This window comes from Falsirhodobacter deserti (assembly GCF_004015795.1).
Lineage (GTDB): Bacteria > Pseudomonadota > Alphaproteobacteria > Rhodobacterales > Rhodobacteraceae > Falsirhodobacter > Falsirhodobacter deserti.
Window position 1 is genome coordinate 2,012,353 of record NZ_ML137218.1, and the last position, 56,548, is coordinate 2,068,900.

At 64.6% G+C, this 56,548-nt stretch carries 54 protein-coding genes and 1 pseudogene (2 of these 55 running past the window's edge); 35 read left to right on the forward strand and 20 right to left on the reverse strand.

Features of this window, described 5'->3' with window-relative positions; all coding sequences use genetic code 11:
- Both ubiB and ubiE read right to left on the reverse strand, forming a co-directional pair.
- Positions 1-450, reverse strand: the start of a protein-coding gene (gene ubiB / locus JX25_RS10230) for a 2-polyprenylphenol 6-hydroxylase (protein ID WP_128254887.1). It extends 1,071 nt beyond the left edge of the window; 450 of the gene's 1,521 nt are visible here — the first part of the coding sequence; it begins with the start codon at positions 448-450; the stop codon falls past the left edge of the window.
- A 1-nt stretch (position 451) separates the two neighbouring features.
- Entirely contained in the window at positions 452-1,195 is a 744-nt protein-coding gene (gene ubiE / locus JX25_RS10235) for a bifunctional demethylmenaquinone methyltransferase/2-methoxy-6-polyprenyl-1,4-benzoquinol methylase UbiE (protein WP_128254888.1), read from the reverse strand.
- A gap of 106 nt (positions 1,196-1,301) precedes the next feature.
- Here ubiE and mutM point away from each other — a divergent pair, with 106 nt between their 5' ends.
- From mutM to zapE, 7 genes are all read left to right on the forward strand, one after another.
- Complete coding sequence (gene mutM / locus JX25_RS10240; RefSeq protein ID WP_128254889.1) at positions 1,302-2,144, forward strand: bifunctional DNA-formamidopyrimidine glycosylase/DNA-(apurinic or apyrimidinic site) lyase; 843 nt, start codon at positions 1,302-1,304, stop codon at positions 2,142-2,144.
- A 70-nt stretch (positions 2,145-2,214) separates the two neighbouring features.
- Complete coding sequence (gene rpsT, locus JX25_RS10245; protein WP_128254890.1) at positions 2,215-2,487, forward strand: 30S ribosomal protein S20; 273 nt, start codon at positions 2,215-2,217, stop codon at positions 2,485-2,487.
- Between the two features lie 467 nt (positions 2,488-2,954).
- The gene (dnaA, locus tag JX25_RS10250; RefSeq protein WP_128254891.1) at positions 2,955-4,331 is read left to right on the forward strand and encodes a chromosomal replication initiator protein DnaA; all 1,377 of its coding nucleotides are present in this window, start codon (positions 2,955-2,957) and stop codon (positions 4,329-4,331) included.
- 76 nt (positions 4,332-4,407) lie between these two features.
- Positions 4,408-5,526 (forward strand): DNA polymerase III subunit beta, encoded by a 1,119-nt coding sequence (dnaN, locus tag JX25_RS10255; RefSeq protein ID WP_128254892.1) that lies wholly within the window; start codon positions 4,408-4,410, stop codon positions 5,524-5,526.
- Positions 5,519-6,589 (forward strand): DNA replication/repair protein RecF, encoded by a 1,071-nt coding sequence (recF, locus tag JX25_RS10260; protein ID WP_241557902.1) that lies wholly within the window; start codon positions 5,519-5,521, stop codon positions 6,587-6,589. Before dnaN ends, recF begins: the two co-directional genes overlap by 8 nt.
- A gap of 82 nt (positions 6,590-6,671) precedes the next feature.
- Positions 6,672-9,122 carry a DNA topoisomerase (ATP-hydrolyzing) subunit B gene (gene gyrB, locus JX25_RS10265; RefSeq protein WP_128254894.1) on the forward strand — a complete coding sequence of 817 codons (2,451 nt, stop codon included), beginning with the start codon at positions 6,672-6,674 and terminating at the stop codon, positions 9,120-9,122.
- Position 9,123: 1 nt separating this feature from the next.
- Complete coding sequence (gene zapE / locus JX25_RS10270; protein WP_128254895.1) at positions 9,124-10,203, forward strand: cell division protein ZapE; 1,080 nt, start codon at positions 9,124-9,126, stop codon at positions 10,201-10,203.
- Here the strand turns inward: zapE and JX25_RS10275 are convergent.
- Complete coding sequence (locus JX25_RS10275; protein WP_128254896.1) at positions 10,194-10,682, reverse strand: acyl-CoA thioesterase; 489 nt, start codon at positions 10,680-10,682, stop codon at positions 10,194-10,196. The two genes, zapE and JX25_RS10275, sit on opposite strands and share 10 nt — an antisense overlap.
- Positions 10,683-10,719: 37 nt before the next feature.
- Positions 10,720-11,595: a phosphoserine phosphatase SerB gene (gene serB / locus JX25_RS10280; protein WP_128254897.1), complete on the reverse strand. Its 876-nt coding sequence runs from the start codon at positions 11,593-11,595 to the stop codon at positions 10,720-10,722.
- 160 nt (positions 11,596-11,755) lie between these two features.
- On the opposite strand from serB, the pseudogene JX25_RS10285 reads away from it, so the two are divergent.
- The 4 genes and pseudogenes from JX25_RS10285 to JX25_RS10300 all read left to right on the forward strand — a co-directional run bounded on the left by JX25_RS10285 (position 11,756) and on the right by JX25_RS10300 (position 15,827).
- A pseudogene (locus tag JX25_RS10285) lies at positions 11,756-12,898 on the forward strand (phosphoserine transaminase).
- A gap of 45 nt (positions 12,899-12,943) precedes the next feature.
- Positions 12,944-14,539, forward strand: coding sequence for a phosphoglycerate dehydrogenase (gene serA, locus JX25_RS10290; protein WP_128254898.1), 1,596 nt, complete (start codon positions 12,944-12,946; stop codon positions 14,537-14,539).
- A 66-nt stretch (positions 14,540-14,605) separates the two neighbouring features.
- Positions 14,606-15,352 (forward strand): metallophosphoesterase, encoded by a 747-nt coding sequence (locus JX25_RS10295; RefSeq protein WP_128254899.1) that lies wholly within the window; start codon positions 14,606-14,608, stop codon positions 15,350-15,352.
- A gap of 31 nt (positions 15,353-15,383) precedes the next feature.
- Positions 15,384-15,827, forward strand: a complete 444-nt coding sequence (locus JX25_RS10300) for a TspO/MBR family protein (protein ID WP_128254900.1) — start codon at positions 15,384-15,386, stop codon at positions 15,825-15,827.
- Here the strand turns inward: JX25_RS10300 and JX25_RS10305 are convergent.
- From JX25_RS10305 to rpsO, 5 genes are all read right to left on the reverse strand, one after another.
- The gene (locus tag JX25_RS10305; RefSeq protein ID WP_241557903.1) at positions 15,811-16,608 is read right to left on the reverse strand and encodes a glycosyltransferase family 2 protein; all 798 of its coding nucleotides are present in this window, start codon (positions 16,606-16,608) and stop codon (positions 15,811-15,813) included. The two genes, JX25_RS10300 and JX25_RS10305, sit on opposite strands and share 17 nt — an antisense overlap.
- Positions 16,605-17,369: a hypothetical protein gene (locus JX25_RS10310; protein ID WP_128254902.1), complete on the reverse strand. Its 765-nt coding sequence runs from the start codon at positions 17,367-17,369 to the stop codon at positions 16,605-16,607. Before JX25_RS10310 ends, JX25_RS10305 begins: the two co-directional genes overlap by 4 nt.
- 56 nt (positions 17,370-17,425) lie before the next feature.
- Entirely contained in the window at positions 17,426-18,352 is a 927-nt protein-coding gene (locus JX25_RS10315) for a glycosyltransferase family 8 protein (RefSeq protein WP_164876110.1), read from the reverse strand.
- 232 nt (positions 18,353-18,584) lie between these two features.
- Positions 18,585-20,723 carry a polyribonucleotide nucleotidyltransferase gene (gene pnp / locus JX25_RS10320; protein WP_128254904.1) on the reverse strand — a complete coding sequence of 713 codons (2,139 nt, stop codon included), beginning with the start codon at positions 20,721-20,723 and terminating at the stop codon, positions 18,585-18,587.
- A gap of 150 nt (positions 20,724-20,873) precedes the next feature.
- Positions 20,874-21,143 (reverse strand): 30S ribosomal protein S15, encoded by a 270-nt coding sequence (gene rpsO, locus JX25_RS10325; protein ID WP_128254905.1) that lies wholly within the window; start codon positions 21,141-21,143, stop codon positions 20,874-20,876.
- A 253-nt stretch (positions 21,144-21,396) separates the two neighbouring features.
- Between rpsO and JX25_RS15265 the strand changes: the two genes are divergently transcribed.
- The 3 genes from JX25_RS15265 (at position 21,397) to JX25_RS10340 (ending at position 24,672) form a co-directional block, all read left to right on the forward strand.
- Positions 21,397-22,407 carry a calcium-binding protein gene (locus JX25_RS15265; RefSeq protein WP_128254906.1) on the forward strand — a complete coding sequence of 337 codons (1,011 nt, stop codon included), beginning with the start codon at positions 21,397-21,399 and terminating at the stop codon, positions 22,405-22,407.
- A 70-nt stretch (positions 22,408-22,477) separates the two neighbouring features.
- A complete protein-coding gene (gene accD / locus JX25_RS10335; protein WP_128254907.1) occupies positions 22,478-23,407 on the forward strand; it encodes an acetyl-CoA carboxylase, carboxyltransferase subunit beta in 930 nt (309 codons plus the stop codon).
- Positions 23,408-23,433: 26 nt separating this feature from the next.
- Positions 23,434-24,672, forward strand: coding sequence for a bifunctional folylpolyglutamate synthase/dihydrofolate synthase (locus tag JX25_RS10340; RefSeq protein WP_128255250.1), 1,239 nt, complete (start codon positions 23,434-23,436; stop codon positions 24,670-24,672).
- Here JX25_RS10340 and JX25_RS10345 read toward each other — a convergent pair.
- Positions 24,669-25,169, reverse strand: coding sequence for a DUF3576 domain-containing protein (locus JX25_RS10345; RefSeq protein WP_128254908.1), 501 nt, complete (start codon positions 25,167-25,169; stop codon positions 24,669-24,671). The two genes, JX25_RS10340 and JX25_RS10345, sit on opposite strands and share 4 nt — an antisense overlap.
- A 224-nt stretch (positions 25,170-25,393) precedes the next feature.
- Here JX25_RS10345 and JX25_RS10350 point away from each other — a divergent pair, with 224 nt between their 5' ends.
- On the forward strand, positions 25,394-26,434 hold the full coding sequence (locus JX25_RS10350) for a porin (protein WP_128254909.1): 1,041 nt from the start codon (positions 25,394-25,396) through the stop codon (positions 26,432-26,434).
- Between the two features lie 81 nt (positions 26,435-26,515).
- Positions 26,516-27,166, forward strand: coding sequence for a YggS family pyridoxal phosphate-dependent enzyme (locus JX25_RS10355; protein ID WP_128255251.1), 651 nt, complete (start codon positions 26,516-26,518; stop codon positions 27,164-27,166).
- On the opposite strand, the gene JX25_RS10360 is transcribed toward JX25_RS10355, so the two are convergent.
- Both JX25_RS10360 and ribA read right to left on the reverse strand, forming a co-directional pair.
- A complete protein-coding gene (locus tag JX25_RS10360; protein ID WP_128254910.1) occupies positions 27,160-27,639 on the reverse strand; it encodes a L,D-transpeptidase family protein in 480 nt (159 codons plus the stop codon). The two genes, JX25_RS10355 and JX25_RS10360, sit on opposite strands and share 7 nt — an antisense overlap.
- Positions 27,636-28,697, reverse strand: coding sequence for a GTP cyclohydrolase II (ribA, locus tag JX25_RS10365; protein WP_241557904.1), 1,062 nt, complete (start codon positions 28,695-28,697; stop codon positions 27,636-27,638). The genes JX25_RS10360 and ribA overlap by 4 nt, the downstream gene beginning before the upstream one ends.
- A gap of 153 nt (positions 28,698-28,850) precedes the next feature.
- On the opposite strand from ribA, the gene JX25_RS10370 reads away from it, so the two are divergent.
- The 5 genes from JX25_RS10370 (at position 28,851) to JX25_RS10390 (ending at position 32,287) form a co-directional block, all read left to right on the forward strand.
- On the forward strand, positions 28,851-29,537 hold the full coding sequence (locus JX25_RS10370) for a response regulator transcription factor (RefSeq protein WP_128254912.1): 687 nt from the start codon (positions 28,851-28,853) through the stop codon (positions 29,535-29,537).
- A gap of 144 nt (positions 29,538-29,681) precedes the next feature.
- Positions 29,682-30,470, forward strand: coding sequence for an exodeoxyribonuclease III (locus tag JX25_RS10375; protein ID WP_128254913.1), 789 nt, complete (start codon positions 29,682-29,684; stop codon positions 30,468-30,470).
- Positions 30,471-30,530: 60 nt separating this feature from the next.
- A complete protein-coding gene (gene trxA / locus JX25_RS10380; protein ID WP_128254914.1) occupies positions 30,531-31,433 on the forward strand; it encodes a thioredoxin in 903 nt (300 codons plus the stop codon).
- 39 nt (positions 31,434-31,472) lie between these two features.
- Positions 31,473-32,111 (forward strand): LON peptidase substrate-binding domain-containing protein, encoded by a 639-nt coding sequence (locus JX25_RS10385; RefSeq protein ID WP_128254915.1) that lies wholly within the window; start codon positions 31,473-31,475, stop codon positions 32,109-32,111.
- The gene (locus JX25_RS10390) at positions 32,108-32,287 is read left to right on the forward strand and encodes a Trm112 family protein (protein WP_128254916.1); all 180 of its coding nucleotides are present in this window, start codon (positions 32,108-32,110) and stop codon (positions 32,285-32,287) included. Before JX25_RS10385 ends, JX25_RS10390 begins: the two co-directional genes overlap by 4 nt.
- Positions 32,288-32,289: 2 nt before the next feature.
- Here JX25_RS10390 and JX25_RS10395 read toward each other — a convergent pair whose 3' ends face one another.
- Positions 32,290-33,504, reverse strand: a complete 1,215-nt coding sequence (locus tag JX25_RS10395; protein WP_128254917.1) for a UbiH/UbiF/VisC/COQ6 family ubiquinone biosynthesis hydroxylase — start codon at positions 33,502-33,504, stop codon at positions 32,290-32,292.
- 66 nt (positions 33,505-33,570) lie between these two features.
- Here JX25_RS10395 and JX25_RS10400 point away from each other — a divergent pair, with 66 nt between their 5' ends.
- The 4 genes from JX25_RS10400 to JX25_RS10415 all read left to right on the forward strand — a co-directional run bounded on the left by JX25_RS10400 (position 33,571) and on the right by JX25_RS10415 (position 40,007).
- Entirely contained in the window at positions 33,571-34,902 is a 1,332-nt protein-coding gene (locus JX25_RS10400; protein ID WP_128254918.1) for an amidase, read from the forward strand.
- A gap of 110 nt (positions 34,903-35,012) precedes the next feature.
- Positions 35,013-36,197 (forward strand): aminotransferase class I/II-fold pyridoxal phosphate-dependent enzyme, encoded by a 1,185-nt coding sequence (locus JX25_RS10405; RefSeq protein WP_128254919.1) that lies wholly within the window; start codon positions 35,013-35,015, stop codon positions 36,195-36,197.
- A 2-nt stretch (positions 36,198-36,199) separates the two neighbouring features.
- Entirely contained in the window at positions 36,200-39,274 is a 3,075-nt protein-coding gene (locus JX25_RS10410; RefSeq protein WP_128254920.1) for a DNA translocase FtsK, read from the forward strand.
- A 127-nt stretch (positions 39,275-39,401) separates the two neighbouring features.
- Positions 39,402-40,007, forward strand: coding sequence for a LolA family protein (locus JX25_RS10415; RefSeq protein WP_128254921.1), 606 nt, complete (start codon positions 39,402-39,404; stop codon positions 40,005-40,007).
- Here JX25_RS10415 and JX25_RS10420 read toward each other — a convergent pair.
- Positions 40,004-40,585 (reverse strand): transglycosylase SLT domain-containing protein, encoded by a 582-nt coding sequence (locus JX25_RS10420; protein WP_128254922.1) that lies wholly within the window; start codon positions 40,583-40,585, stop codon positions 40,004-40,006. The two genes, JX25_RS10415 and JX25_RS10420, sit on opposite strands and share 4 nt — an antisense overlap.
- 164 nt (positions 40,586-40,749) lie before the next feature.
- On the opposite strand from JX25_RS10420, the gene hspQ reads away from it, so the two are divergent.
- Genes hspQ through JX25_RS10435 form a run of 3 tightly spaced genes read left to right on the forward strand, consistent with a single transcriptional unit; the run spans position 40,750 to position 42,172 of the window.
- Positions 40,750-41,076, forward strand: a complete 327-nt coding sequence (hspQ, locus tag JX25_RS10425; RefSeq protein ID WP_128255252.1) for a heat shock protein HspQ — start codon at positions 40,750-40,752, stop codon at positions 41,074-41,076.
- Positions 41,076-41,528, forward strand: coding sequence for a GAF domain-containing protein (locus JX25_RS10430; protein ID WP_128254923.1), 453 nt, complete (start codon positions 41,076-41,078; stop codon positions 41,526-41,528). The genes hspQ and JX25_RS10430 overlap by 1 nt, the downstream gene beginning before the upstream one ends.
- Positions 41,525-42,172 (forward strand): pseudouridine synthase, encoded by a 648-nt coding sequence (locus JX25_RS10435; protein WP_128254924.1) that lies wholly within the window; start codon positions 41,525-41,527, stop codon positions 42,170-42,172. Before JX25_RS10430 ends, JX25_RS10435 begins: the two co-directional genes overlap by 4 nt.
- On the opposite strand, the gene JX25_RS10440 is transcribed toward JX25_RS10435, so the two are convergent.
- On the reverse strand, positions 42,169-43,194 hold the full coding sequence (locus JX25_RS10440; protein WP_128254925.1) for an LLM class flavin-dependent oxidoreductase: 1,026 nt from the start codon (positions 43,192-43,194) through the stop codon (positions 42,169-42,171). The two genes, JX25_RS10435 and JX25_RS10440, sit on opposite strands and share 4 nt — an antisense overlap.
- Positions 43,195-43,359: 165 nt before the next feature.
- Here JX25_RS10440 and leuS point away from each other — a divergent pair, with 165 nt between their 5' ends.
- From leuS to JX25_RS10460, 4 genes are read left to right on the forward strand one after another with little or no spacing between them, the layout of a single operon-like run.
- The gene (leuS, locus tag JX25_RS10445) at positions 43,360-45,891 is read left to right on the forward strand and encodes a leucine--tRNA ligase (protein WP_128254926.1); all 2,532 of its coding nucleotides are present in this window, start codon (positions 43,360-43,362) and stop codon (positions 45,889-45,891) included.
- On the forward strand, positions 45,878-46,363 hold the full coding sequence (lptE, locus tag JX25_RS10450) for an LPS assembly lipoprotein LptE (RefSeq protein WP_128254927.1): 486 nt from the start codon (positions 45,878-45,880) through the stop codon (positions 46,361-46,363). Before leuS ends, lptE begins: the two co-directional genes overlap by 14 nt.
- Positions 46,360-47,379: a DNA polymerase III subunit delta gene (holA, locus tag JX25_RS10455; protein WP_128254928.1), complete on the forward strand. Its 1,020-nt coding sequence runs from the start codon at positions 46,360-46,362 to the stop codon at positions 47,377-47,379. The genes lptE and holA overlap by 4 nt, the downstream gene beginning before the upstream one ends.
- A 58-nt stretch (positions 47,380-47,437) precedes the next feature.
- Complete coding sequence (locus JX25_RS10460) at positions 47,438-48,139, forward strand: hypothetical protein (RefSeq protein WP_128254929.1); 702 nt, start codon at positions 47,438-47,440, stop codon at positions 48,137-48,139.
- Here JX25_RS10460 and JX25_RS10465 read toward each other — a convergent pair.
- From JX25_RS10465 to JX25_RS10480, 4 genes are read right to left on the reverse strand one after another with little or no spacing between them, the layout of a single operon-like run.
- Positions 48,123-49,250, reverse strand: a complete 1,128-nt coding sequence (locus JX25_RS10465; protein ID WP_277750079.1) for a TIGR03862 family flavoprotein — start codon at positions 49,248-49,250, stop codon at positions 48,123-48,125. The two genes, JX25_RS10460 and JX25_RS10465, sit on opposite strands and share 17 nt — an antisense overlap.
- The gene (locus tag JX25_RS15140) at positions 49,247-50,014 is read right to left on the reverse strand and encodes a 3'(2'),5'-bisphosphate nucleotidase CysQ (protein WP_128254931.1); all 768 of its coding nucleotides are present in this window, start codon (positions 50,012-50,014) and stop codon (positions 49,247-49,249) included. The genes JX25_RS10465 and JX25_RS15140 overlap by 4 nt, the downstream gene beginning before the upstream one ends.
- Positions 50,001-51,344, reverse strand: a complete 1,344-nt coding sequence (locus JX25_RS10475; RefSeq protein WP_128254932.1) for a TldD/PmbA family protein — start codon at positions 51,342-51,344, stop codon at positions 50,001-50,003. The genes JX25_RS15140 and JX25_RS10475 overlap by 14 nt, the downstream gene beginning before the upstream one ends.
- Positions 51,345-51,395: 51 nt before the next feature.
- Positions 51,396-52,835, reverse strand: coding sequence for a DUF2125 domain-containing protein (locus tag JX25_RS10480; protein WP_128254933.1), 1,440 nt, complete (start codon positions 52,833-52,835; stop codon positions 51,396-51,398).
- 83 nt (positions 52,836-52,918) lie between these two features.
- Between JX25_RS10480 and JX25_RS10485 the strand changes: the two genes are divergently transcribed.
- A complete protein-coding gene (locus JX25_RS10485; protein ID WP_128254934.1) occupies positions 52,919-53,659 on the forward strand; it encodes an SDR family oxidoreductase in 741 nt (246 codons plus the stop codon).
- Positions 53,660-53,686: 27 nt separating this feature from the next.
- Here the strand turns inward: JX25_RS10485 and JX25_RS10490 are convergent, their stop codons facing one another.
- Positions 53,687-55,807 (reverse strand): DEAD/DEAH box helicase, encoded by a 2,121-nt coding sequence (locus tag JX25_RS10490; protein WP_421780811.1) that lies wholly within the window; start codon positions 55,805-55,807, stop codon positions 53,687-53,689.
- Positions 55,808-56,050: 243 nt separating this feature from the next.
- Between JX25_RS10490 and JX25_RS10495 the strand changes: the two genes are divergently transcribed.
- Both JX25_RS10495 and JX25_RS10500 read left to right on the forward strand, forming a co-directional pair.
- Positions 56,051-56,296 (forward strand): DUF4170 domain-containing protein, encoded by a 246-nt coding sequence (locus tag JX25_RS10495; protein WP_128254936.1) that lies wholly within the window; start codon positions 56,051-56,053, stop codon positions 56,294-56,296.
- A gap of 15 nt (positions 56,297-56,311) precedes the next feature.
- Positions 56,312-56,548, forward strand: partial view of a 3-deoxy-D-manno-octulosonic acid transferase gene (locus JX25_RS10500; protein WP_128254937.1) — the 5' portion only. Its footprint extends 939 nt past the window's final position; only the first 237 of its 1,176 coding nucleotides appear in the window; it begins with the start codon at positions 56,312-56,314; the stop codon falls past the right edge of the window.

Below are 56,548 nucleotides of genomic sequence, written 5' to 3' on the forward strand. Positions count from 1 at the left end.
CTCGCGCCCGTCGGCCAGACGTGCGTGATGCCCCTGCGCGATGGAAGCGGCAGCCACGGGCTCGGAGAAGTCCGTGAATGCGGCAATCGCGCCGGTGCCCAGTTCCGCCTCGATCTGCTGCTTGGCGAGGACGGTGGGGAATGGCGGAAGCCGGTCCTGAAGATAGCGCAGTTGCAGTGCCAGATCGCCCCCCACGATATCGGGGCGGGTCGAAAGGATCTGCCCGAACTTGATATAGGCAGGCCCCAGCGCTGTGATGGCCCGCACCACGGGCGGCAAGGCCGGATCGCCCTTCAGCCCCAGCCATGTGAAGGGCCAGGCCAGCAGATGCGCCACCAGACGCAGCCGTGCCGGCGCTTCGGCCTGTTGCAGGATCACGGGCAGCGCGCCGGTGCGCTGGAACGTGGCGAGCGTGCGGATCAGCCGCAGGATGTTATGCGGACCCCTCAATTCAGACCTTCCAGCCGGAATGCAGCGCGGCAATGCCCATGGACAGGTTGCGATAGTTCACCAGATCAAACCCCGCCTTGCGGATCATGCCGGCGAAGGTTTCCTGATCGGGGAACTTGCGGATCGATTCCACCAGATACTGGTAGCTGTCACGGTCCCCCGTCACCAGCTTGCCCATCGGCGGGATGACGTTGAAGCTGTAAAGATCATAGGCCTTCTGCATGGCCGGATTGGGAAGCTGGCTGAATTCCAGCACCATCAGGCGCCCGCCGGGACGCAGGACGCGATATGCCTCGTTCAGGGCGTCCTGCACGCGGGTTACGTTCCGGATGCCGAAGCTGATGGTATACACGTCGAAGCTGCTAGAGGGGAGCGGCAGCGCCATCGCGTCACCAACCACCCAATCCAGCCGCTCGGCCATGTCGGCGGCGTCGGCGCGCTGGCGGCCCGCCACCAGCATCGATTCGGTCATGTCCAGCACAACCGCCTTCGACCCCTTGGCCCGTTTCAGGAAGCGGAAGGCGATGTCGCCCGTGCCACCGGCCACATCCAGAAGGCGCTGACCAGGACGCGGGGCCAGCCAGTCCATCATCGCGTCCTTCCACAGGCGGTGCACACCCGCGGACATCAGGTCGTTCATCACGTCATAGCGCGAGGCGACCGAAGAGAAGACGCCATGCACGAGGCCCGCCTTCTCGGTCTCATCCACGGTGCGAAAGCCGAAATGGGTGGTCCTGTCGCTCATCTGCGCCCTCCGTCATTTGGGACTTGGGTATATGCTGCGGGGCCGAAGGAAAACCGCTTTGTGCCCCACGCCCCGCACATATATAGCGATGCGCCGGAGGTCGCCCATGCCAGAATTGCCCGAAGTCGAAACTGTCCGCCGCGGGCTGGAGCCCGCGATGACCGGGCATGTCATCACGAAGGCCGATGTGAACCGCCCCGGCCTGCGCTGGCCCTTCCCGCCGGACATGGCCGCGCGGCTGACCGGCGCGCGGGTGCTGGGGCTGCGGCGGCGGTCGAAATACATCCTTGCCGATCTGGATACGGGGGAATCGCTTCTGGTCCATCTTGGGATGACCGGGCGGATGCTGGTTTCGGGAATCATGGTGGGGGAGTTTCATTACGACCACCCCGCCCCCGAAAAGCACGACCACGTGGTGCTGAGGATGGAAACGGGGGCAAAGGTCACCTTCAATGAGGCGCGCCGCTTCGGCGCGATGGACCTGCTGCCCACGGGTGGCAGCCATCCGCTTCTGGCCTCGCTCGGGCCCGAGCCGCTGGGGAACGCCTTCGACGCGTCCTACCTGGCGGGGAGGCTGGCGGGGCGGAAGATGCCGGTTAAATCGGCGCTGCTGGACCAGAGAATCGTTGCCGGCCTTGGCAACATCTATGTCTGCGAAGCGCTGTTCCGGGCCCGCATCGATCCGCGCCGGCTGGCAGGCAGCCTGACGGGGGAAGAAACCGCGCGGCTGGTGCCCGTCATCCGCGACGTTCTGGACGAGGCGATCGCCGCGGGCGGATCCTCCTTGCGCGATTATCGCCAGACAGGCGGGGAACTTGGCTACTTCCAGCACAGCTTCCGCGTTTACGGCCGCGAAGGCGCGCCCTGCCCCGAATGCGGCACGCCGGTCGCCCGGATCGTGCAGGCGGGGCGGTCCACATTCTGGTGCCCGTCCTGCCAAACGGGTTGACTTCGAGCCGACTCGGGCATAAAGACCCGGCTTCAAGATTAGAACCCCGACAGAACCGGAAACCCGACCTATGGCAAACACGCCCCAGTCCAAGAAGCGCGCCCGGCAGTCCGAGGCCCGCTATGCCGTGAACAAGGCGCGCCGTTCGCGGATCCGCACCTTCCTGCGCAAAGTTGAAGAGGCCATCGCATCCGGCGACCAGGCCGCAGCCGCCGAAGCCCTCCGCGCCGCCCAGCCTGAACTGGCACGTGGCACGACCAAGGGCGTGGTGCACAAGAACACCGCAGCCCGCAAGATCTCGCGCCTCTCGTCGCGCGTGAAAGCTCTGGGCGCAGCAGCCTAATCTGCTGAAAATTAAGCGAAAATGGCGCGCCTTATGGCGCGCTTTTTTATTGGTCAAGCCTGTTTCGGCAGGCGCGATACACGTTCCGGATTCGGCCCAGCCATTTCTTCGTCAACAGCAAAGTTCGGTTGCGGAGCCCTCCGATACGGGGCTAGCGTCTCAGGGCGATTCACTTGTCCTGGGGGACATGACGCGATCGCATCCTGTTGCAGCCCGGCTGCCAAACCGTCGCCTCGCGCGACCAGGGCTGCCTGCAGGATGCGATCTTCACAAGGCTAGATAGGGTGCCACTGCGGCACTTTGCGATTCGGTCGCGGGAAGGATTTTCCCGCGCCGATCATCTTGTCGTTAAGGCCACCGGCATTGCCGGCTGGTCGTCCTCCGCGGCTTGCCGTCCTTCGGGGCGGGGTGAACAAGATGATAACCGGGCGGGAAGCCCGCGCGGTGATGGAGCGGTCAGGACCACGATGACAAACGACATTTGGACGAAGTTGCGCGAAGACCTGCTGCTTCATGTCGGCCGGAACAACTATGTCACGTGGATCGAGCCGCTGAAGCTGACGCGTCTGGCCGAGGGCCGGGCTGAATTCGAGGTGCCGACCTCGTTCTTCGGCAACTGGGTGCAGCGCAACTTTGCCGACCAGATCCGCCATCGCCTGATCGAGGCGGGCCAGGACGTCTCTCGCGTGGATTTCTGCGTTGCGCGTGGCGCGGCCCCTGCCCCCGCGGCAGCGACGGCCCCCGTGCGTCCGGCAGCCGCCGCACGCCCGTCGCCCGTGCGCACCCCGGCGCGCGAGGATGATCTGACCTCTGCCCCGCTGGATGCCCGCTTCACCTTTGACAGTTTCGTCGTCGGCAAGCCGAACGCATTGGCCCATGCCGCCGCCCGCCGCGTGGCCGAGGGTGGCCCCGTGACCTTCAATCCGCTGTTCCTGTATGGCGGCGTGGGTCTGGGCAAGACGCACCTGATGCATGCCATCGCGCACGAACTGCAGTTGCGCCAGCCGCATCTGCGCGTGCTGTATCTTTCGGCCGAACAGTTCATGTACCGCTTCGTGCAGGCCCTGCGCGAACGCCAGATCATGGATTTCAAGGAAATGTTCCGCAGCGTCGACGTCCTGATGGTCGATGACGTGCAGTTCATCGCCGGCAAGGATTCCACGCAGGAAGAGTTCTTCCACACCTTCAACGCGCTGGTGGACCAGAACAAGCAGATCGTGATCTCCGCCGATCGCGCCCCGGGTGAGATCAAGGACATGGAGGACCGCATCAAGTCCCGCCTGCAATGCGGGCTGGTGGTGGACCTGCACCCGACCGATTACGAACTGCGCCTTGGCGTGTTGCAGCAGAAGGCCGAAGCCTATCGCCGCCAGATGGGCGATCTGGTCATCGCCGACGGCGTGCTGGAATTCCTGGCCCATCGCATCACCACCAACGTCCGTGTTCTGGAAGGCGCGCTGACGCGTCTGTTCGCCTTTGCCAATCTTGTGGGGCGTCCGGTCACGCTGGAGGTGACGCAGGAATGCCTGTCGGACATCCTTCGCGCCAGCGACCGCAAGGTCACGATCGAGGAAATCCAGCGCAAGGTCGCCGAACACTACAACGTCCGCCTGTCCGACATGATCGGGCCCAAGCGCGTTCGCACCATTGCCCGCCCGCGCCAGGTGGCGATGTATCTGGCAAAGCAACTGACCCCGCGTTCCCTGCCCGAGATCGGGCGCCGTTTCGGCGGGCGCGACCACACCACCATCATGCATGGCGTGAAGAAGGTGGAAGAGCTGATGTCCACCGATTCGCAGCTGGCAGATGACCTTCAGATGCTGCGGCGGCTGCTTCAGGGCTGACCTTGACGCCCGCCCGAGATAATCGGAAAGTCCAAGCGGACACGCCGGCGCGGGCCGGCAAACGGGAAAGACGGCAATGAAGATCAGCATCGAACGTGGCACACTCCTGAAAGCGGTCTCGCAGGCCCAGTCGGTTGTGGAACGCCGCAACACGATCCCGATCCTCGCCAACGTCCTGATCGAGGCGGAAGGCGCGGCCGTGTCCTTCCGCGCCACCGATCTTGATATCGAGGTGATCGATCGCGCGGCGGCGCAGGTCGATCGTGCGGGGGCCACCACGGTTTCGGCCACCATGCTGCACGAGATCGTGCGCAAGCTGCCCGATGGCGCGCTTGTCAGCCTGTCCGAGGATGCGGCGTCCGGCCGGCTGGTCGTGACGGCGGGCCGATCGAACTTCAGCCTCGCCACGCTTCCGAAAGAGGATTTTCCCGTGATGGCCTCGTCCGAATATGCGACGAGCTTCACGGCAAAGGCGCAGGTTCTGCGCCGCCTGTTCGACAAGGCGAAATTCGCCATCTCGACCGAGGAAACGCGCTATTACCTGAACGGCGTTTACATGCACATCGCCACGGGCGAGGATGGCCCGGCCCTGCGCTGCGTGGCAACCGATGGCCACCGCCTGGCCCGCATCGACGCCCCCCTGCCCGATGGTGCGCAGGGCATGGCCGGCATCATCGTGCCCCGCAAGACGGTTGGGGAACTTCGCAAGCTGCTGGATGATGACGATGCCGATATCGAGGTTTCGGTTTCCGAAACCAAGGTGCGCTTCGCCACGCCGAACATCACCATGACCTCCAAGGTGATCGACGGCACCTTCCCCGACTATACCCGCGTGATTCCGCAGGCCAACACGCGCCGGCTGGAAGTGGACGCGGCCGAATTCGCCAAGGCCGTGGACCGCGTGGCGACCGTATCCTCCGAACGTTCCCGCGCCGTGAAGCTGAGCATGGATGACGACCGGCTTGTCCTGTCGGTGAACGCGCCCGACAGCGGTGCCGCCGAGGAAGAACTGGCCGTGGCCTATAGCGACGAGAAGCTGGAGATCGGCTTCAACGCCAAGTACCTGCTGGAAATCGCCAGCCAGGTGGACCGCGAAAACGCGGTATTCCTGTTCAACTCCTCGGGCGATCCGACGCTGATGCGCGAAGGCAACGACGCTTCGGCCGTTTATGTCGTCATGCCGATGCGTGTCTGACACTGCCGGCACCAGCAGCCCTGCGATCACGTCGCTGAGGCTGTCGCATTTCCGCAGCCATCGCAGCGCCCGCCTGTCCTTCGACGGGCGGCCTGTTGCATTTTATGGCCCGAACGGCGCGGGCAAGACCAATGTGCTGGAGGCGGTCTCGCTTCTTTCCCCGGGCCGCGGGTTGCGGCGGGCGGGGATGGACGATCTGTCCCGCCGCCCCGAGATGCTGGGCTGGAAGGTCGTGGCCGAAAGCGCCGGCCACGAGATCGAGACCTGGGCCGAAGCGGGCGAGACGCGGCAGGTGCGCATCGACGGCAAGGCCGCCCCGCAAATCGCGCTAAGCCGTGTGCTGCGGCAGGTCTGGCTTGTTCCGTCGATGGACCGGCTGTGGATCGAAGCGGCCGAAGGGCGCAGGCGCTTTCTGGATCGCATGACGATGAGCATCCTTCCCGATCACGCCGAGGCGGTGCTGACCTATGAAAAGGCCATGCGCGAACGCAACCGCCTGCTGCGCGACGAGGTGACGGACCCTGCATGGTATCACGCGCTGGAGGCGCAGATGACCGAGGCCGGGCAAACCGTTGCCGCCAATCGCGCGGCAGCCCGCGCGCAGATCGGCAGCGCACAATCGGATCTGTCCTTTCCGCGCGCCGATCTTGAGATTTCGGATGAAGGCATCTGGCCCGAAGCATGGGCCGACCGGCGCCGTGACATGGCGGCGGGGCGCACGCTTGCAGGGCCGCACCGCGCCGATCTGCTGGCCACCTATGCGGCCAAGGCCATGCCCGCGGCGCAATGTTCGACGGGTGAACAGAAGGCCTTGCTGATCAGCCTGATCCTTGCCAATGCCCGCGCGCTTTCGGGCCACGCACCCGTTGTCGTGCTGCTGGACGAGGTTGCCGCCCATCTCGATGCAGATCGCCGCGCTGCGCTTTACGAAGCGCTTCTTGCGCTGGATGTGCAGACCTTGATGACGGGCACGGGGGCAGAGCTGTTTGACAGTCTCGGCCCGCGTGCGCAGATGCTGGAAGTGCGCGAAACAGGCGGCGAATCTGCCGTGTTTCCCCGCTGAACCCGCGAAAAAACCGCCCCTTCGCGTGACATTGCCGCCTGCGGGATGTATAGATCGGAGACAAAAGAAAAGGTAGATGCGCATGGCCGAAGCAGCACGGCAGCCGAATGACTACGGTGCCAGTTCCATCAAGGTTCTCAGGGGCTTGGAAGCGGTGCGCAAACGCCCCGGCATGTATATCGGCGATACCGATGACGGATCGGGCCTGCACCACATGGTTTACGAGGTGGTGGATAACGGCATCGACGAAGCGCTGGCAGGCCATGCGACGGCGGTGACGGTGAAGATCCACGCCGACAGCAGCGTGTCCGTGCGCGACAACGGTCGCGGCATCCCCGTCGACATGCACGAGGAAGAAGGCGTTTCGGCGGCCGAAGTCATCATGACCCAGCTTCATGCCGGCGGCAAATTCAACAATACCGATGACAACGGCAACGCCTACAAGGTGTCGGGCGGTCTGCACGGCGTGGGCGTTTCGGTTGTGAACGCGCTGTCGGAATGGCTGGAGCTTCGCGTCTGGCGCGATGACAAGGAGTATTACGCCCGCTTCGAAAAGGGCGAATGCGTGGAGCATGTTCGCGTCGTGGCCGATGCGCCGGGCGAACGCGGAACCGAGGTGCGGTTCTTTGCCTCCTCGAAGGAAAACGACCCGGAAGGGACGTTCTCCAACCTTGAATTCAGCTTCAAGACGCTTGAAACCCGCCTGCGGGAACTGGCCTTCCTGAATTCGGGCGTGCGGATCATCATCGAGGATGAACGCCCGGCGGAACCGCTGCGGTCGGAGCTGTTCTATGAAGGCGGCGTGAAGGAATTCGTCCGCTATCTGGACCGGTCCAAGACATCGGTCATGGCGGAACCGATCTTCATGACGGGCGAAAAGAACGGCATCGGGATCGAGGTCGCGATGTGGTGGAACGACACCTATCACGAAACCGTCCTGCCCTTTACCAACAACATCCCGCAGCGCGATGGCGGCACGCATATGGCCGGCTTCCGCGGCGCACTGACGCGGACCATCTCCAAGTACGCGCAGGACAGCGGCATCGCCAAGCGCGAGAAGGTGGACTTCACCGGTGACGATGCACGCGAGGGGCTGACCTGCGTGCTTTCGGTGAAGGTGCCAGACCCGAAATTTTCCAGCCAGACGAAGGACAAGCTTGTCAGCTCCGAGGTTCGGCCCGCGGTCGAAAATCTCGTGAACGAAAAGCTGGCCGAGTGGTTCGAGGAAAACCCCGCTCAGGCCAAGACTATCGTCGGCAAGATCATCGAAGCCGCGCTGGCGCGGGAGGCTGCGCGCAAGGCGCGCGAGCTGACGCGGCGCAAGACAGCGCTTGATGTTGCCTCGCTGCCCGGCAAGCTGGCCGATTGCCAGGAACGCGATCCGTCGAAGTCCGAACTGTTCCTGGTGGAGGGCGACTCTGCCGGCGGATCGGCCAAGCAGGGCCGCAGCCGTTCCAACCAGGCCGTTCTGCCCTTGCGCGGAAAGATCCTGAACGTTGAACGGGCCCGTTTCGACCGGATGCTTGGCTCGGCCGAGATCGGCACGCTGGTGACGGCGCTTGGCACCGGTATCGGCCGCGACGAGTTCAACATCGCGAAGCTGCGCTACCACAAGATCGTCATCATGACGGATGCCGACGTGGACGGTGCGCATATCCGCACCCTGCTGCTGACGTTCTTCTTCCGCCAGATGCCCGAGATCATCGAGGGCGGATACCTCTATATCGCGCAGCCGCCCCTTTACAAAGTGGCGCGCGGCAAGTCCGAGGTTTACCTGAAGGATCAGGCCGCGCTGGATAATTACCTGATCCAGCAGGGCACCGAGGGTGCGACCCTGCGGCTTGCCAATGGTGAAACACTGGCCGGCCGCGATCTGGACCGCGTGATCGAAGGTGCGCGCCAGTTCCGCCGTGTGCTGGAAGCGTTTCCGACCCATTACCCGCGCCATATCGTCGAACAGGCGGCACTGGCCGGGGCGTTTGATCCGGGTGCGGCGCAGGGTGATCTGCAGGCCGTGGCCGATATCGTTGCAAAGCGGCTGGACGAGGTTGCGCGCGAATACGAACGCGGCTGGACGGGCCGGATCACGCAGGATCACGGCATCCGCCTGTCGCGCATCCTGCGCGGCGTGGAAGAGCTGCGGACGCTGGACGGCGCCGTCCTCCGCTCGGGCGAAGCGCGGCGGATCTCCTCGGTGTCGCAGCCCACGCGGAACGTTTATGAAGGCACGTCGCGCCTGATCCGGAAGGACCGCGAACAGCTGATCCACGGCCCGATGGACCTGTTGAAGGCCATTCTGACCGAAGGCGAAAAAGGTCTCAGCCTGCAACGCTACAAGGGCCTGGGCGAAATGAACCCCGACCAGCTTTGGGAAACCACGCTGGATCCGGATGCGCGGACCCTGCTGCAGGTGAAGGTCGATGACATGGCCGAAGCCGATGACATCTTCACCAAGCTGATGGGTGACGTGGTCGAACCGCGGCGCGAGTTCATCCAGCAGAACGCCCTGAACGTGGAAAACCTGGACATCTGACGTGCCGACACTCGCTGAGATTTACGACCAGCGGGTGGCCGCCGGGTCGCTGAAACCCGACGCGGCCCAACGCGCTGTCCTGCCGGAACTGGAACGGATCCGGCAGGCGCTTGAGGCTGCCCCCCCGCCCCCCGCCAAGCGCGGCTTCTTCGCGCGGTTTTCCCGGCAAGAAACGCCGCATATCCGCGGGCTGTATCTTTGGGGCGGCGTCGGGCGCGGAAAGTCCATGCTGATGGACCTGTTCACCGATGCGGTGGACATTCCCGAAAAACGGCGTGTCCACTTCCACGCCTTCATGCAGGAGGTGCATCACGCCATGCATCAGGCCCGCAAGCGCGGGGTGGATGACGCCATCGCGCCCGTGGCCGATGACATTGCCGGAAAGCTGCGCCTTCTGGCCTTCGACGAGATGCAGATCACCGACATCACCGATGCGATGATCGTGGGGCGCCTGTTCCAGAAGCTGTTCGAAGGCGGCGTGACGATCGTCACCACCTCCAACCGTGTGCCGGACGATCTTTACAAGAACGGGCTGAACCGGCAGCTGTTCCTACCCTTCATCGGCCTGTTGAAGCAGCGATTGGTGGTCAAGAGCCTTGAAAGCGACAATGATTACCGCCAGCACCGGCTGACGGGGCAGCAGGTTTACTTCACCGGTCCGGCCACCACCCAGATCGACGAGATCTGGAACGACCTTACCGGCGATGCCGCTGGGGAGCCGCTGGTTCTGAACGTCAACACGCGCGAAGTGACGGTGCCGCGTTTCGCCAATGGCGTGGGGCGTGCCAGCTTTGCCGACTTGTGCACCAAGCCGCTGGGGCCTGCGGACTTTCTGGCCCTGGCCGATGCGGTGCGGGTTCTGATCCTTGAGGATATCCCCCGTCTGTCGCGTGCCCGCAACAACGAGGCAAAGCGGCTGGTGACGCTGATTGATGCCCTTTACGAAGCAAAAGTACGCCTGATTACCAGCGCCGCCGAGGAGCCGGAAAAGCTTTACGAAGAAGGCGAAGGTGCCTTCGAATTCGAACGAACCGCATCCCGCCTGCGCGAGATGCAGGATGCAAGCTGGGGTCAGTCCTGATCCTTTGCCGCCGCGCGCATGCGTTCGGCATGTTCGCGGCGCAGGCTGCGGCGCAGGTCTGCCGCGCGGTGGCGCTGGCGCTCCACATCATTGGTCGGCACCAGTTCGGGAACCGACACGGGGCGCCCGTCATCATCCACCGCAACCATCGTGAAATAGCATGAATTGGTGTGGCGCCGCTCTCCGGTGCGGATGTTCTCGGCCTCCACCCTGATCCCGATCTCCATCGAGGTGCGGCCGGTATAATTGACGGCGGACAGGAAGGTCACAAGTTCGCCCACGTTGATGGGTTGCTTGAACACCACCTGATCGACCGACAGCGTGACCGCGTAATGCTTGGAATACCGCGATGCCAGCGAGAAGGCGACACGGTCGAGCAGCTTCAGCAGCTCGCCCCCATGCACCTTGCCGCTGAAATTCGCCATGTCGGGCGTCATCAACTCGGTCATGTGAAGATGGTTGGTGGGCGTGGCTGGCATGATGGTTCCGCTTCGACGTGCTTGGTAAGGATGGGGATCAGGCTGCGAACTCGTCACGGGCATACCCCTGAAGATACAGCAGTGCCGTCAGATCGCCGTGGTTCACGCGCAGGCTGCATTGGGCGGCAACGGCGGGCTTGGCATGCAGGGCCACGCCCATGCCCGCACGGCCAAGCATCCCCAGATCGTTTGCCCCGTCGCCCACGGCGATGGCGTCCGCCTCGCCGATGCCCATCTGCGCCGTCACCTCCTCCAACGCGGTGATCTTCGCCGCCCGCCCCAGAATGGGTTCGGCCACCTGCCCCGTCAGCTTTCCATCTTCGGCCAGCAGCGTGTTGGCGCGGTTTTCGTCAAAACCAAGCGAAGCGGCCACCCGCTGCGTGAAGTCTGTGAAGCCGCCTGACACCAGAACCGCCCGCGCACCCTGCGCCTTCATCGTGGCGATAAGGGTCGTGCCGCCGGGCATGAAGGTGATCCGTTCCGCCACGACCTTGTCGATGATGGAGGCGGGCAGATCCTTCAGCAGCCCCACCCGTTCGCGCAGCGCGGCTTCGAAATCCAGTTCGCCGTTCATGGCGCGGGCGGTGATGGCCGCGACATGCGGGCCCACCCCTGCCTCGGCGGCCAGCTCGTCAATGCATTCCTGCTGGATCATGGTTGAATCCATATCGGCCAGCAGCAGGCGCTTGCGCCGGTTTTCTGCCGGCGTCACCGCCAGATCGATCCCCAGCGCCTGCATCTTTTCCCAAACATGCCAAAGATCGTCCGGAACCTTCGCCAGCTCGAACTCTGCCGCGATGCCGCGATCAAGCCAGCGGATCGCTCCGCCATTCCACGCCCCGCGCAGTGCTTCCGCAGTCGCCTCCTCCAGAACCGGGGTTTGCGGGTTGGTCAGAAGCGAGACGATCTGCATGACGGGTCCTTGCATGGGCGTGACGTGCAAAGGCTTAGGCGAAAGCCGGCTTTCCTGCCAGCCCTTGCGATTCTTCTTGCTTCGAACCCGGGCGCCCCATAGTATTCGCGGCGGGACACCCTTCCCCAACGAAGGGCGTATATCTGTAAGGATAACATCAATGGCTTTCGAAGCTCCGGCCACGCGTCCGGCCAATCCGCGCTTTTCTTCTGGCCCCTGCGCCAAGATCCCCGGTTTCACCCTTGATATGCTGTCCGACGCGCCCTTGGGCCGTTCGCACCGCGCTGCTGTCGGCAAGGCCAAACTGGCCGAGGCGATCGACCTAACGCGTGAGGTTCTGGGCGTCCCGGCAGGTTACCGCATCGGCATCGTTCCTGCATCCGACACCGGCGCCGTGGAAATGGCTCTCTGGTCGCTGCTGGGCCAGCGTCCCGTGGAAATGTTGGCTTGGGAATCCTTTGGCGAAGGCTGGGTGACGGATGTCGTCAAGCAGCTGAAGATCCATGCCGAGGTGAAGAAGGCCCCCTACGGCCAGATTGTGGATCTGCGCACGGTCAACTTCGACAATGACGTTGTTTTCACATGGAACGGCACCACTTCGGGCGTGCGCGTTCCCCATGGCGATGCGATTCCCGCGAACCGCCAAGGCCTGACGATCTGCGATGCGACCTCGGCCGCCTTCGCGATGGATCTTCCGTGGGACAAGCTGGATGTCGTCACCTTCTCTTGGCAGAAGGTTCTGGGCGGCGAAGGCGGGCACGGCGTCCTGATCCTCTCCCCCCGCGCGGTGGAGCGGCTGGAGCATTACACTCCCGCATGGCCGCTGCCGAAAATCTTCCGCATGACCAAGGGCGGCAAGCTGATCGAAGGCATCTTCAAGGGTGAAACGATCAACACGCCGTCGATGCTCTGCGTCGAGGATTACCTTGTTTCGCTGAAATGAGCACAGGCCCTTGGCGGCCTGCCGGCGCTGATCGCGCGGTCGGAAGCGAATGCAAAGGCCGTGGCGGATTTCATCGCCGACAAGCCGTGGATCGAAAACCTTGCGGTCGATCCGGCAACCGCGTCCTGCACCTCGGTCTGTCTGAAGTTCACGGATGACCGGATCGCGGATGCCGCCGCCTTCGCCAAGGCCGTTGCCAAGCGGCTGGAAAAGGAAGGCGTGGCGCTTGACGTGGGTGCTTATCGCGATGCCCCTGCCGGCCTGCGCATCTGGTGCGGCGCCACGATCGAAACCTCGGACGTCGAGGCGCTGATGCCGTGGATCGAATACGCCTTCAACGCAGAGATCGAGGCGCAGTAAGCGCCTCTCTTTTCTCCCCCCTGTATCTTACATAAGGAGCCTGCCATGGCCCCCCGCGTTCTCGTGTCCGATGCCCTTTCGGAAACCGCCGTCCAGATCTTCCGCGATCGTGGCATCGACGTCGATTACATGCCGAAGCTTGGCAAGGACAAGGAAGAGCTGGCCCGCATCATCGGCCAGTATGACGGCCTTGCCATCCGTTCGGCCACCAAGGTCACGGAGAAGCTGCTGCAATCGGCCACGAACCTGAAGGTCGTGGGCCGCGCCGGTATCGGCGTCGACAACGTGGACATTCCTGCCGCGTCCAAGAAGGGCGTGATCGTGATGAACACGCCGTTCGGCAACTCCATCACCACGGCCGAACATGCCATCGCGATGATGTTCGCGGTTGCGCGCCAACTGCCCGAGGCGTCGGCCTCCACCCATGCCGGCAAGTGGGAAAAATCCCGCTTCATGGGGGTGGAGCTGTTCAACAAGACGCTGGGCGTGATCGGTGCCGGCAACATCGGCGGCATCGTCTGCGACCGTGCGCTTGGACTGCACATGAAGGTCGTGGCCTATGACCCCTTCCTGTCCGAGGACCGCGCGACCCAGATGGGCGTGCAGAAGGTTGAACTGGACGAGCTGCTGGCCCGCGCCGATTTCATCACCCTGCACGTGCCGCTGACCGACAAGACTAAGGGCATCCTGAACGCCGAAACGCTGGCCAAGGCAAAGCCCGGCGTGCGCATCATCAACTGCGCCCGCGGCGGCCTGGTGGACGAGGCGGCGCTGGCCGAGGCGCTGAAATCCGGCCATGTGGCCGGTGCCGCCTTCGACGTGTTCGAGGTGGAGCCCGCGACCGACAGCCCGCTGTTCAACCTGCCCAATGTGGTCGTCACGCCGCACCTTGGCGCCTCCACCACCGAGGCGCAGGAAAACGTGGCCCTGCAAGTGGCCGAACAGATGTCGGACTACCTGCTGACAGGCGCGGTGCAGAATGCGCTGAACATGCCGTCGGTCACCGCCGAGGAAGCCGCCGTCATGGGCCCGTGGGTGAAGCTGGCCGGTCATATCGGCACTTTCATCGGCCAGATGACGGACCAGCCGATCAAGGCGATCAACGTGCTGTACGACGGCTCTGTCTCGCAGATGAACCTTGCTGCGCTGAACGCCGCTGCCATTGCGGGCATCATGAAGGTCGCCAATCCCGACGCCAACATGGTCTCGGCCCCGGTGGTCGCAAAGGAACGCGGCATCCAGATTTCCACCACCCGTCAGGAAAAGTCGGGCACCTTCGACGGTTATATCAAGGTGACGGTGGTGACCGAGGATCGTGAACGGTCGATCGCCGGCACCGTCTTCTCGGATGGCAAACCGCGCTTCATCCAGATCAAGGGCATCAACGTCGATGCCGAAATCGGCGCCAACATGCTTTACACCACGAACGAGGATGTGCCCGGCATCATCGGTGTTCTGGGTGGCACGCTGGGCCAGCATGGCGTGAACATCGCCAACTTCACGCTGGGCCGTGCAGATGCGGGCGGGCAGGCCATCGCCATCATCTATGTCGACGAGCCGCTGAAGGCCGAGGTGATCGACGCCCTGAAGGGCACCGGAAAGTTCCAGCAGGTCCGTCCGCTGGCCTTCGACGTGGCTTGACCTTCGCGCGTCATGCGCTCCTATCGGGACCGGAGCCTTGCTCCGGTCCTTTGCGTTGGAGACGACATGCACACCTATGCCATCGGCGACATTCACGGCCAGTTTGATCTTTTGCGCGCGGCGCATGAACGGATCGCCCGCGACCAGGCGGAACACGGGGCCGCGCCAGTGGTGCATGTGGGCGATCTGGTGGATCGCGGGCCCGACAGTGCGGGCGTGATCGAATACCTGCGCAGCGGCATTGCCGGCGGCAAGGACTGGATCGTGCTGAAGGGCAATCACGACCGGATGTTCAGCGGCTTTCTTGACGATCCGAAGTGGCACGACCCGGGCCTGCGCGGCGAGTTGAGCTATCTGCATCCCAAGATCGGCGGTGGGCCGACGCTGGCCAGCTATGGCGTGGCCAATGCTGCCGACCGGCCCTACACCGCCGTTCACGCCGAAGCGGTCGCCGCCGTTCCGCAGGCGCATCGCGACTTTCTTGCCTCGCGCCCTGCCAGCTTCCAGCGGGGGCAATGCTTCTTCTGCCACGCGGGCGTTCGCCCTTCGAACCCGCTGAGCGCGCAGAACGAACAGGACCTGTGCTGGATCCGTAAGGGCTTTCTTGACGTGAAGGAAAGCTTCGGCCCGCTGATCGTTCACGGTCACACCGCCATCGACCATGCCACCCATTACGGCAACCGCGTGAACCTTGACAGCAGCGCGGCCTATGGCGGCCCCCTGTCAGCCGTGGTGATAGAAGGGCGGGAGGTGTTCCTTCTGACAGACGAAGGCCGCAAGCCAATTCCTGCCGAAGCCCCGGGGACGACTTGACGGGAACCCCGGCTGGGGCGAGTGTCCGGCCATGCGGAACCTTATCATCCATATCCTGTTCATCGCAGCCGTTGTCGCGATCGGCATGTTCATCGGCATGCACTGGCAACCGGGCGAGTGGTATGCAGGCCTGCAAAAGCCGTTCTTCACCCCGCCGGATGCATGGTTCCCCATCGTCTGGTCAGCGCTTTACGCCATCATCGGCCTGGTCGGTGCCCGCGTATTCCTTGGCGGCGGCCCGGGGCTTTTGTGGCTGCTTCAAATGGCCCTGAATTTCGCGTGGACGCCGGTTTTCTTCGGCAACCACAACATGCTGGCCGGGTTCGGCATCATCACAGCCCTTTGGCTGACGATTCTTGCCTTCATCATCAAGGCGTGGGAACGCGACAAGATCTCCTCGATCCTGTTCGTTCCCTACGCCCTGTGGGTGACGGTCGCGGCCGCGCTGAACGGCTCGCTCATTCTTCTGAACTAGGAAAGCCATATCGGGCAACCATGGCGGCAATCGCCTGATCGTTGCCCGAGACGAGGTTTGCCGATCGCAGGCTTATGGTTTGCGATCCCGGCCATTCCAGAACGCGCAGCTTGCCCTCCAGCTTCTGCGCCTTCTGCCCCGCCATCCTGTGCATCCAATAAAGCCAGACATCATCCGCACTTGGCGCAAGCTGTCTGAAAAGATCCTCGCGCAGCACATCGGGATGAAAGACATCCGGCATGTACAGCACGCCAAGCACGCCCGTGGGGAAAATCAGCGGCGAGCGGTCGGCCCGCGAAAGCCCCCGCTCCCATTCCTCGTAGGGTGCAGGCACCCCGTCCTTCAGCACGACGCGATGTGCGCGCAATGCCCGCACCGGCGCATCACCGGCCAGAAGCCGTTCCAACCAATCGGCCGGATAATAGACATCGTCATCGACGGTGATGATCGCCGCTTCGGGGAAGGCCGCAAGGCTGGGGATGATCTTCGTGTAGGACCGCAAATTTGCCGTCTCGCGCACCTCGACATCCAGCGCGCGCACCTCGGCGGGCAGCAATGCAGCATCGCCATGCGCCAGCCAAAGGATCGTCCGGTCAGCGCTCACGGTCTGCCGCGTCAGACCTTTCAGCGTCCGCGCCAGCGTTCCGAACCGCGCGGGATAGGAGGTGAGCGATACCACCAGTGGCACATCCAGCCCGTGCGGGCGGGGGGAAAGGTCGCGCGCCTCGATCTCGGCCACGGCGCGGCGGGTACGCCACTCGGCCTTCAGCCTGCGGATCATCCCTGCCATGCGCAGCGCAGCCAGTCCACATTGCCAATGCGGCGATACCACTTGTTTCCGCCCCCCTCCAGAACCTCGGTCATCTTGGGATTGCCGGCAAAGACCACGATCTTCGCACCCGGCGGACAGGCCGGATCGCGCGAGAAGCTGGCAAGGCCACGCGGCACGCAATCGTTCTTGAAGCTGACGCACCAACCCTTTGGCCAGTATGCCAGATGCCCGTGCTTTGCCAGCTGCGCCGTCTGGAACTGCTGGCTGATCTCGAAACTCCGCGTGGCTGCTTCGGGATCGGCCACAAAAGCATCAAGGATGTAGGCGTGCTGCCCCATCTCGAACCGGAAGACCGAGCTGTTGCCAACCGAGTGCAGGAACCTGTCCCGCGCAGGGTTCAGCTTGCGCAGCGGCTTGGGGCGGAACAGGTCATCGTCACGAACGATCAGGAAGCTGCCGGGATGATCGAAAAACGGCCCCAGATCATCCACGATCACCAGATCGAGATCGAGAAACAGCGCCGTCCCCTCGATCCCCAGATCGCGGCGGAATACCGACAGCTTGCGCCAGCGGCGATCATTATGACCGGCAGGCAGCCCGAGTTCGGGAATCGGCCGCACGTCTATCCCGTCATCCAGCCCTGCCCCGTCATCCGTGAAGCAGATGAAACGGTGCGGCCGGTCCAGATGCCTGCGGACCCCCGCGGCAAGATTGTTCACGTATTCGGGGCCGTAAAGGCTGCCCCATTTCATGCACAGGATGTTCAGCATGACGCCCCTTTCATCTGCCCCACCCACGCCTTCGAAGGGTGGTGCAGGCTTGTATCCTACCCGGCGCTTGACGCCTTGTGCAGGGGATTGCCCCACGTTTTTACAAAACGCCCATCAAACCACGGTGTCTCGGCCGTGCGCGGGATTGCGGTCCTGCTTTCATCCGCAAACCGGCCCGAGCGCAGCCCTTGATTCAGAAACTCATACAGGAAGTCGGAGCGGCGCTGCCAGTCCGCGATTGTCCGACCCTCTCTGGCAACCTTGATCCCGCGCGTGCCCAGCCAACGATAGAACGCGTATTTGATCCGCCGCTCGAACTTCACGTAGTTGGGCCGGCGATAGGTCTGCGGATCGAACCCCGCATTCGAAAGCACCCGGTCATAGGCTTCGGTGTAAAGCGGATCGGTAGGCGAGAACCAGTTGTCCTCCTGCCCCCACCACGGTTTCTGGCGCCGGCAGAAATGCACGAAAACCGGATCGATCGCCTTGGTATAGCCAGCCTCAAGGATGGTGGCCTGATAGTTGAATCTTGGGCCCAGTTCCGTCCACACTCCGTCGAACACACTGTTGAGGAAGTCCTGATCGTAGCGCACGGCAGCAGGATGGCGGGCGAAGTAATCCGGAAGAAGCCGCGCAAAGTTGTGTGCTGCGAAAACAGCAGGATCGATCAGCAACATTCCCGAATTGGCGTAACGTTCGGATTTGACCCCGATGCTGTCCAGCCAGGCCCGCCGCGGCATGCCCTTGAGATCGTGAGGCGCCCGATCAAGCGTGGCGTAATCCGACACCATGGCCAGCCCGGAAGGCAGCGCAAGCCCCCAAACCTTCGGGTCGGCTTTCATGCACAGGACGTCGGCATCAAGATAAATCAGGCGCGTGTAGCCCGACAGAAACTGCGGTGCGAGAAGCCGGAGGTAAACAATGTTCGGCCATTTCGCATCACCCGGAAGGCCCGCTGGCAACATCGGCATCAGGCGGTCCATGTGATACGTGATGCGCGGGTCGATGACCTTGCGGATGGTTACATCGGCCCGACGCTCGACAAAGAGATGAACGTCGCAGTCCCACATCTGCGCCAGGTGCAGGGCATGTGCGCCTGCAATGCCGCTCAGTCCCTCATCCACCACCATGTAAAAGGCGTTCTTCAACGTATCCCTCCCCAGACAAACGGCCCCGCACTTGGCGGGGCCGTCTGAAAACACATCGTGCAGGGCCTCAGGCTTCTGCGTCGTCTTTCTTTTCGGGCGCGATTTCCTCGCCCGTTTCCTGATCGACCATTTTCATGCCAAGGCGAACCTTGCCGCGGTCGTCGAAGCCAAGGAGTTTCACCTTCACTTCCTGACCTTCCTTCAGCACTTCGTTCGGGTGCTGCAGGCGCTTGTTGGCGATCTGCGACACGTGAACCAGACCGTCACGCTTGCCGAAGAAGTTCACGAAGGCGCCGAAATCGACCAGCTTCACAACCTTGCCGACATAGACCTTGCCTTCTTCCGGCTCGGCCACGATGGACCAGATCATGTCATAGGCGCGCTTGATCGCATCGGCATCCGAGGATGCGATCTTGATCATGCCGTCATCGTTGATGTCGACCTTCGCACCCGAGGTTTCCACGATCTCGCGGATGACCTTGCCGCCCGAACCGATCACTTCGCGGATCTTGTCGGTCGGGATGCTCAGCGTTTCGATCTTGGGCGCATAAGCCGAGAATGCGTTGGCCGAGGTCAGGGCCTTGCCCATTTCGGCCAGGATGTGCATCCGGCCGTCCTTGGCCTGTGCCAGTGCCTGCTCCATGATCTCGGGCGTGATGCCGGCCACCTTGATGTCCATCTGGAGCGAGGTGATGCCGTTTTCGGTGCCCGCAACCTTGAAGTCCATGTCGCCAAGGTGATCCTCGTCGCCAAGGATGTCGGTCAGCACGGCCCACTTGTCGCCTTCAAGGATCAGGCCCATGGCCACACCTGCGACCGGCGCCTTCAGCGGAACGCCCGCATCCATCATCGACAGCGAACCGCCGCAAACGGAGGCCATGGAGGAGGAGCCGTTCGATTCCGTGATCTCGGACACGACGCGGATCGTGTAGGGGAAATCGGTCGGTGCCGGCAGAACCGCCTGCAGGGCGCGCCATGCCAGCTTGCCGTGGCCGACTTCGCGGCGACCGGGGCTGCCCACGCGGCCGACTTCACCCACCGAATAGGGAGGGAAGTTATAGTGCAGCAGGAAGTTGGAGCGCGAGTTGCCGTGCAGCGCGTCGATGATCTGCTCATCCTCGCCCGTGCCCAGCGTGGTCACGACCAGCGCCTGCGTTTCTCCGCGGGTGAACAGCGACGAGCCGTGCGTGCGCGGCAGAATCCCCGTTTCCGAGGTGATGGCGCGAACGGTCTTGGTGTCGCGGCCGTCGATCCGGGCACCGCCCGAGATGATGTCGCCACGCAGGACTTCCGATTCCAGCTTCTTCAGCGCGGAACCAAGGTTCACGTCGGCAAGCTCTTCCTCGGTCAGGCTTGCCTTCACGGCCGCCTTGGCAGCTTCGACGGCGTCATGACGCTCGCCCTTGTCGCGCACGGCATAGGCGGCACGCATCTGCTTCTCACCGGCCTTCTTCACCTTCGCGTAAAGCGCCGAATAGTCGGGGGGCGTGAAGTCGAAGGGATCTTTCGCGGCTTCTTCGGCCAGATCGATGATCAGGTCGATCACCGGCTGCATGGCGTCATGGCCGAACTTTACGGCGCCCAGCATCTCGGCCTCGGTCAGCTCATAGGCTTCCGATTCCACCATCATCACGGCGTTCTTGGTGCCGGCGACAACAAGGTCCAGACGCTGGTCGGGGTTGCCACGCAGGTTCTGCATGTCATCGACCGACGGGTTCAGCACGTATTCGCCATCAACGAAACCGACGCGGGCGGCGCCGATCGGACCCATGAACGGCACGCCCGACAGGGTCAGCGCAGCCGAAGCTGCGATCATCGCAACGATGTCGGGCTCGTTTTCCAGATCATGCGACAGGACCGTGCACATGACGAGGACTTCGTTCTTGAAGCCCGGCACGAACAGCGGACGGCACGGACGGTCGATCAGGCGCGAGGTGAGCGTTTCCTTTTCGGACGGACGCGCCTCACGCTTGAAGAAACCACCGGGGATCTTGCCGGCGGCATAGTATTTTTCCTGGTAGTGCACGGTCAGCGGGAAGAAATCCTGCCCCGGCTTTTGTTCCTTGGCGAAGGTCACGTTGGCCATGACCGAGGTTTCGCCCAGAGTGGCGATCACGGTGCCGTCGGCCTGGCGGGCCACCTTGCCGGTCTCGAGCGTCAGCGTCTCGCCGCCCCACTCGATCGACTTTTTGGTAACGTTGAACATGTGTTTTCCTGTTCTGGCCGGGGGTCCCTCCCCCGACTTGGCGTCCGGACGGCGTTCGTCCGGGGTCCTTATGCGTTCTGCCGTGCGGCCGGACCCTGCCGCGCGATGCGAAAACGGCGACGCGCCCCGCAAGGGGGCGCGTCGGAAAGCTTAGCGGCGCAGGCCCAGGCGTCCGATCAGGGACGTGTAGCGGCCTTCGTCCTTGGCCTTGAGATAATCGAGCAGCTTGCGGCGTTGTGCCACCATCATCAGAAGGCCACGACGGGAGTGGTTGTCCTTCTTGTGCGACTTGAAGTGCTCGGTCAGCGTGGCGATACGCGACGACAGGATCGCGACCTGAACTTCGGGCGAACCGGTGTCGCCTTCTTTCGTCGCGTATTCCTTGATGAGGCGGTTCTTTTCCTCGACGGTGATCGACATCGGATGTCTCCTTGTTCTGAATGATGACGGCACAAGCCAGGATGTCGTCCAGCAGGGCCCTTCCGCGCGGCATGCGTGCGGATACGTGCGTATAAGCCAAAATCGCCCGCAGGGAAAGCCTGATTGCGGCGCGGGTACATTAACCAACCTCTAAGAACATTCCGAAAACACGCTTCGCAGACGGCTGGTACGGCCCTACAACAACCGCAGTTCGGCGCATCTCGCAGGCGCTTTATGGTTAACGGGTTGGGTGATGATCGGACTTCTCGGGATCGTTGGTGTGATGATGGCCGGTGCGGCGGCGGATGCGGTGATGACCCGCGTTCGCCCCGAACATATTGAGGAGGAGGAACCCGAGGAGGCTGCCGACAAGGAAGAGGTGGAGGAGGAAGGTGCCCCGCGCGAGGATTTCCTCGACATGCTGCCGGGCCGGGATGACGGGATGCCCCGCTCCGACGATCTTCCCGACCCGGTGGACGCACCCGTTTCGGAAACCGGCGGCGAGGGCGGGGACGTGCTTGCCGGCGCCGGCGCGGCGGACACCCTTTCCGGCGGCGGCGGGAATGACGCGCTGACGGGCGGCGGCGGCGATGACCTGCTGTCCGGCAACGCAGGCGATGACGATCTTCGCGGAGAGGATGGCAGCGACATCCTGCACGGACATGAGGGCGATGACACGCTGCGCGGCGGCAGCGGCGATGACCTGCTGGACGGCGGCACCGGTGCCGACAGCCTTGCAGGGCAAGGGGGCGACGACACGTTGATTGGCGGTGCGGGCGCGGATTCGCTGATCGGGGGAACCGGCGATGACCTGCTGGACGGCGGCCATGGCGATGACTGGCTTGCGGGCGGCGCGGATGATGACACGCTTTGCGGCGGCAGCGGTGCCGACACGCTGGACGGCGATGACGGAAACGACTGGCTGATCGGCGGCGATGATGACGAGGTCGATTTCCTCAATGGTGGCGCGGGCGATGACCGCCTGTTCCTTTCGGGCGACGATTACGGCACGGGCGGCGACGGCAGCGATACCTTCGTCATGGGCGAAGGACTGGCAGGCAATCCTGCGATTCTGGTTGATTTCGACCCCCTGACCGACCGGATCGAGGTGACCTTCGACCCCGCCCGCGGCGTTCCGCTGATCGAGGTGGAGGAAACGGATGCCGGGCAATGCGTCCTTGTGAACAAGGAACCGCTTGCGCTCTTGCATGGGGTGCGGGATCTGGACGCGTCGGCGGTCCATCTGGTCCCCGCGAACAGCTAGAATTGCAATTTGCGCGGACGGAGGCTATCTCGGTTTCGTCAGACGCGACCGAAAAGGCACCTCGGCCACCATGAACTGGATATCGAATTACGTCCGCCCGAAGATCAACTCGCTCTTCTCGCGCCGGGAGGTGCCGGAAAACCTGTGGACCAAATGCCCCGAATGCGGGACCATGCTGTTCCACCGGGAACTGGCCGACAACCTGAATGTCTGCACGAATTGCGATCACCACATGGCGATCAGCCCGCGCGCACGTTTCAACGCGCTGTTCGACAGCGGCATCTTCACCGAAATCGCCGTGCCCGAACCCGTGGCCGATCCGCTGCACTTCCGCGACCAGAAGAAATACCCCGACCGGCTGAAGGCCGCGCAGAAAAGCACGGGCGAAAAGGAAGCGATGCTTGTGGTGGAGGGTGAGATCGCCCGCACGCCCGTTGTCGCCGCCTGTCAGGACTTCTCGTTCATGGCGGGTTCCATGGGCATGTATGTGGGCAACGCCATCGTTGCTGCTGCCGAACGTGCGGTTGCGCTGAAGCGACCGCTGATCCTGTTTTCGGCCGCTGGCGGCGCGCGCATGCAGGAAGGCATCTTGTCGCTGATGCAGATGCCGCGCACCACGGTGGCCGTGCAGATGCTGAAGGAAGCCGGCCTGCCCTATATCGTGGTGCTGACGCACCCGACCACGGGCGGCGTGACCGCCTCCTATGCGATGCTGGGCGATGTCCAGATCTCGGAACCGAACGCGCTGATCTGCTTCGCCGGCCCGCGCGTGATCGAACAAACGATTCGCGAAAAGCTGCCGGAAGGGTTCCAGCGCGCCGAATACCTGCTGGATCACGGGATGCTGGACCGCGTGACGCATCGCAAGGCCCTGCGGGACGAACTGGTGACCATCCTGCGGATGCTGACCCGCCAGCCGCCTGCCGTCAAAGGCGATCTGCCTGCCCCGCCCGTGGAAGAGCCCGCTTCTGCCACACCCGCACCGGCCACCGAGGGGTGAGCGGCTCCGACCTCATCCTGCAGCGGATGATGTCGCTGCATCCGAAGGTGATCGACCTCACCCTTGACCGGATGCACCGGCTGCTGGCGGCGCTTGGTCACCCCGAGCATCGCCTGCCGCCGGTGATCCACATCGCCGGCACCAACGGCAAAGGCTCCACCCAAGCGATGATCCGCGCGGGGCTGGAAGCGGCGGGCCAGCGCGTTCACGCCTATACCTCGCCGCATCTGGCGCGGTTTCACGAACGCATCCGCATCGCCGGCAAACTGATCTCCGAGGATGACCTGACGGCGTTGCTGGACGAATGTTCGGCAGCGAACGGCACTGAAGCCATCACCTTCTTCGAGATCACGACGGCGGCAGGGCTTCTTGCTTTCGCGCGCACGCCGGCAGATGCGGCACTGCTGGAGGTGGGGCTGGGCGGCCGACTGGACGCGACCAACGTGATCGAAACGCCCCGCCTGACGGTGATCACCCCCGTGTCGATCGATCATCAGCAATATCTGGGCGACACACTGGCCGAGATCGCAGGCGAAAAAGCCGGCATCCTGAAGCGCGGGGTGCCCTGCGTGGTCGGCCCGCAGGCCCCCGAGGGGCTGGAGGTCATCGAGGCTCGCGCCGCCCGTCTGGGTGTGCCGCTTCTGGCCTATGGACAGCATTGGCACGTTCAGGCGGAACACGGGCGGCTGGTTTATCAGGACGAAACCGGCCTGCTGGACCTTCCCCTGCCCTGCCTTCCTGGCCCGCACCAGATCCAGAACGCCGGTGCCGCCATTGCCGCGCTGCGCCATCTGGGCCATGACGAACACGCCTGCGAGGCGGCCGTCACGCAGGCCGAATGGCCTGCCCGGATGCAGCGCCTTCGCCGCGGGCCGCTGATCGAAAAAGCGCCACAGGCCGAAGTGTGGCTGGACGGCGGGCACAATCCTGCCGGCGGGCAGGCGATCGCAGCCACGCTGGCCAGCCTTCCGCCACGACCCACCCATCTGATCTGCGGCATGCTGAACACGAAGGACGTGACGGGATACATGCGTCCGCTGGCAGGCATCGCCGAAACATTGACGGCAGTGGCCATTCCGGGGGAGGCGAACACCCTGCCCGCCGAAGCCACGCAGGATGCGGCACGTCAGGTTGGCATCCCGGCCATGATCGCGGAAAGCGTGGCCGAGGCGTTGGGTGCCATCATCGCGAAAGAACCGCAGGCGCGTGTGCTGATCTGCGGCTCGCTTTATCTGGCAGGGGCGATCCTGCGCGAAAACGGTTAACGTTTTCCGTCGGCAAGGCGCAGCTGGCGCGCGCGGGTCAGGATCGCATCCTCGATCACGCGCGTCGTGTCTGCCGACACCGCAGCCCCGCCGCTGGTTTGCAGCGAAACATGCAATGAACGGGCATCCAGCGCCGCATCCTGCACATAAACCGTTGCGCGATAGGCGCGCCCGCCGCCGGGCGGTGTGCCATAACCGGTCGTGAACACGCCCGAGAACGGATCGACCGTCTGAACCGGCAGGAAGCTCAGCACATCCAGCGCGGCGGTCCAGATATAGCGGTTGACGGCGATACGCGTATTGGGATCGGCACTGTTGCGGAACAGTTGCCAGATGTTGCCGTCACCACGTTGCCCGCCCACGACATCACTGCGGTATGGCTCGGCCTGAGCAAGCTGCTCGCGCTGGCGGTCCGCCGCCTCGCGGCTTCCGCAGGAAGCCAGAAGGATGACAAGGCTGCCGAGGCAGGCCATGCGCGCGAAACGTTTCATGGTCATGCGATCCCCACACTGCGTCTTGTCGCCTGTCCTAGCCGAGGGACCCTCGTGGAACAAGTAATTTCCCCGTCCGGGGGCAGTGTTGCATCGCTGCATCATTATTATCGTCAATCCCCGCCTCATCTCCGTTATGATTGATTTCACACAAACGAGAGCGGAAACATTATGCCAGTCCCGCACCGTAAAGGTCGGGTCGGGCCTTTTACAGGTAAACGAGGGAAACAATGAAAAAGCTTCTTCTGGCGACATCGATCCTCGCCGCAACCACTGGCTACGCAGCCGCAGAAATCTCCCTGACGGGCGACGCACGTATGGGTGTCGTGTATGACGGCGAAGACGTGCAGTTCTCCGAGCGCGCCCGCGTCAAGTTCAACCTGTCGGGCCAAACCGACACGGGTCTGGAATTCGGCGCTTCGTTCCGTGCTGACCAAGCTTCCGGCTCGGCCAGTGGCGGTTCGTTCGGCGCAACCGACAGCAAGCGTGGCACGGTCTGGATCTCGGGCGCATTCGGCCAGCTGACGATGGGCGACGTAAACTCCGCTGCTGAAGAAGCAATCGGCGACCTGTCGCCTGTCGGTTTCTCGGGCCTCGGCGACCTTTCCGACATCCCCTACATCAGCGGTGACGGCGCTGACACGCTGGACCAGGGTCCGGGCGCTCTGTACAGCTACACCATCTCTGGCTTCGAATTCCACCTGGGCATGACCGACGGCAGCCGTCAGTTCGGCCTGACCGAGACCGTTCCGGGCGAAGACGATCTGGGCAACCCGATCGACATCACCCGCGAAGCCGAGCGTGACACGACCTACTCGGTTGCTGTAGCTTACGCCGCTGATAACTACAAAGTTGCTCTGGGCTACCTCGACAACGGCGAATACGAAGACAACGGTCTGGGCAACTACGGCGGCAGCCAGTGGATCATCTCGGGTGAAACCGACGTGGCTGGCTTTGGCGTAAAAGCTTTCTACACCAGCTATGACGATGTGGTGGACTCGAACTTCGACGTCGAAGCTGACAAGACCTATGGCCTGAACCTTGACTATCAGTTCGGCGCCACGACCGGGACGGGCTTCGCACGTCGTGACGAACTGGCAAGCAACAACGAATTTGGCGATGACAAGCTCGACACGTTCGGCATCGGTGCCATCTACGACCTCGGCGGTGGCGCTTCGCTCCGCGCTGGTGTTGTCGACACCGACCTGATCGTGGACGAGAACGGCAAAGGCCAAACGGTTGCCGACGTCGGCGTCCGCCTGAACTTCTGATCCTCTCGGATCATCGTTCTTGGAAAGAGCAGGCATTTGCCTGCTCTTTTCTTTTTCCACGCGCCCCGCTACGCCTTTGATATGGGATATGACGACATCATCCGGCGCATCCGCGCCGCAGAGGCGACGCATGGACGGCCCGAGGGTTCTGTCCGGTTGATTGCCGTTTCGAAGGTCCAGCCGAATCCGCGGGTGGAGGCTGTGCTTCAGGCCGGCCATCGCCTGTTCGGCGAAAACTATGTGCAGGAAGCACAGGGCAAGTGGCCCGCCTTTCGCGAAAACTTCGGCGCGGTGGATGTGCATCTGATCGGCCCCCTACAGACCAACAAGGCCAAACCCGCGATGGATCTGTTCGACGCGATCCATACGCTGGACCGCCCGTCGCTGGCCCAACGGCTGGCGCGGCTGGCCCAGGATCTTGGCCGCTGCCCGGCGCTTTTCGTTCAGGTCAACACGGGGGAGGAGCCGCAGAAGGCCGGCATCCTGCCACAAGACGCAGATGGCTTCATCTCGCAGGCACGCGCGCTGGATCTGCCGATCATTGGTGCCATGTGCATCCCCCCTGAGGGGGAGAATCCCGGCCCCCATTTTGCGCATCTTGCCCATATTGCGGAACGCAACGGATTGCCGAACCTGTCCATGGGGATGAGCGGTGACTTCGAAACCGCCATCGCGCATGGCGCCACGCATGTGCGCGTGGGCAGCGCGATCTTCGGCGCACGCAGCTACTGAATTCGCAACACCTCGCCCTGCCGGATGCGGCGGGCGATCCAAAGCAGGTCCGGTTGCGCGAATGCCACGCATCCCGCCGTGGGATAGCCGCGCCGGCGCCACGTATGCACGAAAATGGCCGATCCGCAGCCAGCCGTGGCGGGCAGGTTCCAATCCAGCACCAGCACCAGGTCGTAAAGCGGATCAGGCCGGCGCAACGCCTCGTGGCTGAACGGATGCGGCGCGCGGACCGGAAGGTTATAAGCCGGATCGCGCGGATCGTCCGACCAAAGATCGCGCGGACCGATAGGTTGCGCCCAGCGCGGCAAGCCGGTCAGGCGGTCGGGGCGATAAAGCATTCCGACGATCCGATGATCCCCCCGCGGGCTGGCCATGTCGCCCTCTCGCTTGGCATCTGTCACGCCGCCGCGCCCGATGGTGCAGGCAAAGCGCCGCCCCCGGAACAGCGTGCCTGTCGGCGTTACGCGAATCACAGAAGGTGCCCGGACTTGGCCGCTTTGGTCGCCAGATAGGCGGCGTTCTGCGCGGTCTGCCCGACCTTCAGGGGAACACGCTCCACCACCTGCACACCGTGGCTTTCCATCATGTCGATCTTGGCCGGGTTGTTCGTAAGCAGCTTCACGGCGCGAAATCCCATCTGCCGCAGGATACCCGCACCGATCCGGAAATCCCGCTCGTCATCCTCGAAGCCGAGGCGATGATTCGCCTCCACCGTATCGAAGCCCTGATCCTGAAGGGCATAGGCGCGCATCTTGTTCGCCAGCCCGATCCCCCGCCCTTCCTGGTTCAGATACAGCAGCACGCCTTCGCCCTGCGCACCCATCTCGGCCAGTGCGGCGCGAAGTTGCGGGCCACAATCGCATTTCAGGCTGCCCAGGACGTCGCCCGTGAAACAGGCCGAGTGCAGGCGCGCCAGAACCGGTTTGGCGCGATCCGGGCGGCCGATCTCGATTGCGTAATGTTCCGCCGTGTCATCATCGGACCGGAAGATGTGCACGCGCCCCGCCTCGGATGCCACCATCGGCAGGCGGGCCGATACGACCGGCGACATCACATGATCGCGGGCCATCTCTTCCAGCGCGGTGACGGCGGGAAGCGAGGTAAGCAGATCGGGCGCGGCAGCCCGCACCACAACCACCGCCGGCAGAAGCTGTGCCGATTTGGCCAGCGCCACGCCCGCGCGATGGGCCGCGGCATCCCCGCCGCGCAGCGCCTCGAACGGCCCCTTCAACGGCAAGGCCATGTCCCCCGCCGGATCGGCCGCCGCCCGCAACCATGACAGCGGCGCATTGCCCACCGGGATGCGGGCGATGTCACCGTCATAGGGCCGGGCCTTCAGCGTTGCGGCGCGGCGCGCGGTCAGCGCCAGTTCCAGCGGCCCCAGCGCGCGAAGCTCTTCCAGCCGCACCGGCGTCAGCGCCTCCACCGCCGCAACCAGTGCCGTTTCATCGCCGGTCAGCGCCACGGGCAGGCCAAGGCGCAGATCGCTGCGCGCGCGGGCAAGGCGTTCGGTGATGGTCAGCAGCAGCATGGGCGTCTCCATTTGCAGGACCCAGATAACGCCATGCGCCGGATTTTGAAACATATGTCCCGCATTCCACACGTCCGCGTGAGCGGTTGTCGCATTTCTTGCCCCCACCCTGCATCGCCCGCATGTGAAGCGAAACCGCAACCGGAGGGCCAGATGGCAGCCTTGAAGAAAATCCTGCTTGTCGACGATGATGACGATCTGCGCGAAGCGCTGAGCGAACAGCTGGTCATGACCGAGGATTTCGACGTGTTCGAAGCCGGCACCGGTGCCGACGGAATGGAAAAGGCCAAGGCCAGCCATCATGACCTTGTCATCCTTGACGTGGGCCTGCCCGATACCGACGGGCGGGAGTTGTGCCGCCGGATGCGCAAGGCCGGCGTCAAAAGCCCGATCCTGATGCTGACGGGCCATGACTCTGATGCCGACACGATCCTTGGGCTGGATTCGGGTGCGAATGATTACGTCACGAAGCCCTTCAAGTTCCCGGTGCTTCTGGCCCGTATCCGCGCCCAGCTTCGCACCCATGAACAATCCGAAGATGCCGTGTTCCAGCTTGGCCCGTATTCCTTCCGCCCCGCGCAGAAGCTTCTGGTGGATGACAATGACCGCAAGGTCCGCCTGACGGAAAAGGAAACCAACATCCTCAAGTTCCTGTACCGCGCAACGCAAGGCGTGGTTCCGCGCGATGTACTGCTGCACGAGGTTTGGGGCTACAATGCCGGGGTCACGACCCACACGCTGGAAACCCACATCTATCGCCTGCGCCAGAAGATCGAGCCGGACCCCTCGAACGCGCGGCTGCTGGTTACGGAAAGCGGCGGATATCGGCTGGTTCTCTGATCGCTGTCATTGAAACGACAAAAAACAGTCGCAAATTCCGCTTTGCCGCACCGGTACCGATGCGGCACCTCCCTGTTGGACTGGCCGGGCCCTCGTGCCCGGCCTTTTTTTGTGCCATAGCCCTCCCGACGAACGGAGAGAGCCATGCCCTTCACCCTTGCCACCTGGAACATCAACTCGGTCCGCCTGCGCGAGGGCCTCGTGACCCGCCTGCTGGCCGAGGAACTGCCCGACGTGCTGTGCCTGCAAGAGTGCAAGAGCCCGGTGGAAAAGATCCCCCTCGATCGGTTCCGCGCGCTTGGCTACAACTGGATCGTGGCCCGGGGGCAGAAGGGATACAACGGCGTGGCGATCCTGTCGCGCCTGCCCATCGTGGATGCGGGGGATCGCGATTTCGCTTCGATGGGGCACGCGCGGCACGTGTCCGCCACGCTGGAAAACGGCGTGACGATCCACAACTGCTATGTCCCCGCAGGCGGCGATGTTCCCGACCGCGAGGTGAACATCAAGTTCGGCCAGAAGCTGGATTACCTGACCGAGATGCGCGACTGGGCGCATGGGGAAAAGCCACGGAAATCGATCCTTGTGGGGGATCTGAACATCGCCCCGCGCGAGGATGACGTCTGGTCGCACAAGCAGCTGCTGAAGATCGTCAGCCACACCCCGATCGAGGTGGAGCATCTGGCAATGGCGCAGGATGCCGGTGCATGGGTGGACATCACCCGCCAGGACATCCCCGAAGGGCGGCTTTACAGCTGGTGGTCCTATCGTGCCGCCGACTGGAACACCGCCGACAAGGGCCGCAGGCTGGATCACATCTGGGCCACGGCCGATATCGCGAATGCGGGTCACTCCAGCCGCGTGCTGCGCGATGTGCGCGGATGGGAACAACCCTCGGATCATGTGCCGGTTTTCGCCAGCTTCGATCTATGATCCCCTTGGCCTTCGCGCCCATCACGCGCATATAAGGCGCAACGCATCACGGAGGCACAGATGTTCGGTCTTGGCGAAACACAAGCACCCAAAGGCGACCTGATCAAGGACGGCTCGGAAGCGACCTTCATGGAGGACGTGATCGAGGCCAGCCGCGAGGTGCCGGTGATCGTGGATTTCTGGGCGCCCTGGTGCGGCCCGTGCAAGACGCTTGGCCCCGCGCTGGAAGCTGCCGTCACCGCTGCCAAGGGCAAGGTGAAGATGGTGAAGGTCGACGTGGACCAGAACCAGCGCATCGCGGCACAGCTTCGCGTCCAGTCCATCCCCACGGTTTACGCCTTCTGGCAGGGCCAGCCGCTCGATGCGTTCCAGGGCGCGCTGCCGCAGTCCGAGATCAAGGCCTTCGTTGACAAGCTGGCCGCGATGGCCGGTGATGGCGGCTTGGGCGAGGCGCTGGAAGCGGCCGAGCAGATGCTGGCCGAAGGCGCGGTCACCGATGCCGCCGAAACCTTCGCCGCCATTCTGGGCGAGGAGCCGGATAATGCCGCCGCCTATGCCGGCCTGATCCGCTGCCAGCTGGCTGTCGGCGATCTGGATCAGGCGCAGGCCATGGCCGATGCCGCACCCGGCAAGATCGCCGGCGCGAAAGAGATCGAGGCCGCACGCGCCCAGATCGCACTGGCGCGGCAGGCGGCAAATGCCGGCCCCGAGGCAGACCTGCGCGCCGCCGTGGATGCAGATCCCGACAACCATCAGGCCCGTTTCGATCTGGCGCAGGCGCTTCATGCCTCGGGCAAGGTCGAAGAGGCGGTGGACCAGCTTCTGGACCTGTTCCGCCGCGATCGCGAATGGAATGACGGCGCCGCCCGCGCGCAGCTTTTCACCATCTTCGACGCCCTGAAGCCGCAGGACCCGATCGTTCTGAAAGGCCGGCGCAAGCTCTCCTCCATGATCTTTGCGTGATGTCTTTCTTTGCCCCCGTCTCGGGCTAGGTCCGCCAGCATGATCAAGGCTGCCGACCTGCCCGAGACGCTTCCCCTTTTCCCGCTGCCGGGTGCGCTGCTTCTGCCGCGTGCCCGTCTGCCGCTGCACGTGTACGAACCGCGCTATCTTCAGATGCTGGACGACATGATGAAAACGCCGCAGCGCATGGTCGGCATCATCCAGCCCCGCGAGGGACCGGCCGGTGAAAGGCTGCACAGCATCGGCTGCGCGGGCCGCCTGACCGGATTTTCGGAAACCGAGGACGGGCGCTACATGATCACCCTGTCCGGCATCTCGCGTTTCCGCCTGACCGAGGAAACGCAGGGCTTTCATCCCTATCGCAAGGGGCGGGTGGACTGGTCCAGCTTCACGCGCGATCTGGGCGGGGCCGAAGGCGATCCCGCCTTCGACCGCAAGGCCTTCATGGCCACGCTGTCACGCTATTTCGAGGCGATGGAGCTTTCGACCGACTGGGGCAGCCTGAAGGATGCCGAGGAGGAGTTGCTGATCAACTCCCTTTCCATGCTGTGCCCCTTCCCGCCCGAGGACAAGCAGGCCCTTCTGGAAGCGCCCTCGCTTGTGACGCGGCGCGAAACACTGGTCACGCTGATCGAATTCGCCCTTCGCGGCGGCCTGAACGGAGACACCTTGCAATGACCCCCACCACCTTCGACCGCCGCATGCTGGAGGCGCTTGTCTGCCCGCTGACGCAGACCGTGCTGAGCTATGATGCCGAACGGCAGGAATTGGCATCAAAGGCGGCAGGCGTCGCCTTCCCGATCCGCGATGGCATCCCGATCATGCTGGTCAGCGAAGCGCGGGAGCTGGACTGACCTCAAGGCCGCTCGCCCCGCAGCAGGGCGGGCAGGTGCCCCGACAGCCCGGCCGCCTGACGAATGAACCCGCGGCGCAGGCCCGGAAGCGCATTCACCGCCCCCAGCCCCAGATCCCGACCAAGCCGCAGGATCGGATTTTCGTTCGAGAAGAGCCGGTTCATCGCATCCATGCCCAATGCCATTGTCCGCGTTTCCGGCCCGCGCCAATCCTGATAGCGGGCCAGAACATCCGGCGCGCCGATATCCTCGCCCCGCCGCGCGGCCCGGATCACGACTTCGGCCAGTGCGGCCACATCGCGCAATCCAAGGTTCAGCCCCTGCCCGGCCAGCGGATGAACCCCGTGCGCGGCATCGCCCACCAAGGCAAGGCGCGGCGCCACGAAGCTGCGCGCAAGGCTGAGGGACAGCGGATAGCTGAACCGCGCTCCCGCCAGCTTCAGCGAACCCAGAAAATCCCCGAACCGCGGGCGCAGGGCGGCAAGGTATTCCTCCGCCGGCAGCGCACGCACCGCTTCGGCAATGCTGCGCCGCTCGCTCCACACGATGGATGACCGGTTGTCCGGCAGCGGCAGGATCGCCAGCGGCCCCGTGGGCAGGAAAAGCTGGTGGGCCGTTCCGCCATGCGGCTTTTCATGTTCGACTGCCGTGACCAGCGCCGTCTGCCCGTAATCCCAGCCGATCCGCCCGATGCCGGCGCGTTGGGCCGTGCTGCTGCCGCGACCGTCGCACCCCACAACAAGCCGCGCCTCAAGCCGCAGGCCCGAAGCTGTCAGCGCCCAGCCTTCGCCCTGATCCACCACCTGTTCGCCCGACAAAAGACGGATGCGCGGCTGCGCGCTGATCGCCTTCAGCAGGGCGGCGTAAAGAAAACGATCCTCCAGCATGGTGCCCATGGGCCCATCCTCGATCTCGGCCCCGTCGAATGTCAGAACGAATGGCGAGGCGCCCAGATCCGGCCTGCCCCCCGCCGTGCGGATGCGCAGGATCGGCTGCACCTGATCGGCAACGGCATCCCAGACCCCGACCGCGCGCAGCAACCGGCAGGACGCGGCGGCCAGAGAATAGGCGCGCCCGTCAAACCCTGCTTCCCCCCGTGCGGGGGCAGGGCGGGCATCCACCACGGTGACGTCCAGCCCCCCTTGTGCCAGTGCCAGCGCAAGCGGCAGGCCATTCAGCCCGCCACCGATGATGAGGATGTCGCTTTTGCCGCTCATGGCTTGATTTAGCGATGGACGCGTCCGATTGTCCATCCTGCGCAGGCATCAGCGGGGTGGAACGGGATGGAATGGGGCAAACGCACGGCAGCGGATCTGGGCCGCGACATGCAGTCGGGGCGCCTGAACCCCGTGGATCTGACCGAAGCGTTCCTTGACGCCGCCGCCTCGCATGAACTTGCCCCCCGCATCTTCGCCCGACTGACGCCCGAACGCGCACGCGACGAGGCGCTGGCCGCCGCCACCCGCGCCAAGGACGGACGGCGGCGTGGCCCGCTTGATGGCGTTCCGATCAGCTGGAAGGACCTGTTCGACACTGCAGGCACCGCGACCGAGGCCGGCTCGGCCCTGCTGGCCGGACGCGTTCCCGATACCGATGCGGCGGTTCTGGCCAATGCCACGGCAGGCGGGCTGATCTGTCTTGGCAAAACGCATATGAGCGAGCTGGCATTCTCCGGCCTCGGCCTCAACCCTGTCACGGCGACCGCGCCGAACATCCACGATCCGCAGGCGGTGGCGGGGGGGTCATCTTCGGGGGCGGCGGCCTCGGTCGCGTTCGGGCTGGCCCCGGCGGCGATCGGCAGCGACACAGGCGGCTCGGTCAGGGTGCCGGCGGCTTGGAACGATCTGGTCGGGCTGAAGACCACGCATGGAAGGCTGCCGAACGCGGGCACCGTTCCCTTGTGCGAATCCCTCGACACCATCGGCCCCATTGCGCGCAGCACCGAAGATTGCGCCCTGCTGCTGGCGGCACTGGAAGGGCGGCGGGCGGTGGACCTGTCGGGCAGCGATCTGGCGGGCGCGCGCATCGCCGTGCTGGACACCGTCGCCACGGAGGACCTGCGCGAGGAACCGGCGCAGGCCTTCCAGTCAGCGCTTGACCGGCTGGCGATGACCGGCGCGCAGCTTGCGCGGCTGGCCTTTGATCCCCTGCACGAGATGCTGGCCTTTTCCGGCATGCTTCTGACGGCCGAAGCCTATGCCATCTGGCGCGACCCGATCACCGAGGCCGGCAGCCGGATGTTCCCCCCGATCCGCCAGCGATTCGAAGCCGGCCGCGATGTGGGTGCGGCAGATTACATCGCCTATCTTCGCCGTCTTGGACAGATCCGCGCGGAATGGCTGGCCCTGACGGCGGGCTTTGACGCGGTGGTGCTGCCGACGGCTGCCATACTTCCACCCGACGCCGCGCGGCTGATGCAGGACGATGCCTATTACGCAACGGAAAACCTTCTGGCTTTGCGCAACACCCGGATCGCGAACATGCTGGGCCTTTGCGCCCTGACGCTGCCCACCGGCACCCCGTCCTGCGGGCTGATGCTGATGTGCCCGCCCCTGCAGGAGGAGCGGTTGCTGCGCCTTGGCACCGCCGCCGAACGCGCCCTCGGCGTTGTGTGAAACAAACCGGCCACAACCCCGCGAAAGGCGGGGTAAATTCTGGACCCGCCTTTCCCGAAAGGCTATCCTATCGGGAAAAGGGGCAAAAGACCCCGGATACGAGGCAGTCGATGCAGTTCCCCGAAAGGTTTTCGAACCTACCAGAATATGCGTTCCCGCGTCTGCGCGCGCTTCTCGACCCGCATCCGGCGGGTGGCGAGGTGATTCACATGACGATCGGCGAACCCAAGCACCCAATGCCGCCCTTCGTGGCAGATGTGCTGGCGGCGAATCTTGACGGGTTCGGCAAATACCCGGCCAATGACGGCACCCCCGCCCTGCTGGAGGCGATCGGCGGCTGGATCGCACGCCGCTATGATGTGGATCTTGGTCCCGAACGCCTGATGGTTCTGAATGGCACGCGCGAGGGGCTGTTCAACGCCGCGCTGGCCCTTTCGCCCGAAACCAAGAACGGCAAGCGGCCCGTCATCCTGATGCCGAACCCGTTCTATCAGGCCTATACCATGGCCGCGCTGGCCTTGGGGGCCGAGCCTGTTTATGTGCCCGCCACCGCCGAAACCGGCTTCCTGCCCGATTATGCGGGCCTTCCCGCCGAGGTGCTGGACCGGGTGACAGTGGCCTATCTCTGCTCTCCCGCGAATCCGCAGGGGGCGGTCGCCTCGCGCGCCTATCTGGCCAATCTGCTGGCACTGGCCGAAAAGCACGATTTCCGCGTATTCGCCGACGAGTGTTATTCCGAGATCTGGCGCACCGCCCCGCCCCCCGGCGCAATGGAGGTGGCCAAGGATCAGGGCACCGATCCCGAGCGGGTTCTCGTGTTCCACTCGCTTTCCAAGCGGTCGAACCTGCCGGGCCTGCGTTCGGGCTTCGTGGCAGGCGGGGCCGAAGGCATCCGCCATATCCGCAAGCTGCGCGCCTTTGCGGGCGCACCGCTGCCCCTGCCCGTGCAGGCCGTTTCCACCGCCGCCTGGAACGACGAGGCGCATGTGGAAGCATCCCGCGCCCTGTATCATCAGAAATTCAACCTGGCCGAGCGCATCTTTGCGGATGTGCCCGGCTATCGCACGCCCGAGGGCGGGTTCTTCTTGTGGCTGCCTGTTCCCGATGGCGAGGCGGCAGCCCTGAAACTCTGGACCGAAACGGGCCTTCGCGTCCTGCCCGGCGCGTATCTTGCGCGCAAGGTGGACGGGCTGAACCCCGGTGCGGGCTTTATCCGGGTGGCGCTTGTCGCCCCTTATGACGACACGCAGCGCGGGCTGGAAACGCTTCGCGACTGCCTCTACGGGAGGGATTGAGGATGGCATCCTATCACGTCAGGCAGCGCGACCCGCTTCTGGACGAATCCACGCAGGAAATGCTGCAAAAGCGCGGGCGCGAATTGCTTGGCGTCGGCCTTGTGCTGCTGGGCCTGCTGTTCGTCATGATGCTGGGCAGCTATTCCCCGCATGACAAGGGATGGATGGTCGAAAGCGACCAGCCGATCCAGAACACGCTGGGATCCTTCGGCGCTGCCATCGCCTCCACCCTGATCGTCGTCGTCGGTAAGGGCGCATGGGCCATTCCGGTGACGTTGTTCGCCTGGGGCGGACGTTTCGCGATCCATCGCGGATCGGAACGGGCCGTGGGCCGGGCCGTGTTCGCGCTCGTTGGCGTCGCGGCGGCCTCGGTCTTTGCCGCGACCCATGCGCCGGGACCCGAATGGCAGGAAACCTTCGGCCTTGGTGGCCTGTTCGGTGACACGGTGCTGGCCGCGCTGCTGAACCTTCTGCCGCTGCCCACCATCGCGGGGCTGAAGCTTCTTTCTCTTCTGGGCGGCTTTGCACTGGTGGCAGCGATGCTGTTCGTGACCGGCTTCACTATGGCCGAGGTGCGCGGCATCGCGCGCTTCCTGCTGGTCGGGCTGATCCTGACCTATACCAGCATCCTTGGCATGGCAGGGCGTTCCGCCTCGGGTGCGGCGCAGATGGCGGCTGTCATGCAGGAACGCCGGCGGGATCGCGCCACCACCCGTCAGGCCAAGTGGGAGGACGAGGTGATCGAGGAGGATCGTCCGCGCGCCCGCTTCGGCGAGGCCCTGCGCGGGCTTGCCGCGCGCCTTGCCCCCCACCGCGCCGAGGAAGAGATCGAACTGCCCGCCCCGACGATGCGTGCAGGCGATGCCGTGCGCGCGGCCGCCCAGCGCCACGATGCCGCCTGGGGCCGCCCCGATGCGCTGAACATCCAGCCCCGTGCCCCGCGGGTGGAACTGCGGGAAGAACCGCCGCAACCGCGCGGGCTTCTGGCACGCGGTGCGCAGATGGTGCGCCGCGTCGTCGATCCCGACCCGCATCCCGAACCGGAGGAGGATGTCCAGCCCGAGGATCGGATCAAGGCCCGCATCAGCGACGTCATCCGCACCCGCGCCCATCAGACCACCGCCCCCGTTTCCCCCGTGACCGCTGCCGTTCAGCGGCGCGAGCCGCCGCTTGCAGGCCGCCGCAAGTCGCCGCAGCCGCTGGTTGCGGATGCGCGCCGCGCCCGTGGCACGATCGATCTGCCACCCGAACCACCGGTGAAGGCACCGGGCGCAATTCCGCGCCTTGGCCCGGCACTGGACGAACCCGTGACCACCGCCGCCCAGCGCGTTCAGGAATACCAATGGGCGGAAGAAGCGGATCACGCCCAGGACGAGGATGCCTTCTGGGCCGACCAGATCGATACCGTCGCCTATGCCGGCGAGGAGGATGACTGGCCCGAGGAGCAGCTGGACGCCGCACCCATCGCGCAGGCCCCCTCCCCTGCCCCGTCGGCACGTGTTTCCATGCCCGCGCCGAAGGCCGCACCCCGCCCCGAACGGGCGCCGATCCGCTTTGACGACGTGGTGGAATACGAACTGCCGCCCTTGTCGCTTCTGGCCAGCCCCGAAACGATCCAGCGCAACCAGCTCTCGGTCGAGGTGCTGGAGGAGAATGCGCGGCAACTGGAATCGGTGCTGGATGATTACGGCGTGAAGGGTGAAATCGTCAGCGTCCGCCCCGGCCCCGTTGTCACCATGTATGAACTGGAACCTGCGCCGGGCCTGAAGGCCAGCCGCGTGATCGGGCTTGCCGACGATATCGCACGGTCGATGTCGGCGCTTTCGGCGCGGGTGTCCACCGTTCCGGGCCGCACGGTGATCGGGATCGAACTTCCCAACTCCAACCGGGAAAAGGTCATCCTGCGCGAGATCCTTGCAAGCCGCGATTTCGCCGATGGCGGGCACCGCCTGCCGCTGGCGCTGGGCAAGGATATCGGCGGCGATCCGGTCGTGGCCAACCTTGCCAAGATGCCCCACCTTCTGATCGCCGGGACCACCGGATCGGGCAAGTCGGTGGCGATCAACACCATGATCCTGTCGCTGCTTTACAAGCTGACGCCCGAGGAATGCCGCCTGATCATGATCGACCCGAAGATGCTGGAGCTTTCGGTCTATGACGGCATCCCGCACCTTCTGTCGCCCGTGGTCACGGACCCCAAAAAGGCCGTGGTCGCCCTGAAATGGGTCGTGGGCGAGATGGAGGAACGTTACCGCAAGATGTCCAAGATGGGCGTGCGGAACATCGAAGGCTATAACGGCCGGGTGCGCGAGGCGCTGGACAAGGGCGAGATGTTCAAGCGCACCATCCAGACCGGCTTTGACGAGGATACGGGCGAGCCCGTGTTCGAAACCGAAGAGTTCCAGCCCGTCACGATCCCCTTCATCGTGGTGATCGTGGACGAGATGGCCGACCTGATGATGGTTGCAGGAAAAGAGATCGAGGCCTGCATCCAGCGGCTGGCCCAGATGGCCCGCGCCTCGGGCATCCACCTGATCATGGCCACGCAGCGCCCCTCGGTCGATGTCATCACGGGCACGATCAAGGCCAACTTCCCCACGCGGATCTCCTTCTCGGTCACCTCCAAGATCGACAGCCGCACCATTCTTGGCGAACAGGGGGCCGAACAGCTGCTGGGCATGGGCGACATGCTTTACATGGCTGGCGGGTCCAAGATCACCCGCGTGCACGGGCCCTTCGTTTCCGACGAGGAAGTCGAGGAGATCGTCAACCACCTCAAATCCTTCGGCCCGCCGCAATACATGTCGGGCGTCGTGGAAGGCCCCGAGGATGACCGCGCCGACGATATCGACGCCGTGCTTGGCCTTGGCGGCAATACCGATGGCGAGGATTCGCTTTACGATCAGGCCGTGGCCGTGGTCGCCAAGGATCGCAAATGCTCCACCTCCTATATCCAGCGCAAGCTGGGGGTCGGCTATAACAAGGCGGCCAAGCTGGTGGAACAGATGGAAGATCAGGGCGTCGTCACCGCCGCAAACCATGTCGGCAAGCGGGAGATCCTGCTGCCCGAACAATGATCGGGACATTGCAAGGCAAGCAGAACAGGGGGCGCAACAGCGCCCCTTTTTCATGCGCAGGCGCGATGGCGCAACGGTGAACACATGGCACTGGAACGGTGATCGGCACCACCCTAGATTAAGATCCATGAAATCGCTTCGCACATTCATGGCTTCGGCCGTCGCCCTCACCCTTCTGGCCCTGCCCGCAGCGGCCGAGAAGATCCCGTTGTCCGAGATTTCGCGCTACCTGAACTCTTTGACGACCGCGCAATCGGATTTCACGCAGGTGAACCCCGATGGTTCCGTTTCAACCGGACAGCTGATGATCCAGCGCCCCGGTCGGGCACGGTTCCAGTATTCGCAGCCAGACAACTCGGTCGTCATGGCAGGCGGTGGTCAGGTTGCCGTGTTCGATGCCAAGTCGAACCAGCCGCCCGAACAGTATCCGCTGTCGCGCACACCGCTGTCGATCATCCTTGCCGCCAACGTGGATCTGAGCCGCGCGCGCATGGTTGTCGGCCATCAGGAGGTGGAGAACACCACCCGCGTCGTGGCACAGGACCCGCAGCACCCCGAATACGGCACGATCGCCATGGTGTTCACCGCCAACCCGACCGAGCTGCGCCAGTGGATCATCACCGACGACGCCGGCGCCAAGACAACGGTGATTCTGGGGGAGCTGGAGAAAGGCGTGAGCTTGCGCTCCTCGCTCTTCTCCATTCCGTTCGAGGTTCAGCGCCGGGGGAACTAACCCCGGCAGACCGCCAGTTGCGCCTGATACCGCGAAGCGCGCTGTGCGACGCGGTTGGACACCGCCATCAGCCACGGTTTCTGGGTGTAACTGCGGCGGGCGAAACCGGCCCGCCCTTCGTGATAGGCAAGATACTGGTTGGCCGCGTCATAGGGCGACACGCCAAGCTGGGTGCTGGTCTTGTTCATGTACCAGCCCATGAAATCTGTCGCATCCTCGATCCGGTCGCGGCGGGCGCGGCGCTTGCCGGTTTCCTCGCGGTATTCCTCCCACGTGCCGTCCAGCGCCTGGCTGTAGCCATAGGCAGAGCTTTGGCGCCCCATGGGGATGATGCCCAGAAGATACTGGTGCGGCGTGCGGGCATTGCCGATGAACTTCGATTCCTGATGGATCGTTGCCATCTGGACCTGCACCGGAATGCCCCAGCGCTTTTCGGTCGCCTTCATGGCCCGCCAATAGGCGGGACGCTGGTCGATGATGCTGCACGCGTCATCAAGATCGCGCGGTGCGGAGAAGTCGCTGCGCCCACATGACATGAGCACCAGCAAGAGAATCGCCGCCGGGAGAAACCTGCCCATTCGCCCCTCGTCGTTTTTCATTTTGCGCTAGTGTAGGGTTAAAAACTGCATGTGAAAATGGCCGCACGCGAAGAAAACGGGCGAATGGCGGGTCCCCGCCCGTGCTGCCGGTGGACTCGGCAATGCGGTGGGGCTATGCCCCGCAGCCGAAAGGAAGGATCATGATCGTCAAGTCCGAAGCCAAGTATCACCTGGGACAGGTTCTCCGCCACCGGAAGCATCCGTTCCGGGGTGTCGTCTTCGACGTGGACGCGATCTTCGCCAACACGCAGGAATGGTACGATTCCATTCCCGAAGAAAGCCGCCCCGACAAGGACCAGCCCTTTTACCACCTGCTGGCCGAAAACGAGCAGAGCTTCTACGTCGCCTATGTTTCCGAAGGCAACCTTGTGCCCGATGACACCGGCGAGCCGGTGGACCATCCCGACCTTGCCGATCTGTTCGGCGACTTCGAAGATGGTTATTACCCTCTTCAGGTGCATTTGAACTGATGGATTACAACGCGCTTTCCAGAACGCTCGACGCGCTGTGCCACGGCGAAACGGATGCCGTGGCGCTGATGGCGACGGTTGCATGTGAATTGCACCACGCGCACCCCCTGTCCGACTGGACGGGCTTTTACCGGGTGGTTGCGCCAGAGCTGTTGAAGATCGGCCCTTATCAGGGGGGCCATGGCTGCCTTGTCATCCCGTTCAGCCGCGGCGTGTGTGGCGCGGCGGCCCGCACTGGGCAGGCACAGATCGTGCCGGACGTGGAGCTTTTCCCCGGCCATATCGCCTGCGCGTCATCGACGCGGTCGGAACTGGTGCTGCCCGTCTGGAACGGCGCGGGGCGGTTGCTGGGCGTTCTGGATCTGGACAGCAACACGGAGGCCGCCTTCACTGAAGCGGATGCCGAGGCGTTGGCCGCGATCATGTCCCGCATCTTCAAGGATGCGGAGTGAGCTTCGTATATTCCCCGCCCGACGTGCCGCTGCGGGTGATCCATGCCGATGCGCGGATCGTTGTGGCCGACAAACCCTCGGGGCTTTTGTCGGTGCCGGGGCGCGGGGATGACCGGTCGGATTGCCTGATCGCCCGGCTGAGGGTGGAATTTCCCGACATCCTGCTGATCCACCGGCTGGATCTGGACACCTCGGGGGTAATGATCTTTGCACGGGACAAGCCGGCGCAGGGCGAAATCAGCCAGCAATTCGAAAAGCGGCTGACGAAGAAGGTTTATCAGGCACTTCTGGACGGGCGGCTGGAACCGGAGGCTGGCCGAGTGGACCTGCCGCTGATCGTGGACTGGCCCAACCGCCCCCGCCAGCATGTGAACCATGAAACCGGCAAGCCCGCGCAAACCGACTGGCAGGTGATCGCATACGAGGGCAATGCGACGCGCGTGCATCTGATGCCCGTTACGGGCCGCAGCCATCAGCTTCGCGTTCACATGATGGAAACCGGCCACGCGATCCTGGGCGATCCGCTTTATGCGTCGGGGGCGGCCAAGGACCACCCCCGCCTGATGCTGCACGCCGAAACGCTGCGCATCCGGCATCCGGATACGGGGCGCAGCATGACCTTCGCCGCGCCCGTTCCGTTCTAGGCCAGCATGTCGCGCACCAGCGGGATCACCTTCTCGCCGTAAAGGCGGATGGAGTTCATCGACTGTTCGTGCGGTACCGGACCGCCAGAATATTTCAGATCGAAGCGCGACAGGTCCAGCGCGCGGACGGTGGATGCGATCTTCTTCGCGACCGTTTCCGGGCTGCCGACATACATGGAGCCGCGATCCACCTCGCGGTCGAAATCGGCACGGCGCAGCGGGCCCCAGCCGCGCGACTTGCCGACCAGGCTGTGCATGATGCTGTAGCCTGCGAAGAACTGGTCCCGCGCCACCTCGTCCGTTTCGGCCACGTGGCCGGGCGAATGGACGCCGACCGGCAGGACCGGCGTCTCCATCTGCTCCAGGGCCTGATGGTAAAGGTCCACAAAGGGCCGGAAACGGGCCGGAGAGCCGCCGATGATCGCCAGCATCAGCGGCAGGCCATAGCTGGCCGCGCGGATCACCGATTCAGGGCTGCCACCCACGCCGATCCATGTCTTCAGCGTGCCGCCTTCCATCGGCGGAAACACCCGCTGCGCCTTCAGGCCCGGATGGATCGATCCTTTCCACGTGACCGCCTTTTCGCGCGACAGCTTGGTGAACAGGTCCAGCTTTTCGGTGAACAGCCGCTCGTAATCGGAAAGGTCGTATCCGAAAAGCGGGAAGCTTTCGGTGAAAGACCCGCGGCCAAGGATCACTTCTGCCCGTCCGTTCGAGATGGCATCAACCGTGGAAAAGCGCTGGAACACGCGGATCGGATCATCCGAGGACAGCACCGTCACCGCAGATCCCAGCCGGATGCGCTGTGTGCGCGCGGCGATGCCTGCCAGCACCACCTCGGGGGCGGAAATGGCGTAATCCTCGCGGTGGTGTTCGCCGATGCCGATGAAGTCGATCCCGACCTCATCCGCCAGCACGCCCTGATCGACCACATCGCGCACCACCTGCGCGTGGCTTTTCGGTGCGCCGCTGGCGTCGTTCGTCATATCCCCGAACGTGTCGAGGCCCATTTCCAATGTCATGGCTGATGTCCTTCTGTTGCCCCGAAGCTAATGACCGCGCCTGGTGCGCACAATATGCGCGGATGAAGGCGGTTCTGTGCGCCACAGCAGGTTTGGCTGCCCACGCTGGACGCCTCGCACCCTTCGTTGTAAGCCTGTGGCGTAACCTGAAACGAAGGCCCGCGCATGTCCTATACCCCCGCCCAGTCCGAACCCAAGTGGCAAGCAGAATGGGACAAGGCCGAGGTTTTCCTTGCCAAGCGGGACGAGTCCAAGCCCAAGTATTACGTGCTGGAGATGTTCCCCTATCCCTCGGGGCGCATCCACATGGGGCACGTGCGCAACTATACCATGGGCGACGTGGTGGCACGCTACAAAGCCTCCTGCGGGTTTTCCGTGCTGCACCCGATGGGCTGGGACGCCTTCGGGATGCCGGCGGAAAACGCGGCTATGGAAAAGGGCGGTCATCCCAAGGACTGGACCTATGGCAACATCGCCGTGATGAAGGACCAGATGAAGCCGCTGGGCCTGTCCATCGACTGGACCCGTGAATTCGCGACCTGCGATCCGGAGTATTACGGCCAGCAGCAGGCGATGTTCCTTGATATGCTGAACGAGGGGCTGGTTTACCGCAAATCCGCGCAGGTGAACTGGGACCCGGTCGACATGACCGTTCTGGCGAACGAACAGGTGATCGACGGCAAGGGCTGGCGGTCGGGCGCAGTCGTGGAACGCAAGGAACTGACGCAGTGGTTCTTCCGCATCAGCGATTTTGCCGAAGATCTGCTTCAGGCGCTGGACGGGCTGGACAACTGGCCAGAAAAGGTGCGCCTGATGCAGGCCAACTGGATCGGCCAGTCGCGCGGTCTGCAATTTGCTTTCGACACCGTCGGCGCGCCCGAAGGGTTTGAAAGGCTGGAGGTTTACACCACCCGCCCCGACACCCTGCGCGGGGCAAGCTTTGCCGCGATCAGCGCCGATCACCCGCTGGCAAAGCAACTGGAGTCCGATCCGCGCATCGCTGAATTCACGGCCGAGTGCCGCAAGCTGGGCACCACCGCAGAGGCGCTGGAAACCGCGGAAAAGCGCGGCATCGACACGGGCATCCGCGTGAAGCACCCGCTGGATCCCTCGTGGGAGCTTCCGGTCTTTATCGCGAACTTCATCCTGATGGATTACGGCACCGGCGCGATCTTCGGCTGCCCCGCCCATGACCAGCGCGATTTCGACTTCGCGCAGAAATACAGCCTGCCGATCGAGCCTGTTTTCCTGCCGCTGGAAGAAGGCATCCCGCCGGGCGCCTATGTGCCTCTGAAATCGGAAAAGGTCCGCTATCTGCGCCCCATCGCCGGAGAGGAGCAGCAGACCGGCGAGGCCGCCGTCGCCGCCGCCATCGCTTTCTGCGAGGAAAAGGGCATCGGCAAGGGCGTCACCAACTATCGCCTGCGCGACTGGGGCCTGTCGCGCCAGCGGTATTGGGGGTGTCCGATCCCGGTCGTGCACTGCCCGTCCTGCGGCGTGGTGCCCGAAAAGAAGGAAAACCTGCCCGTCCGTCTGCCCGATGATGTGACCTTCGATCAGCCCGGCAACCCGCTGGACCGTCACCCGACCTGGCGCGACACCGCCTGCCCGTCTTGCGGCGCACCGGCCAAGCGCGAAACGGACACGATGGACACCTTCGTAGACAGCTCGTGGTATTTCGCGCGCTTCACCGCGCCGCGTGCCGATACGCCGACGACGGACGAGACGAACTACTGGATGAACGTGGACCAGTATATCGGTGGGATCGAACACGCGATCCTGCACCTTCTGTATTCGCGCTTCTTCTGCCGCGCGATGCACCGCACCGGCCATCTTCCGGCCGCGGCGCAGGAACCGTTCAACGCCCTGTTCACACAAGGCATGGTCACGCACGAAATCTATCTGACGCGCGACGCGCAGGGCCGCCCCGTTTATCACCTGCCCGAAGACGTGGTGGACGGCCGCACCCGCGACGGCGGTGTCCCGGTGGAGGTGATCCCCTCGGCCAAGATGTCGAAATCCAAGAAGAACGTCGTCGATCCGATGAACATCATCGAAGCGTTCGGCGCGGATACCGCACGCTGGTTCGTGATGTCGGACAGCCCGCCCGAACGCGACGTGGAATGGACTGCCTCTGGCGCGGAAGCCGCCGCGAAGTTCCTCGCCCGTGTCTGGCGCATCGCCGACGAAATCACGCGCGACGATACGGCGGCAAATGCCGAGGATGACGCGCTGGCCCGCGCCAGCGCCCGCGCCATCGTCGATGTGACGCAGGGGATCGAGGGCTTTGCCTTCAACAAGTCGGTCGCCAAGCTGTACGAATTCGCCAACACGCTGTCGAAATCGAAGGCGGGCGGCGATGCCAAGCGGGATGCGATGAAGGTGATGGCGCAATTGCTGTCGCCGCTGGTGCCCCACCTGGCCGAGGAGGTCTGGCACATGCTGGGCGGAACGGGCCTGGTGGCGCAGGCCGCATGGCCCAAGGCAGACGAGGCGCTGCTGGTCGATGACAGCGTGACGCTGCCCATCCAGATCAACGGCAAGCGCCGGGCCGAGGTGACGGTGCCCAAGGACATGCCGAAGGACCAGATCGAGGCGCTGGTGCTTGCAGATGAAACCGTGATCCGCTTCCTTGAGGGCAATGCCCCCAAGAAGCTGATCGTTGTGCCGGGGCGGATCGTCAATGTCGTTGCCTGACCGTCGGTCGTTTCTTTTGCTGCTGGGGCTGGCCGGGTGCGGCTTCACCCCTGCCTATGCCCCCGGTGGCCCTGCCGAGGGGCTGCAGGGCGCCTTTCGCCTTGCCGAACCGACCGACAAGGACGGCTTCGATTTCGTGGAACGGATGGAAGAACGCCTCGGCAAGCCGGAAGCCGCCCGCTACGATCTGACCTATGCGATCAGCACCGACACGGTGGGCGTGGGCGAACAGCGCAACAACATCACCACCCGCTATAACATCACCGGCACGGTGGAATGGGGCGTGATCGACCGCGCCAGCGGTGACCGGCTGACGGGCGGATCCGTGACGAACTTCACCTCCTATTCCGCAACGGGATCAACCGTGGCGGGACTTGCCGCACAGAAGGACGCCCATTACCGCCTGATGCGTATCCTTGCCGACCAGATCGTGACGCGGCTTACGGCCAGCGCGGGTCTCTGGGTGCAATGATCCTGAAAGGGGCGGAAGCGGCGCGGTTTTTCGCCAAGCCCGATGCGGCGAAGGCCGGGCTGCTGATCTTCGGTGCGGACACGATGCGCGTGGCCCTGCGGCGGCAAGAGGTGATCGCCGCCCTTATCGGCCCCGAGGGGGAGGCCGAGATGCGCCTGACCCGCATGGCCGCGGCCGATCTGCGCCGCGATCCCGCAATGCTGATGGACGCGATAAAGGCGCAGGGGTTCTTTCCCGGCCCTCGCGTGGCGTTTGTGGAGGATGCGGGCGATGCCCATGCACCGGTGATCGCCGCCGCGCTGAAGGACTGGAAGGCGGGGGATGCACAGATCGTGGTGACGGCTGGCAGCCTGACCGCGAAATCCGCCCTTCGGAAGGTGTTCGAACCTGCACCCCATGCCGTGTGCATCGGCCTTTACGACGATCCCCCCAGCCGCGAGGAGATAGAGGATACGTTGCGCCGCGCCGGCCTGTACGCCATCGACCCTTCTGCCATGACGGACCTGACGGCGCTGGCCCGGGCACTTGATCCGGGCGATTTCCGCCAGACGGTAGAGAAGATCTCGCTTTACAAGCATGGCGATGCAACGCCCCTGAGCTCTGCCGATGTGGCTGCGATGGCCCCCACCACCGTCGAGGCCGAGGTGGACGAGGTGCTGCATGCCGCAGCCGAACATCGGGCCGACCAGATCGCCCCGCTGATGCGGCGGCTGGAAGGCCAGGGTGTGCAGCCCGTCGCCCTTTGCATCGCCGCCCTGCGCCATTTCCGCACGCTTCACGCCGCTGCCAGCCATCCGGGCGGTGCAGCCGAAGGCATCGCCCGGATGCGTCCGCCGGTTTTCGGCCCGCGACGCGACCGGATGCTGCGGCAGGCGCAGGGTTGGGGGATGCACCGGCTGGAACAGGCACTGGGCCTGCTGGTGGAAACCGACCTGACCCTTCGGTCGGCCACGCGGGCACCGCAGATGGCGGTGATGGAACGGGCGATGATCCGCCTTGCAATGATGCGGCGGTAGAAGAACACCTCGCCTTGGCATATACTGCCCGCAAAAGAAGAATGATCGGAGCAGTGACATGAAAATCCTTGCAACCGCCGGCGCACTGGCGCTGGCCGCCGCCACCCCCGCCCTTGCACTGGAGTTCGAAGGCGGCAGCGTCACCCTTGGCTATTCCGTGTTCAACAACGACAACGATCTGTCCCGTGCAGGCCTGACGGGGCAGCTTCAGTTCGGCATCGCCCCCGGCTTCAGCGTGCAGACCGATCTTGGCGTTTCCAAGTTCTTCGAGTTGGGCGAAACAGAGCATGACCTGACGCTGCACGGCATCTGGCATGACGGCGTCGCCGATCTGGGCCTGTTCTATGGCGTCGAACGGATCGCGGGCGACAACAAGGACTTCTTCGGCTTCGAGGTTGGCCAGAAGACCCAGTTGTTCGATGTCGAGCTGTATCTGGGCCATGGCGAGAACTTCGACAATGACGGCATGCTGGCCGGTGTTGCGGGCCGTTATGCGATGACGCCGGCTTTCGGGTTGGGCCTGTCCTATGACCGTGCCGACATCGATCATCTGGACATGTCGCGCGTGGCGCTGAAGGCCGATTACGCAGTGCAGCCGAACGTTTCGCTCGGGGCCGAGATCGGCCGCTTCGATGCCGATACTGACGAAGCCTGGGGGCGGGAAACCTATTTCGGCCTGAACGCCACCATGACCTTCGGGCGCGAACAGGGCGCGACCTTCGGGCGGCGCGGCGTGCTGAACATCATCCCCGGCCTTTAAGGGCCGCGCGGCCGGCCCAGCGGCCGGTCGCCATGCATCCGGTCAAAAGGTAGCCGCCCGTCGGCGCCTCCCAGTCCAGCATCTCGCCGCAGGCGAAGGTGCCGGGCATGGATCGAAGCTCCAGATCACGCGTCAGCGCCTCGGCTCGGATGCCGCCCGCGGTGGAAATCGCCTCATCCAGCGGGCGCGGGCCGGCGAGCGGCACGGGCAGCGCCTTCAGCAGCCGCGCCAGCGCCGGTCCGTCCGGCAGCGGCCGCCCCACCTCTTGCACCAGGGCAATGGCGGCGGATGAAAGGCCCAGCTTGCGCAGCCGGTTGGCGATGCTGTCGCGGCGGGCAAGGCGATCCGCGATCCACCCCTCGTCCCGGTCCGGCAACAGGTCTAGCATCAATGGCGCACCTTCCCGCAGGGCGCGGCTGACGGCATAGATGCCGCCCCCCTCCACCCCGCGAGCGGATATGACGAATTCCGCCCGCTCCCTCTGCTGCCCAGCGCTCAGCACCGCACCCTTGATGGGCTGGCCGAAATGCCGCGACATGTGGGAAGACCATTGCACGACGAAGCCCATGTTCGCAGGCTGGAACGGGGCCAGCGGCACGTCCAGATGGCCGGCCCATGCCCCGTCGCTGCCAAGGCGCGACCAGCTTGCCCCGCCCATCGCCAGCACGCGGACCCCGGCATCGATCCTTTGCGGGCCTTCGGGCGTGTCAAATCCGTCACCGGTCCAGCGCCACCGGGTGCGGATCGCAACGCCCATCCCGTCCAGCCGGGCAAGCCATGCCCGCAGCAAGGGAGAGCCTTTCATCACAACGGGAAACACACGCCCCGAGGATCCGGTGAACACCTCCTGCCCAAGCCCGCGCGTCCAGTCCATCACCTGTTGCGGGCCGAATTCGCGAAGCATCGGATGAAGAAAGGCGGGAAAGCGGGCAAGAAAGTCCTCCTGCGGTTCGTTCTTGGTCAGGTTCAGGCCCGATTTGCCCGCCATCAGGAACTTCCGCGCAACAGACGGTTTCTGGTCGGCCACCAGCACGCGCATCCCGCCACGGGCCATCTCCTCGGCCGCCATCAGCCCTGCAGGGCCGGCCCCGATCACCAGCGCATCCGTCACGGGGAAAGCCGCCGCAGCAGGGCGTCGTGCAAGCCGGGGGCTGCCGCAAGCACGCCTGCTGCCAGCGGGCGCGGCTGGTTGAAGACCAGCCCCGCCCCCCGCCGGTCGCTGACGCTGGCCCCGGCCCGCCGCGCGATCAGGTCGCCTGCCGCGATGTCCCATTCGAAGCTGTCCCGCAGCGACAGCATGCCGTCATGGCGCCCCTCGGCCACAAGGCACATGCGGAACGCGATGGAGGACCGGAAGCTGCGCCGCAGTTGCGGCACCCCGCCCGGCCAGTGTTCGGGCATCAGGTTGGGGCGCGTGGTCAGAAGTGACGCCCCTTCGATCCCCTTGCGGGTGCTGGCGCGGATCCGTTTTCCGTCGCGCAGCGCGGCCACGCCATCGGCGGCATAAAGACGGTCCAGCGCGGGAAGGTAAACGGCAGCGGCCACGACCGCCCCCCGCTCTGCCACGGCAAGAGAGATGGCGAACGTGTCTTCCCCCGCCATGAAGGCGCGGGTGCCGTCGATGGGATCGACGATGAACACCCGCTCTGCCGTCAGGCGGGCGGCGTCATCGGCGCTTTCTTCGGACAGCCAGCCGTAATCGGGCCGCGCCTGCCGCAACTTCTGTTCCAGCGCATCGTTTACGGCAAGGTCGGCCTCGGTCACGGGGCCAAGATCACCCGGCTTTTCCCACACCCGAGGATCGCGCTTCCAATAGCGCAGCGCGATGGAGCCGCCCTCGCGCGCAGCCTCGATCAGCAGGTCAAGATCCGGCAAGCGTCAGCCCCTCCACCAGCAGGCTGGGAACGCGGGTGGAGAGATGCGGCCGCGCATCGTTCGCAGGCGTGATCCGCATCAGCATGTCGCGCAGGTTGCCGGCGATCGTCAGCTCGTTCACGGGATAGGCGATCTGGCCGTTCTCCACCCAGAAGCCCGACGCACCGCGCGAATAATCCCCCGTGGTGCTGTTGATCGACGCGCCGATCAGCGAGGTGACCAGAAGCCCCGTGCCCATCTGGGCGATCAGGTCCGCCTTGCTGTGGCTGCCGGGGGTCAGATCCACGTTGGATGTGGCGGGGCTGGGCGGCGACATCGGCCCGCGCGAGGCGGAGGCCGTGCTGTCCATCCCCAGCTTGCGCCCCGTGGCCAGATCCAACGTCCAGCCCGTCAGCACGCCATCCCGCACGATGTCCCGACGGCGCGAAGCAAGGCCTTCGGCATCAAAGGGACGCGAGGATGTGGCGCGGGGGCGTGTCTGATCCTCGATGATCGAAAGGCCGGCGGGCAGCACCTGTTCGCCCAAACGGTCGCGCAGCCAGCCGGACCCGCGTGCCACCGCCGCGCCGTTCACGGCCTGCAGCAGATGACCGATCAGGCTGGAGGCGATGCGTTCATCGAACAGCACGGGGAACGCGCCGGTGCGGGGGCGGCGTGCGCCCATGCGCAGCAAGGCCCGCTCGCCAGCCAGCGCGCCCACACCCGACGGATCGGGAAGGTCGGCCTGGAAAATGCGGGATTCCGCGGCCCAGTCCCGCTCCATCCCAGTCCCCTCGCCGGTGAACGCCACGGCCGAAACGGAGCGCGAGGTGCGCATGTAGCCGCCCGAAAAGCCGTTGGTCGCCGCCAGATGCACGGCGCGGTGGCTGTAGGAGGCGGAGGCCTCCACCTGAACGATGCCGGACAAGGCCAGTGCCCCCGCCTCGGCGGCGCGGGCATCGGCTTCCAGTTCCGCCGGCGAAGGTTCGGCACTGCTGTCGGCCATTTCCAGCGCCGCCAGATCCCAGCTTCGCGCCAGCTGGTCCGGATCGGCAAGGCCTGCGAACGGGTCTTCCGGCGCCTCGCGCGCCATGGCAACGGCGCGTTCGGCGGCCATGGCAAAGCTTTGCGCCGACATGTCGGACACGGAAACGCAGGCCTGCCGCCCGCCGATCAGCACGCGCAGGCCAACTTCTATTCCTTCGGCCCGTTCGGCCTGCTCCAGCGCGCCGGACCGGATGTCGATTCCGGTCGCGCTCTGGTCGATGGCGACGGCGTCGGCGGCGGGCGCCCCGGCCTTGCGGGCCGCCTCCAGCAGCCGCGTGGTAAGCGTTTCCAGCATCTCGGACATCAGGGCCTCCTTTATCAGGTGGAGGTAATGCTTCGGCCCGAGACGAGCAAGCTATTGCAGGCGCTGCCCGTTCACCGTCAGCTGCCCGTCCTGCATCCGGATGGTGGAGGTGACGGTGTCCTTCTGCCCTTCAACGGGGCGGGCGAACATGCCCAGCATCATCCGCGCGCCCAGAGCCTGCGCTTCGGGAACAAGGCCTGCCTTCACCCCGGCATCGATCAGCCCCTGCCCGCCTTTCAGCGTCAGGTTCAGGGTGCCGTCACGCACCGTGGGGGCAGCGGGCGTGCCATCGGGGTTGGCGGGGGCGCTTTCCAGCTTTGCCTCGCCCTTGCCGGAAAGTTCGGCCCCGGCCAGTTGCAGGTGCAGCTTTTCCAGCACCAAGGACAGCGGACCGGCTAGTGCGGGATCTTCCGAAAACACCCCTTCACCGGACATCTCCATCGTCAGGTTCGCGGGATCGCGCGGCAGCGCCTTGCGCGGATCGAACAGGCTCCACGTCGTTTCGGAGGCGACGACGTCGGTCAGCGATACGCTCATCCGCATCTTCTGACGCTCCTCCCCTTCGGAAAGCGGCAGGGTGAAAAGCGACGTGGCGCTTTCCATCTGCAGCTCGATCGGGCCGGGCACCGCGTCGCCGGTCAGGTGCAGCACCGCGTCCTCCACCGTGCTTTCCCAGTCCATGCTGGTTTCGGTGGATACCACGTTCATCGTGCCCGCGCCGCTTTCCCCCGCCACGTTGAGGGTGCGACCCTCCTGCACCAGATCCGCTCGGAAGGTGGAGGCGGCATAGGCGAAGGCTGACTGCCCGATAAACTGCCCGGCCGGGCCAACCATCCGGTCGCTATCACCTGCGGCGCTGATGGAGACGTCCGTCATCTCGTAATCAAGGCTTTGGCGCACACCCTCGCTTTCGCCGTCCATCGTCAGATCCACGGTGGAGGCTTTGCCGCTGCCGGTCCTGGCTCCGCCGACCCAGTTCGCTGTCACGTAATTGGCGGTTACCGTGGCTTCGAACGGCACGACGGTGCCGTCGGCCTCAGTCACCTCGTTGATCTTAATCAGGATGCGCGGGGCGGTCATGTCATAGCGGACGGCCCCCGGATCGCCCGAGGCGACGGTCCGCATGTCCTGCTGCGTCATCAGCACGGACATGGTCATCGGGTCGGACTCCTCGGTCCCGCTGGTGGTGACCGTCATCGGATAATCGGCGGATCCGGTGATCTCCACCCGGCCGTCGCCCATATCGCGCAGCGCGATCCGGTCGATCGTGCCTTCCACGCGCGTTCCATCCTGATTCTGCACCGTGCGAAGGCCGCGCAGCACAAGGCTGTCGCCTTCGCGCCCGCTGCTGTCGGCGGTCAGGGTCTGCTCCCATCGGTCCGCCTCGGCCTGCCAGTCGGCCCAGACCTGTTCGGGCGTGACATCCGCCTGCGCTCCCGTGGCAAGAACAAGCGCGGCCAGGCACGTGGCCGTCAGGTAGATGGGTTTCATGCGTTGACCTTCCGCTGCAAATCGGTTCGCCTGAGGATCGACCGGCACGACCTGCGGGTCAAGGGCTGGGCAGGAGGGTTCGGATGCCGATGAACGGTAAGGTTGTCGCGATAACGGGCGCGGGGCGCGGCATTGGGCGGGAAGCCGCGCATGTCTTTGCCAAGGCAGGCGCAAAGGTCGTCATGCTGGGGCGGGACGAGGACAAGATGCGCCGACAGGCACCGCAGGGTGCCACCACCTTCCGCTGCGACGTGGCAAGATGGCCCGAGGTGGAGATGGCCGTTGCCAGCATCGCCGCTGCGCATGGCAAACTTGATGTGCTGATCAACAATGCAGGCGTGATCGATCCCATCGGCGATCTGGCCACGGCCGATCCGGTTGCATGGGGCAGCGCGATCGATGTGAACCTGAAGGGGGTTTTCCACGGGATGCGCGCGGCGGTACCGGTGATGCGGGCACAGGGCGGCGGCACGATCATCACCGTCAGTTCCGGCGCGGCGCACAAACCCTATGACGGGTGGAGCGCGTATTGCGCGGCGAAGGCGGGCGCGGCGATGCTCACCCGCTCGGCCCATCTGGAAGAGGCGATGAATGGCTTGCGCGTGATGGGATTGTCCCCCGGGACCGTGGCCACCGACATGCAGCGGCGCATCAAGAACAGCGGGATCAATGCCGTCAGCCAGCTGGATTTCGCAGACCACATTCCGGCGGACTGGCCGGCGCGGGCGCTGCTTTGGATGTGCGGACCGGATGGCGACGATTATCTGGGCGAAGAGGTTTCCCTGCGCAGCGAAGACATCCGCCGCGCCGTCGGCCTGATATGAAAAGGGGGCCTTCCGGCCCCCTTCCCTTTATTTCTTCTTCGGCGGGGTGAACCGCTTGGTGGTGTCGCGTGCATCACGCGGTGCGGCCTTGAAGCCTGCGCGTGCGGGACGATCCTCACCCGAATGGCTCTTGAAGCCGGCGGCGCGGGGTTTCGCACCCGGTTTGCCGGCACCATGGCTTTTGAAACCGGCCGAGCGGGGCTTGTCATCGCTGCCATGGCTTTTGAAGCCGGTGGAACGCGGACGCGGCGCATCTTCGCGCTGCACGCGATCTTCGGGCTTCCAGCGCGGCTTCTTGTCACGCGGGGCATCGTCGCGGCGTGCGAAGGGCTCACGCTCGGTCCGGGCCGGACGCGGGGCGCGCGGTGCGTCGTCATCCTCCACGAAGCGCGAAGGCTTCGGCTGGTAGGGTGCCTTTTCACGGGCCGGACGGGCCGGACGATCTTCACGCGCAGGGCGTTCGGCACGGGGGGCACGATCCTCGCGCGGGGCACGGGGGGCGCGCTCTTCGCGGACCGGACGGTCGCCACGCGGCGGGCGCGGGTCGCGACGCGGACGCTCGGGGCGGTCCAGCGAAGGCTCGCCCTCCATGCGCACCATGTCGATGCCGTCTTCCACCGTCAGTCCGTCACCGAAGCGAGGAGCTGCCGACTTCGCGATCTGCACGAAGCTGCGGTCCTGCTGAACGCGGATGGCGCCGATGTCGTTCTTGGTGATGCCACCGGCTTCGCACAGCTTGGGCAGCAGCCAGCGCGCTTCGGCGCGGCCGGTATGGCCGACGGTCAGCGTGTACCAGACCGATTCGCCGAATTCGCCGCGCGGACGCGGTTCCTTGGCGGCCGGCGGGGCGGACACATCCGTCAGAACCTCGGGGGCCGAGCGGCCTTCGCGCCACAAGCGCACGAATGCAGCCGCAACGCTTTCGGCGCCAAACTGTTCGATCAGCGTTTGCGCCAGCGGGGCTTCCTCGCCAGCCGGACCAAGGGTCGGGTGGGTCAGGATGCGTTCGTCATCCTTGGCCTGCACATCATCGGCCGAAGGCGGGTTGCCCCATTCGGCCACGACCTTCGCACCTTGCAGAAGGCGTTGCGCCTTACGGAATTCGGCCTGCGGCACGATCAGCGCAGATACGCCCTTGGCGCCCGCGCGGCCCGTGCGGCCCGAACGGTGCAGCAGCGTTTCCGAGTTCGACGGCAGATCCGCGTGGATCACCAGTTCCAGACCCGGAAGGTCGATGCCGCGTGCCGCAACGTCAGTCGCGATGCAGACCTTGGCACGGCCGTCACGCAGCGATTGCAGCGCGTGGCTACGTTCCTGCTGCGACAGTTCGCCTGAAAGGGCCACGACCTGGAAGCCGCGGTTGGACATGCGCGCCATCAGGTGGTTCACGTTCGCCCGCGTCTTGCAGAAGACGATGGCCGTCTGCGATTCGAAATAGCGCAGGGTGTTGAAGATCGCGTGTTCCTTGTCGCGTGAAACGACGGAATAGGCGCGGTATTCAATGTCGCCGTGCTGCTTGGCCTCGCCGCCCGCCTGAATGCGCAGGGCGTCGTTCTGGAAATCCTTTGCCAGCGCGGCAATGCCTGCCGGAACAGTGGCCGAGAACATCAGCGTGCGGCGGTCTTCGGGGGCGGATTCAAGAATGAACTCAAGATCCTCGCGGAAGCCGAGGTCAAGCATTTCGTCCGCTTCGTCCAGCACGGCCGCGCGCAGGCCCGAAAGATCAAGGCTGCCGCGTTCGATGTGGTCGCGCAGGCGGCCCGGGGTGCCGACCACGATATGCGCACCGCGATCCAGCGCGCGTTTTTCGGTGCGGTAGTCCATGCCACCCACGCAGGTGGCAATCACGGCACCGGCTTCGGCGTAAAGCCATTCCAGTTCGCGTGCGACCTGCAGCGCCAGTTCGCGCGTCGGCGCGATGGCAAGCCCCAGCGGCACATCGGCAAACAGAAGGCGTTCGGTGCCGTTCAGGATTTCCGGTGCGATGGCAAGGCCGAAGGCCACCGTCTTGCCCGATCCGGTTTGTGCCGAAACCAGTGCATCGCGGCCAGCCATTTCAGGCGCCAGAACCGCCTGCTGAACCTGTGTCAGGCTCGCATAGCCCTTGGCTTCAAGCGCCGCGGCCAGAGGCGCGGCGATCTTTGTCATATCCGTCATGTAAGCTTCCCAAAGGGGGGCGGTCGCCACCGCCGGTCAAACGGCCTGCCATCCCCTTGGCGGTGGCCCAGTTCCACCGCGTCGGACCTTTGGCCGAAGGCGGGCTTCTAACGGTTTCTGCTGGCGATGTATAGTGCTTCCTTTGCCAATTTTCGTATACCGTTGCATGCAATCTTGAACGGCAGCCACTTGCGCGTTAGGATCAAGGCCTAAGCCAGCACCCCAGGAGGCACCATGGCGCAGCGACTTCACCTTGTCTTCGGCGGAGAGCTTGTCTCCCCTTCGAAGAACGTGTTCCGCGACGTGAACGCGATCGACATCGTGGGCATGTTCCCCGACTATGATTCGGCGTTCAAGGCGTGGAAGGGCGCCGCACAACGCACGGTGGACGACGCGCATATGCGCTATTATATCGCCCACATCCATCGGCTGCGCGATGAAGCACAGCCGGCATCGCCCACCGAAGAACTGGGCGTCTGACACGACCAGGAGTTCATGGCGTTCCCGCTCGGCCTCACGCTTCATTCCCTCGGCACCCCGCGCGAGGCCGTGCCACGCCCTCGCCCGCCAAGGCCCGAGGGGCCCTTGGTGTGGATGCATGCCCCCACGCCCGAAGCCGCCCGGACGCTGGCCGAACTTGCACGCCGCGTCAGGAATGATCTGGACGTGGCGGTGCTGGTGACGGGGGTCGAGGCCCACGGCCTGCCGCAGCCGCTTCGCGACGACACCGGC

Coding starts and splice junctions, on each gene's coding strand:
- JX25_RS10405 (WP_128254919.1), top strand. CDS start 35,013: ATGCAGTTCCCCGAAAGGTTTTCGAACCTACCAGAATATGCGTTCCCG.
- holA (WP_128254928.1), top strand. CDS start 46,360: ATGATCCTGAAAGGGGCGGAAGCGGCGCGGTTTTTCGCCAAGCCCGAT.
- JX25_RS10345 (WP_128254908.1), bottom strand. CDS start 25,169: ATGACCATGAAACGTTTCGCGCGCATGGCCTGCCTCGGCAGCCTTGTC.
- JX25_RS10300 (WP_128254900.1), top strand. CDS start 15,384: ATGCGGAACCTTATCATCCATATCCTGTTCATCGCAGCCGTTGTCGCG.
- JX25_RS10485 (WP_128254934.1), top strand. CDS start 52,919: ATGCCGATGAACGGTAAGGTTGTCGCGATAACGGGCGCGGGGCGCGGC.
- JX25_RS10295 (WP_128254899.1), top strand. CDS start 14,606: ATGCACACCTATGCCATCGGCGACATTCACGGCCAGTTTGATCTTTTG.
- JX25_RS10415 (WP_128254921.1), top strand. CDS start 39,402: ATGAAATCGCTTCGCACATTCATGGCTTCGGCCGTCGCCCTCACCCTT.
- trxA (WP_128254914.1), top strand. CDS start 30,531: ATGTTCGGTCTTGGCGAAACACAAGCACCCAAAGGCGACCTGATCAAG.
- JX25_RS10350 (WP_128254909.1), top strand. CDS start 25,394: ATGAAAAAGCTTCTTCTGGCGACATCGATCCTCGCCGCAACCACTGGC.
- JX25_RS10315 (WP_164876110.1), bottom strand. CDS start 18,352: ATGGACCGCCTGATGCCGATGTTGCCAGCGGGCCTTCCGGGTGATGCG.
- dnaN (WP_128254892.1), top strand. CDS start 4,408: ATGAAGATCAGCATCGAACGTGGCACACTCCTGAAAGCGGTCTCGCAG.
- dnaA (WP_128254891.1), top strand. CDS start 2,955: ATGACAAACGACATTTGGACGAAGTTGCGCGAAGACCTGCTGCTTCAT.
- JX25_RS10495 (WP_128254936.1), top strand. CDS start 56,051: ATGGCGCAGCGACTTCACCTTGTCTTCGGCGGAGAGCTTGTCTCCCCT.
- JX25_RS10490 (WP_421780811.1), bottom strand. CDS start 55,807: ATGACAAAGATCGCCGCGCCTCTGGCCGCGGCGCTTGAAGCCAAGGGC.
- JX25_RS10480 (WP_128254933.1), bottom strand. CDS start 52,835: ATGAAACCCATCTACCTGACGGCCACGTGCCTGGCCGCGCTTGTTCTT.
- ubiE (WP_128254888.1), bottom strand. CDS start 1,195: ATGAGCGACAGGACCACCCATTTCGGCTTTCGCACCGTGGATGAGACC.
- accD (WP_128254907.1), top strand. CDS start 22,478: ATGAACTGGATATCGAATTACGTCCGCCCGAAGATCAACTCGCTCTTC.
- JX25_RS10310 (WP_128254902.1), bottom strand. CDS start 17,369: ATGCTGAACATCCTGTGCATGAAATGGGGCAGCCTTTACGGCCCCGAA.
- JX25_RS10355 (WP_128255251.1), top strand. CDS start 26,516: ATGGGATATGACGACATCATCCGGCGCATCCGCGCCGCAGAGGCGACG.
- JX25_RS10420 (WP_128254922.1), bottom strand. CDS start 40,585: ATGGGCAGGTTTCTCCCGGCGGCGATTCTCTTGCTGGTGCTCATGTCA.
- gyrB (WP_128254894.1), top strand. CDS start 6,672: ATGGCCGAAGCAGCACGGCAGCCGAATGACTACGGTGCCAGTTCCATC.
- JX25_RS10475 (WP_128254932.1), bottom strand. CDS start 51,344: ATGTCCGAGATGCTGGAAACGCTTACCACGCGGCTGCTGGAGGCGGCC.
- JX25_RS10275 (WP_128254896.1), bottom strand. CDS start 10,682: ATGCCAGCCACGCCCACCAACCATCTTCACATGACCGAGTTGATGACG.
- ribA (WP_241557904.1), bottom strand. CDS start 28,697: ATGCTGCTGCTGACCATCACCGAACGCCTTGCCCGCGCGCGCAGCGAT.
- lptE (WP_128254927.1), top strand. CDS start 45,878: ATGTCGTTGCCTGACCGTCGGTCGTTTCTTTTGCTGCTGGGGCTGGCC.
- mutM (WP_128254889.1), top strand. CDS start 1,302: ATGCCAGAATTGCCCGAAGTCGAAACTGTCCGCCGCGGGCTGGAGCCC.
- JX25_RS10385 (WP_128254915.1), top strand. CDS start 31,473: ATGATCAAGGCTGCCGACCTGCCCGAGACGCTTCCCCTTTTCCCGCTG.
- JX25_RS10430 (WP_128254923.1), top strand. CDS start 41,076: ATGGATTACAACGCGCTTTCCAGAACGCTCGACGCGCTGTGCCACGGC.
- JX25_RS10460 (WP_128254929.1), top strand. CDS start 47,438: ATGAAAATCCTTGCAACCGCCGGCGCACTGGCGCTGGCCGCCGCCACC.
- leuS (WP_128254926.1), top strand. CDS start 43,360: ATGTCCTATACCCCCGCCCAGTCCGAACCCAAGTGGCAAGCAGAATGG.
- serA (WP_128254898.1), top strand. CDS start 12,944: ATGGCCCCCCGCGTTCTCGTGTCCGATGCCCTTTCGGAAACCGCCGTC.
- JX25_RS10410 (WP_128254920.1), top strand. CDS start 36,200: ATGGCATCCTATCACGTCAGGCAGCGCGACCCGCTTCTGGACGAATCC.
- JX25_RS10395 (WP_128254917.1), bottom strand. CDS start 33,504: ATGAGCGGCAAAAGCGACATCCTCATCATCGGTGGCGGGCTGAATGGC.
- JX25_RS10440 (WP_128254925.1), bottom strand. CDS start 43,194: ATGACATTGGAAATGGGCCTCGACACGTTCGGGGATATGACGAACGAC.
- JX25_RS10305 (WP_241557903.1), bottom strand. CDS start 16,608: ATGATCCGCAGGCTGAAGGCCGAGTGGCGTACCCGCCGCGCCGTGGCC.
- pnp (WP_128254904.1), bottom strand. CDS start 20,723: ATGTTCAACGTTACCAAAAAGTCGATCGAGTGGGGCGGCGAGACGCTG.
- rpsO (WP_128254905.1), bottom strand. CDS start 21,143: ATGTCGATCACCGTCGAGGAAAAGAACCGCCTCATCAAGGAATACGCG.
- JX25_RS15265 (WP_128254906.1), top strand. CDS start 21,397: ATGATCGGACTTCTCGGGATCGTTGGTGTGATGATGGCCGGTGCGGCG.
- serB (WP_128254897.1), bottom strand. CDS start 11,595: ATGCAGATCGTCTCGCTTCTGACCAACCCGCAAACCCCGGTTCTGGAG.
- JX25_RS10400 (WP_128254918.1), top strand. CDS start 33,571: ATGGAATGGGGCAAACGCACGGCAGCGGATCTGGGCCGCGACATGCAG.
- JX25_RS10340 (WP_128255250.1), top strand. CDS start 23,434: ATGATGTCGCTGCATCCGAAGGTGATCGACCTCACCCTTGACCGGATG.
- JX25_RS10375 (WP_128254913.1), top strand. CDS start 29,682: ATGCCCTTCACCCTTGCCACCTGGAACATCAACTCGGTCCGCCTGCGC.
- JX25_RS10370 (WP_128254912.1), top strand. CDS start 28,851: ATGGCAGCCTTGAAGAAAATCCTGCTTGTCGACGATGATGACGATCTG.
- JX25_RS10390 (WP_128254916.1), top strand. CDS start 32,108: ATGACCCCCACCACCTTCGACCGCCGCATGCTGGAGGCGCTTGTCTGC.
- rpsT (WP_128254890.1), top strand. CDS start 2,215: ATGGCAAACACGCCCCAGTCCAAGAAGCGCGCCCGGCAGTCCGAGGCC.